The 54,745-nt window shown below is 63.6% G+C and carries 60 protein-coding genes and 1 tRNA gene (2 of these 61 only partly in view); 19 read left to right on the top strand and 42 right to left on the bottom strand.

All coding sequences use genetic code 11. The features are described 5' to 3' along the window. From ACVJ19_RS29970 to ACVJ19_RS29950, 5 genes are all read right to left on the bottom strand, one after another. Positions 1–495: the 5' end (the start) of a DUF3300 domain-containing protein gene (locus ACVJ19_RS29970; RefSeq protein WP_453952768.1), read on the bottom strand. The gene continues 1,203 nt to the left of window position 1, outside the view; the window shows 495 of its 1,698 coding nt (coding positions 1–495); its start codon is at positions 493–495; its stop codon lies off the left edge, out of view. A 121-nt stretch (positions 496–616) separates the two neighbouring features. Continuing rightward, a complete protein-coding gene (locus tag ACVJ19_RS29965) occupies positions 617–2,494 on the bottom strand; it encodes a sensor histidine kinase (protein ID WP_453952767.1) in 1,878 nt (625 codons plus the stop codon). 199 nt (positions 2,495–2,693) lie between these two features. Further along, positions 2,694–3,104 carry a hypothetical protein gene (locus ACVJ19_RS29960; protein ID WP_453952766.1) on the bottom strand — a complete coding sequence of 137 codons (411 nt, stop codon included), beginning with the start codon at positions 3,102–3,104 and terminating at the stop codon, positions 2,694–2,696. Between the two features lie 23 nt (positions 3,105–3,127). After that, complete coding sequence (locus ACVJ19_RS29955) at positions 3,128–4,360, bottom strand: HlyD family secretion protein (RefSeq protein WP_453952765.1); 1,233 nt, start codon at positions 4,358–4,360, stop codon at positions 3,128–3,130. After that, positions 4,353–4,778, bottom strand: coding sequence for a hypothetical protein (locus ACVJ19_RS29950; protein WP_453955240.1), 426 nt, complete (start codon positions 4,776–4,778; stop codon positions 4,353–4,355). Before ACVJ19_RS29950 ends, ACVJ19_RS29955 begins: the two co-directional genes overlap by 8 nt. Positions 4,779–4,942: 164 nt before the next feature. Between ACVJ19_RS29950 and ACVJ19_RS29945 the strand changes: the two genes are divergently transcribed. Both ACVJ19_RS29945 and ppk2 read left to right on the top strand, forming a co-directional pair. Then, positions 4,943–5,398, top strand: coding sequence for a hypothetical protein (locus ACVJ19_RS29945; protein WP_453952764.1), 456 nt, complete (start codon positions 4,943–4,945; stop codon positions 5,396–5,398). Between the two features lie 26 nt (positions 5,399–5,424). Then, positions 5,425–6,225, top strand: a complete 801-nt coding sequence (gene ppk2 / locus ACVJ19_RS29940) for a polyphosphate kinase 2 (RefSeq protein WP_453952763.1) — start codon at positions 5,425–5,427, stop codon at positions 6,223–6,225. 55 nt (positions 6,226–6,280) lie between these two features. Here ppk2 and ACVJ19_RS29935 read toward each other — a convergent pair whose 3' ends face one another. Then, positions 6,281–6,715 (bottom strand): hypothetical protein, encoded by a 435-nt coding sequence (locus ACVJ19_RS29935; RefSeq protein ID WP_453952762.1) that lies wholly within the window; start codon positions 6,713–6,715, stop codon positions 6,281–6,283. A 129-nt stretch (positions 6,716–6,844) separates the two neighbouring features. Here ACVJ19_RS29935 and ACVJ19_RS29930 point away from each other — a divergent pair, with 129 nt between their 5' ends. Both ACVJ19_RS29930 and ACVJ19_RS29925 read left to right on the top strand, forming a co-directional pair. Further along, on the top strand, positions 6,845–7,711 hold the full coding sequence (locus tag ACVJ19_RS29930) for an alpha/beta hydrolase family protein (RefSeq protein WP_453952761.1): 867 nt from the start codon (positions 6,845–6,847) through the stop codon (positions 7,709–7,711). A gap of 22 nt (positions 7,712–7,733) precedes the next feature. Beyond that, positions 7,734–8,318, top strand: a complete 585-nt coding sequence (locus ACVJ19_RS29925; RefSeq protein ID WP_453952760.1) for an invasion associated locus B family protein — start codon at positions 7,734–7,736, stop codon at positions 8,316–8,318. 14 nt (positions 8,319–8,332) lie between these two features. Here the strand turns inward: ACVJ19_RS29925 and ACVJ19_RS29920 are convergent, their stop codons facing one another. Beyond that, positions 8,333–8,797, bottom strand: coding sequence for a response regulator (locus tag ACVJ19_RS29920; protein WP_453952759.1), 465 nt, complete (start codon positions 8,795–8,797; stop codon positions 8,333–8,335). A 54-nt stretch (positions 8,798–8,851) separates the two neighbouring features. Beyond that, positions 8,852–9,475, bottom strand: a complete 624-nt coding sequence (locus tag ACVJ19_RS29915) for a response regulator transcription factor (protein WP_453955239.1) — start codon at positions 9,473–9,475, stop codon at positions 8,852–8,854. Between the two features lie 305 nt (positions 9,476–9,780). Here ACVJ19_RS29915 and ACVJ19_RS29910 point away from each other — a divergent pair, with 305 nt between their 5' ends. Further along, entirely contained in the window at positions 9,781–10,464 is a 684-nt protein-coding gene (locus ACVJ19_RS29910; protein WP_453955238.1) for a helix-turn-helix domain-containing protein, read from the top strand. On the opposite strand, the gene ACVJ19_RS29905 is transcribed toward ACVJ19_RS29910, so the two are convergent. The 3 genes from ACVJ19_RS29905 to ACVJ19_RS29895 form a co-directional block, all read right to left on the bottom strand. Next, entirely contained in the window at positions 10,455–10,586 is a 132-nt protein-coding gene (locus tag ACVJ19_RS29905; protein WP_453952758.1) for a hypothetical protein, read from the bottom strand. The genes ACVJ19_RS29910 and ACVJ19_RS29905 overlap by 10 nt on opposite strands. Further along, the gene (locus tag ACVJ19_RS29900; RefSeq protein ID WP_453952757.1) at positions 10,583–11,035 is read right to left on the bottom strand and encodes a potassium channel family protein; all 453 of its coding nucleotides are present in this window, start codon (positions 11,033–11,035) and stop codon (positions 10,583–10,585) included. Before ACVJ19_RS29900 ends, ACVJ19_RS29905 begins: the two co-directional genes overlap by 4 nt. Positions 11,036–11,124: 89 nt before the next feature. Beyond that, on the bottom strand, positions 11,125–12,237 hold the full coding sequence (locus tag ACVJ19_RS29895; RefSeq protein ID WP_453952756.1) for an AI-2E family transporter: 1,113 nt from the start codon (positions 12,235–12,237) through the stop codon (positions 11,125–11,127). A 340-nt stretch (positions 12,238–12,577) separates the two neighbouring features. Here ACVJ19_RS29895 and ACVJ19_RS29890 point away from each other — a divergent pair, with 340 nt between their 5' ends. Continuing rightward, positions 12,578–12,721, top strand: a complete 144-nt coding sequence (locus ACVJ19_RS29890; RefSeq protein ID WP_453952755.1) for a hypothetical protein — start codon at positions 12,578–12,580, stop codon at positions 12,719–12,721. Positions 12,722–12,908: 187 nt separating this feature from the next. On the opposite strand, the gene ntrC is transcribed toward ACVJ19_RS29890, so the two are convergent. The 3 genes from ntrC to dusB are packed head-to-tail and all read right to left on the bottom strand — an operon-like array spanning position 12,909 to position 16,534. Further along, on the bottom strand, positions 12,909–14,351 hold the full coding sequence (gene ntrC, locus ACVJ19_RS29885; protein WP_018641898.1) for a nitrogen regulation protein NR(I): 1,443 nt from the start codon (positions 14,349–14,351) through the stop codon (positions 12,909–12,911). A gap of 9 nt (positions 14,352–14,360) precedes the next feature. Beyond that, complete coding sequence (locus tag ACVJ19_RS29880; RefSeq protein WP_453952754.1) at positions 14,361–15,536, bottom strand: two-component system sensor histidine kinase NtrB; 1,176 nt, start codon at positions 15,534–15,536, stop codon at positions 14,361–14,363. Beyond that, complete coding sequence (dusB, locus tag ACVJ19_RS29875; protein ID WP_453955237.1) at positions 15,533–16,534, bottom strand: tRNA dihydrouridine synthase DusB; 1,002 nt, start codon at positions 16,532–16,534, stop codon at positions 15,533–15,535. The genes ACVJ19_RS29880 and dusB overlap by 4 nt, the downstream gene beginning before the upstream one ends. A 275-nt stretch (positions 16,535–16,809) precedes the next feature. Here dusB and ACVJ19_RS29870 point away from each other — a divergent pair, with 275 nt between their 5' ends. Both ACVJ19_RS29870 and ACVJ19_RS29865 read left to right on the top strand, forming a co-directional pair. Further along, positions 16,810–17,991: a bifunctional 2-C-methyl-D-erythritol 4-phosphate cytidylyltransferase/2-C-methyl-D-erythritol 2,4-cyclodiphosphate synthase gene (locus ACVJ19_RS29870; protein WP_453952753.1), complete on the top strand. Its 1,182-nt coding sequence runs from the start codon at positions 16,810–16,812 to the stop codon at positions 17,989–17,991. 4 nt (positions 17,992–17,995) lie between these two features. After that, positions 17,996–18,604: a CinA family protein gene (locus ACVJ19_RS29865; RefSeq protein WP_453952752.1), complete on the top strand. Its 609-nt coding sequence runs from the start codon at positions 17,996–17,998 to the stop codon at positions 18,602–18,604. A 33-nt stretch (positions 18,605–18,637) separates the two neighbouring features. Here the strand turns inward: ACVJ19_RS29865 and ACVJ19_RS29860 are convergent, their stop codons facing one another. Together ACVJ19_RS29860 and ACVJ19_RS29855 are read right to left on the bottom strand one after the other, a co-directional pair. After that, positions 18,638–19,417, bottom strand: a complete 780-nt coding sequence (locus ACVJ19_RS29860) for a mechanosensitive ion channel family protein (protein ID WP_453952751.1) — start codon at positions 19,415–19,417, stop codon at positions 18,638–18,640. A 165-nt stretch (positions 19,418–19,582) separates the two neighbouring features. Next, positions 19,583–19,762, bottom strand: coding sequence for a hypothetical protein (locus ACVJ19_RS29855; protein WP_183239241.1), 180 nt, complete (start codon positions 19,760–19,762; stop codon positions 19,583–19,585). A gap of 984 nt (positions 19,763–20,746) precedes the next feature. Here ACVJ19_RS29855 and ACVJ19_RS29850 point away from each other — a divergent pair. The 6 genes from ACVJ19_RS29850 to ACVJ19_RS29825 are packed head-to-tail and all read left to right on the top strand — an operon-like array spanning position 20,747 to position 25,908. Then, positions 20,747–21,454, top strand: coding sequence for a c-type cytochrome (locus tag ACVJ19_RS29850; protein ID WP_453952750.1), 708 nt, complete (start codon positions 20,747–20,749; stop codon positions 21,452–21,454). Between the two features lie 11 nt (positions 21,455–21,465). After that, the gene (locus ACVJ19_RS29845; protein ID WP_453955236.1) at positions 21,466–22,716 is read left to right on the top strand and encodes a cytochrome c; all 1,251 of its coding nucleotides are present in this window, start codon (positions 21,466–21,468) and stop codon (positions 22,714–22,716) included. Positions 22,717–22,735: 19 nt separating this feature from the next. Further along, positions 22,736–22,912: a hypothetical protein gene (locus ACVJ19_RS29840; RefSeq protein ID WP_198964245.1), complete on the top strand. Its 177-nt coding sequence runs from the start codon at positions 22,736–22,738 to the stop codon at positions 22,910–22,912. Next, complete coding sequence (locus tag ACVJ19_RS29835; protein ID WP_453952749.1) at positions 22,909–23,484, top strand: cytochrome C oxidase subunit II; 576 nt, start codon at positions 22,909–22,911, stop codon at positions 23,482–23,484. The genes ACVJ19_RS29840 and ACVJ19_RS29835 overlap by 4 nt, the downstream gene beginning before the upstream one ends. Next, positions 23,471–25,093, top strand: a complete 1,623-nt coding sequence (locus ACVJ19_RS29830) for a b(o/a)3-type cytochrome-c oxidase subunit 1 (protein WP_453952748.1) — start codon at positions 23,471–23,473, stop codon at positions 25,091–25,093. The genes ACVJ19_RS29835 and ACVJ19_RS29830 overlap by 14 nt, the downstream gene beginning before the upstream one ends. Then, positions 25,093–25,908, top strand: a complete 816-nt coding sequence (locus tag ACVJ19_RS29825) for a c-type cytochrome (RefSeq protein ID WP_453952747.1) — start codon at positions 25,093–25,095, stop codon at positions 25,906–25,908. The genes ACVJ19_RS29830 and ACVJ19_RS29825 overlap by 1 nt, the downstream gene beginning before the upstream one ends. 150 nt (positions 25,909–26,058) lie before the next feature. Here ACVJ19_RS29825 and ACVJ19_RS29820 read toward each other — a convergent pair whose 3' ends face one another. Continuing rightward, complete coding sequence (locus ACVJ19_RS29820) at positions 26,059–26,529, bottom strand: type II toxin-antitoxin system RatA family toxin (protein ID WP_453952746.1); 471 nt, start codon at positions 26,527–26,529, stop codon at positions 26,059–26,061. Between the two features lie 6 nt (positions 26,530–26,535). After that, a complete protein-coding gene (lipA, locus tag ACVJ19_RS29815; protein ID WP_453952745.1) occupies positions 26,536–27,492 on the bottom strand; it encodes a lipoyl synthase in 957 nt (318 codons plus the stop codon). 130 nt (positions 27,493–27,622) lie between these two features. Here lipA and ACVJ19_RS29810 point away from each other — a divergent pair, with 130 nt between their 5' ends. Beyond that, on the top strand, positions 27,623–28,225 hold the full coding sequence (locus tag ACVJ19_RS29810; RefSeq protein ID WP_453952744.1) for a DNA-3-methyladenine glycosylase: 603 nt from the start codon (positions 27,623–27,625) through the stop codon (positions 28,223–28,225). Between the two features lie 110 nt (positions 28,226–28,335). Here the strand turns inward: ACVJ19_RS29810 and ACVJ19_RS29805 are convergent, their stop codons facing one another. The 15 genes from ACVJ19_RS29805 to ACVJ19_RS29735 all read right to left on the bottom strand — a co-directional run bounded on the left by ACVJ19_RS29805 (position 28,336) and on the right by ACVJ19_RS29735 (position 46,659). Then, positions 28,336–31,212 (bottom strand): valine--tRNA ligase, encoded by a 2,877-nt coding sequence (locus ACVJ19_RS29805; RefSeq protein WP_453952743.1) that lies wholly within the window; start codon positions 31,210–31,212, stop codon positions 28,336–28,338. Between the two features lie 139 nt (positions 31,213–31,351). Beyond that, on the bottom strand, positions 31,352–32,122 hold the full coding sequence (locus ACVJ19_RS29800) for a PopZ family protein (protein WP_453952742.1): 771 nt from the start codon (positions 32,120–32,122) through the stop codon (positions 31,352–31,354). Positions 32,123–32,427: 305 nt separating this feature from the next. Beyond that, positions 32,428–33,813, bottom strand: coding sequence for a TolC family outer membrane protein (locus ACVJ19_RS29795; protein ID WP_453952741.1), 1,386 nt, complete (start codon positions 33,811–33,813; stop codon positions 32,428–32,430). A 206-nt stretch (positions 33,814–34,019) separates the two neighbouring features. Next, positions 34,020–34,682: a protein-L-isoaspartate O-methyltransferase family protein gene (locus ACVJ19_RS29790; RefSeq protein ID WP_453952740.1), complete on the bottom strand. Its 663-nt coding sequence runs from the start codon at positions 34,680–34,682 to the stop codon at positions 34,020–34,022. 140 nt (positions 34,683–34,822) lie between these two features. Then, complete coding sequence (locus ACVJ19_RS29785; protein ID WP_453952739.1) at positions 34,823–35,002, bottom strand: hypothetical protein; 180 nt, start codon at positions 35,000–35,002, stop codon at positions 34,823–34,825. 212 nt (positions 35,003–35,214) lie between these two features. Continuing rightward, positions 35,215–35,289, bottom strand: a tRNA-Asn gene (locus tag ACVJ19_RS29780). 139 nt (positions 35,290–35,428) lie between these two features. Then, positions 35,429–35,797, bottom strand: a complete 369-nt coding sequence (locus ACVJ19_RS29775; RefSeq protein ID WP_453952738.1) for a hypothetical protein — start codon at positions 35,795–35,797, stop codon at positions 35,429–35,431. Between the two features lie 211 nt (positions 35,798–36,008). Next, positions 36,009–37,703, bottom strand: a complete 1,695-nt coding sequence (locus tag ACVJ19_RS29770; RefSeq protein ID WP_453952737.1) for a flotillin family protein — start codon at positions 37,701–37,703, stop codon at positions 36,009–36,011. Between the two features lie 23 nt (positions 37,704–37,726). Next, positions 37,727–38,386 (bottom strand): OB-fold-containig protein, encoded by a 660-nt coding sequence (locus ACVJ19_RS29765; protein ID WP_453952736.1) that lies wholly within the window; start codon positions 38,384–38,386, stop codon positions 37,727–37,729. Between the two features lie 10 nt (positions 38,387–38,396). After that, on the bottom strand, positions 38,397–39,560 hold the full coding sequence (locus tag ACVJ19_RS29760) for a PspA/IM30 family protein (protein ID WP_453952735.1): 1,164 nt from the start codon (positions 39,558–39,560) through the stop codon (positions 38,397–38,399). 460 nt (positions 39,561–40,020) lie between these two features. Further along, positions 40,021–40,404, bottom strand: coding sequence for a RidA family protein (locus ACVJ19_RS29755; protein WP_453952734.1), 384 nt, complete (start codon positions 40,402–40,404; stop codon positions 40,021–40,023). A 13-nt stretch (positions 40,405–40,417) separates the two neighbouring features. Then, a complete protein-coding gene (locus tag ACVJ19_RS29750; protein WP_453952733.1) occupies positions 40,418–42,748 on the bottom strand; it encodes an acetamidase/formamidase family protein in 2,331 nt (776 codons plus the stop codon). Between the two features lie 134 nt (positions 42,749–42,882). Next, the gene (locus tag ACVJ19_RS29745) at positions 42,883–44,124 is read right to left on the bottom strand and encodes an acetamidase/formamidase family protein (RefSeq protein ID WP_453952732.1); all 1,242 of its coding nucleotides are present in this window, start codon (positions 44,122–44,124) and stop codon (positions 42,883–42,885) included. A gap of 43 nt (positions 44,125–44,167) precedes the next feature. Beyond that, positions 44,168–45,790: an ABC transporter permease subunit gene (locus ACVJ19_RS29740; protein WP_453952731.1), complete on the bottom strand. Its 1,623-nt coding sequence runs from the start codon at positions 45,788–45,790 to the stop codon at positions 44,168–44,170. Further along, positions 45,790–46,659 carry an ABC transporter substrate-binding protein gene (locus ACVJ19_RS29735; protein ID WP_453955235.1) on the bottom strand — a complete coding sequence of 290 codons (870 nt, stop codon included), beginning with the start codon at positions 46,657–46,659 and terminating at the stop codon, positions 45,790–45,792. The genes ACVJ19_RS29740 and ACVJ19_RS29735 overlap by 1 nt, the downstream gene beginning before the upstream one ends. Before the next feature lie 72 nt (positions 46,660–46,731). On the opposite strand from ACVJ19_RS29735, the gene ACVJ19_RS29730 reads away from it, so the two are divergent. Further along, positions 46,732–46,968, top strand: coding sequence for a hypothetical protein (locus ACVJ19_RS29730; protein ID WP_453952730.1), 237 nt, complete (start codon positions 46,732–46,734; stop codon positions 46,966–46,968). Positions 46,969–47,135: 167 nt separating this feature from the next. On the opposite strand, the gene ACVJ19_RS29725 is transcribed toward ACVJ19_RS29730, so the two are convergent. After that, positions 47,136–47,399 (bottom strand): hypothetical protein, encoded by a 264-nt coding sequence (locus ACVJ19_RS29725; RefSeq protein WP_453952729.1) that lies wholly within the window; start codon positions 47,397–47,399, stop codon positions 47,136–47,138. A gap of 263 nt (positions 47,400–47,662) precedes the next feature. On the opposite strand from ACVJ19_RS29725, the gene ACVJ19_RS29720 reads away from it, so the two are divergent. After that, positions 47,663–47,857: a hypothetical protein gene (locus ACVJ19_RS29720; protein ID WP_453952728.1), complete on the top strand. Its 195-nt coding sequence runs from the start codon at positions 47,663–47,665 to the stop codon at positions 47,855–47,857. Positions 47,858–47,936: 79 nt separating this feature from the next. Here the strand turns inward: ACVJ19_RS29720 and ACVJ19_RS29715 are convergent, their stop codons facing one another. The 4 genes from ACVJ19_RS29715 to ACVJ19_RS29700 all read right to left on the bottom strand — a co-directional run bounded on the left by ACVJ19_RS29715 (position 47,937) and on the right by ACVJ19_RS29700 (position 50,257). Next, a complete protein-coding gene (locus ACVJ19_RS29715; protein WP_453952727.1) occupies positions 47,937–48,083 on the bottom strand; it encodes a hypothetical protein in 147 nt (48 codons plus the stop codon). A gap of 394 nt (positions 48,084–48,477) precedes the next feature. After that, positions 48,478–48,774, bottom strand: a complete 297-nt coding sequence (locus ACVJ19_RS29710; protein WP_453952726.1) for an addiction module antidote protein — start codon at positions 48,772–48,774, stop codon at positions 48,478–48,480. 3 nt (positions 48,775–48,777) lie between these two features. After that, a complete protein-coding gene (locus ACVJ19_RS29705; RefSeq protein WP_453952725.1) occupies positions 48,778–49,074 on the bottom strand; it encodes a type II toxin-antitoxin system RelE/ParE family toxin in 297 nt (98 codons plus the stop codon). A gap of 484 nt (positions 49,075–49,558) precedes the next feature. Continuing rightward, positions 49,559–50,257, bottom strand: coding sequence for a twin-arginine translocation signal domain-containing protein (locus ACVJ19_RS29700; protein WP_453952724.1), 699 nt, complete (start codon positions 50,255–50,257; stop codon positions 49,559–49,561). 684 nt (positions 50,258–50,941) lie between these two features. Here ACVJ19_RS29700 and ACVJ19_RS29695 point away from each other — a divergent pair. Next, positions 50,942–51,505 carry a hypothetical protein gene (locus tag ACVJ19_RS29695; protein WP_456739467.1) on the top strand — a complete coding sequence of 188 codons (564 nt, stop codon included), beginning with the start codon at positions 50,942–50,944 and terminating at the stop codon, positions 51,503–51,505. Positions 51,506–51,546: 41 nt separating this feature from the next. Here the strand turns inward: ACVJ19_RS29695 and ACVJ19_RS29690 are convergent, their stop codons facing one another. Next, complete coding sequence (locus ACVJ19_RS29690; protein WP_453952722.1) at positions 51,547–51,927, bottom strand: hypothetical protein; 381 nt, start codon at positions 51,925–51,927, stop codon at positions 51,547–51,549. A gap of 932 nt (positions 51,928–52,859) precedes the next feature. Next, positions 52,860–53,069, bottom strand: coding sequence for a hypothetical protein (locus ACVJ19_RS29685; protein ID WP_453952721.1), 210 nt, complete (start codon positions 53,067–53,069; stop codon positions 52,860–52,862). Between the two features lie 378 nt (positions 53,070–53,447). Here ACVJ19_RS29685 and ACVJ19_RS29680 point away from each other — a divergent pair, with 378 nt between their 5' ends. Continuing rightward, positions 53,448–53,708 carry a hypothetical protein gene (locus tag ACVJ19_RS29680; protein WP_453952720.1) on the top strand — a complete coding sequence of 87 codons (261 nt, stop codon included), beginning with the start codon at positions 53,448–53,450 and terminating at the stop codon, positions 53,706–53,708. A gap of 163 nt (positions 53,709–53,871) precedes the next feature. Here the strand turns inward: ACVJ19_RS29680 and ACVJ19_RS29675 are convergent, their stop codons facing one another. Beyond that, entirely contained in the window at positions 53,872–54,321 is a 450-nt protein-coding gene (locus ACVJ19_RS29675) for a terminase TerL endonuclease subunit (RefSeq protein ID WP_456739466.1), read from the bottom strand. Then, positions 54,221–54,745: the 3' portion of a terminase large subunit domain-containing protein gene (locus ACVJ19_RS29670; protein ID WP_456739465.1), read on the bottom strand. It continues 708 nt past the right edge of the window; the window shows 525 of its 1,233 coding nt (coding positions 709–1,233); the start codon falls outside the window, past its right edge; the stop codon is at positions 54,221–54,223. Before ACVJ19_RS29670 ends, ACVJ19_RS29675 begins: the two co-directional genes overlap by 101 nt.

Here is a 54,745-nt window from a genome sequence, read left to right as displayed (position 1 = left end):
CACCAGCTTCTTGTTGTCATAGGCCTTGTTGCGCAGCCGCTGGATCGCATCCATCACGTCGGGCTGCTGGGCGAGAAAGGCATCGCCCAGCTTCTGGGTCCAGTCGAGCTTGTCGCTCATCATGGAAAGAACTTCGGCCGTGCTCGCGAGCGCCTTGACGCTGTCGTCCCAGGCCTGCTTGTCGACCTCGGTCTTCAGCGCATCCCCCTTCAGCGTCTTGCGCTCCTTCAGCCAGCGGTCGGCCTGCACCACTTCGAGTGGATAGGTCGAAGCAGCCAGCACGTTGGCGAGCAACTCGTCGGGATAGAGCGCGATCGGTGCAACCAATGCTTCGAGCTGTTCCGGCTTCAACAGCTCGGCAGCCGGCGCCGCCGGACTTGCCGGCTGCGCCTGCGTGCTCGGGGTCGCCGGTTTGTCGGCTGTCTGCGCAATTGCCGCAACCGGCATCGCCAGCATCAGCGCAACCGCCATCAGGGTTATGCTGCAGCGAGACATTCCACCCTCCATCGGACTTGCCGACCGCGAAGATCGGGGCCGCGGCACGGGCGTTTGTTGATCGAGATCAACGAAAGGCTGCTTCGAGTCTTGTTGCGGCGCGAGAACGGACGAGACGCTGTCAGCGAATGAGTGGCAGCCTGATCGTGAACAGGGCACCGCCCCATGGCTGGTTCTCAGCGGTGATCGTGCCGTGATGGGCCTCGACGATGGTCTTCACGATCGCAAGTCCCATTCCCATGCCCTGCGGCTTGGTCGTGAAGAACGGATTGAAGACGTTTGCGAGATCCGCGGAGGCAATGCCTGGACCGGTATCGGAAATCCTGATCTCGGCCTGGCTGCCGGCGCGCATGGTCGACACGGTGATGTCGCGCTTTTTCATCTCGGCGTCCGAAACTGCATCCATCGCATTGATGATCAGGTTGAGCACGACCTGCTGAAGCTGCACGGGATCGCCCTTGACGTGCAGATCCGCGACCGCAGGCATGTAGGTCAGCGCGATGCGCCGTCCATCGGCGACGGCGCTCACCAGCCCGATCGCCTCCCGCACCGTGTCGTTCAGCTCGATATCCCTGACCTCGAACGGAGTCTTCTTGAGGACGCTGCGCAGCCTGCGGATCACCTCGCTCGCCCGCTGGTCGTCCCGTCGGATGTCGGCGAGGATCTGCCGGATCTCGTCGATGTCGGGCGGAGCGGCCCTGAGCATCAGCTCCGCCGTCTCGGCGTTGGTCAGGATGGATCCGAGCGGCTGGTTCAATTCATGCGCGATCGAGGTCGTCAGCTCGCCAACGGCCGAGTACCGGGTCACGTGGGCAAGTTCCGCCAGCCGCTGGCGCGATTCCACTTCGGCGAGCCGGCGGCGGCGGCGCTCATGCAGCAGCCCGCTGATGAGCCCGGCCTGGACCAGGAACACGGCCGAGATCATCAGCATCTGCCAGCGATAGCGCTCCCAGATGTTCGGTTCGCGAAACAGGATTTCGCTGCCGGGAGGCAGGCGACTCTCGCTGATGCCCCAGCGCTGCAATTCCCGCCAATCATATCTCGGCGCCGCGAATCCGAGCGGCTCATAGGTGATGCTGGCAGGTTTTGCGCCTCCGAGAACGCGGAGAGCGACGCTGACGGTCCTCGAACTCGTTTCCGCAACCGAATGCATGGGGCCGCCGACGGTGCTGCCGCCGAAGAACGGGTCCTGGTAGGAAAAGATCGGCGCATTCGCAACCGCGTGCAGGCTGCGCAGGGCGATGTCGCTTTCGTGGACGATCCCGGCTGCGTCGACCGACATCAGACCCCAGAACAGCACCGTGTGCGGGGGGAGCGTTGATGCCCGTTTCAGGATCTCCTCGAATGACAGGTCCGAATACCAGATCAGCTCCAACCGCTCGGCCAGGGGCTTCAGGTCGCGTTTCACCTCCTCTATCCAGAACTTCTCGAGCGGCGAGGCACCGATCACGATCGCGACCGCCCTGGTGTCCGGCAGCAGCTGGAGGATGTTGGCGAACGCAGCCGGGAAATCGTTGCGGATCGCCACGACGACGTCATTGTCGGTGAGATCGGCGCGGTCGATCAGCCGGTACTCGACCGCGGCAAGAATCAACGGCGTATTAGGAAACAGTCTTGCGCGGTATCTCTGCGCAAACCGGGCGGCGGGCGCGCCAATGGTCAACACGATATCGGGCAACGCCCCCTGGTAAAGCGATTGCAGATATTCGACGAACGGCGCCTCGGGACCGGGATTGTTGAAGCGCGCCGTGAGCAGCGCATGCTCCTGGATGTCGAGCGGCCAGGGCGATTGCCGCTCGAGCTCGGCCTTGATGTCGCGTGCATATTCGCTCCACGGCCGAAACTCGCGGCCGAAGGAATGCAGCACCAGCACACGTTTGAGCTCGCCGCGCAGGCTTCGCTCGACGGCACCTGCCCGGTCAGGCGACATGCACGTGGCGACGAACAAGCCCAGGCAGAACAGCGTAGCCGACCACGACCTGACCGAGTCAGAGAACATGCGTCCGCTCAGCTCCAATCCCCGCAGCTTCCGGCGGCTGCTTTCCGAACAATTCTAGCGGCAATTGTCGCGCACGGACAGCCCGCGAGACTACGACCCGGCAGCGCCTGGTGACGCGTCCGCGCCTGCGCCTGCGCGAGGACGCCGTGGCGGGTCGTGCCATTCCAGGACAATCCCGCGGCAAAGGCACAATCTGTCGCTAAGAAGCCGGGCAGCGGAAATAGCGGATCTCCATGTCCTCCATGCCCGGGAACAGCCGGATGATGCTGTTTGCATCCACCTCCTTCAGGCTGAACTGAATGCTGGAGAGCATCATGTCGGTCGCGCAGGCCGCAACCAGGTTGACGTTCGGACCGTTGTCCTTCCTCGCCTTGATCCGGCAGCGTGCGAATTTTCCGACGATCTGATCTCCGTCGACGATGAAGCCGCCGCCATAGACGTCCGACATGTCGCTGAAGCCGAACTGCCCGCCCTTGCGCGCGAACACCTTGCTGCAATTGTCGGCATCGCCGGCCCAGGCGCCGTTGAGGTCGAGAGCCTTGGCGCTGGCGGCCGCAACGATCAGCGAGATCAACGTCGCACCAAGCGTGATCAATTTCCGTGAACCCATGTGATCCGTCCTTCTCTCGCTCTTCAATGGCCGCTCAGCACGAGTGTCTGGATCGGCAGCAACAGAGCCTGGATACGCAGCAACATCGCGTGCACGAGGCCGACGCCGTCCACGACGTGAAGTGCGATCTTCCGGCTGGTCGGAGTATCCTTGGCGGAGATTTCCTCATGGTTGCTGGTGTAGGCATTGACGACGCAGCTCGAGCCCGGGGTCACGCCTTCGAGCCCTCCCTTGTAGAGCGGCTCCAGGAATACGAGGATCGTGCCGGGACGAACGGCATTCTGCGCTTCCAGCAATTGCTCGCCGGACCGGAATTGCCCGGCTGCGATGTAGTCCTGCACGGTCGTGATCACCATCGGGATGATCACCCACGGCTTGGAAATGCAGGTCGCCTCCGCCACCATGCCGGTCTGCATCACCTGCGCCTCGATCTGGCCGAAGCCGGCCTGGAGAAACTTTCGGCCGGCCTCTTCCGGAATCAGGATGCCGGCCGGGCGCATCAGCTGGTTGACGACGTCGCCGGAGCGAACCGTGAACTGCTCGACCCGCCCGTCAACGCCGGCACGGACGACCGTCTTGTCGAGATCGACCTGGGCCTGGTCGAGCGCCGCCGCCGCGCTGGCCTTTTGAGCCGGCAGCAGGGTGGAGATCTGCAGGGATGCGGATTGCTTCGCTGCCGTCGCCGCATCGACACCGGCCTGGCGCTGATCAACCAGGACCTGGAGCTTCTCGATGTCACGCTGTGGAACGATGCCGGGGTTGCGGCGCTGGAGCTCGCTCTTGACCTCGAGCTCGTCCTTGGCCTGCTGGTAATTGGCCTTTGCTTCCGCGATCTGCGCCTCGGCCCTGAGCACATCGGCCTCCGCCGCCTGCATGGCGGCATCGACCTCCGCAACTTTTCGCTTGGTGGTCTCGAATGCCGCCTGCTGCTTCGAGCTGTCGAGCGTGAACAGCACGTCGCCCTTCTTGACCGGCGCGCTGAAGCCGACCTTGACCTCGGCAACGCGGCCCGAGCCTTCGGGAAGGATGGGCACCGTGCGGAAATACAGCGTCGCCGACGACGTCGACGGGTGGAAGTAGAAGATCATCGTGATCAGCGACACCGTCAGCATCAGGCAGGCGGTGATGCCCCAGCGCAGTTCGTACCAAATGGAGAAGAAGGTGATTTCCTTGCCGAAGCGCTTGCCCTGGACGTAACGGCGGTAGAGGTAGTCGGGCAGGATCGTCAGCAGTGAACAGAACATCAGCTCAAACATGGCTGTGCTCCTTCTCCTTGGCGGGTTCCGGCTTGTCTGCCGGAGTTGGCACCGCCGCAGCCTCGGCCCGGACGTCGCCGCCATCGGCCGACGGCGTCGCGTCGGCAATCTTCTCGACGGATCCGGCTATGCTGCGCAATGGCGTGCCGAAGTCGGGCAGATCGATCATCGCAAGCAGCAGGCCCGCGATCCAGAAAATGTGCATGTGGGTGAACAGCGAGATCAGGCCGAGCACGGCGACGAACTCGAATTGAAGCTTCTGCGACTTGTGCGCCATCCGTTCCGGCAGGCTGTGCAGCTTCCAATAGAGCGTGCCGACCCAGAGCACGGTGCCGATCAGGAACACGCCCATCACCACCATCAGCGTATCAGTGCCGCTTCCCGGCGCGAGATAGAACGGCAGATGGTGCGGAGCCATCGGATGAAGCTGGTCGCTCAAACGTCTCTCCCGGTCGGCGAACGTGCACTTTCGGCACTGTGTTCAGGTTGCCTCCCGATTTGCTTGATTTGAATCAAGGGAACGCCCGCCGCCGGACCTAGCGTTCCCCAAAACTGATTGCACAATCAAAGGGAGCCGCAGCCATGCCTGGCCTCGACGAACTCATTCCCAGTGCCACGCAGATCCGCAAAGAGGCCGCGCTCAAGGAGGCCGAGAAGGCGGAAGAGTATGTCCGCCTCGCCGCGGCTGCCGAGGCCGAGAAGCGTGCCCTGATCGAGCGGCTGAGCAAGCCTTCCGGCAAGACCGAGGAGGAGAAGATCAAGCTCGCCTCGACGATCATCCAGCGTGCGGTGCGAAACGGGCTCACCGAGGTCCTTGTCTACCGTTTCCCCAACACGCTCTGCACCGACAAGGGGCGCGCCATCAACCAGATGGAAAAGGGCTGGGAGAACACGCTGACCGGCATTCCCAAGGAGATCTTCCAGCTCTGGACCGACTATCTGAAGCCGCGCGGCTATCGCATCGCCTATCAGATCATCGATTTCCCGGGCGGTGTGCCCGGCGACATCGGCGTGACCATTTCATGGGGCGACGACTAGCGGGACGCAGCAGCGGAAGGACGGGCATGGCCAAGGACGACTCTGCCGGGCGGATGAAACGGAAGGACTATGAAAAGGAGCTGGAAAAGCTCCAGGTCGAGCTGTGCCATCTCCAGGACTGGGTCAAAGCCCAGAAATTGAAGGTGATCATCATTTTCGAGGGGCGCGACGCCGCGGGCAAGGGCGGCACCATCAAGGCCTTGACCGAAAAAGTGAGCCCGCGCGTATTCCGTGTCTGCGCCCTGCCCGCGCCTTCCGACCGGCAGAAGTCCCAGCTGTTCCTGCAGCGCTATATCGAGCAATACCCGGCCGGCGGCGAAATCGTGATCTTCGACCGCAGCTGGTACAACCGCGCCGGCGTCGAATATGTCATGGGCTTCTGCTCACCGGCCGAGCACAAGCGTTTCCTGGAATTGTGTCCACAGGTCGAGAAATTCGCCGTCGATGCCGGCATCATCCTGATCAAGCTCTGGCTCGAGGTCGGGATGGAGGAGCAGGAACGCCGCTTCATGGCGCGCATCGAGGATCCGCTGCGGCAGTGGAAGCTGAGCCCGATGGACACCGAGTCGTTCGGGCGCTGGTACGATTATTCGCGCGCGCGCGACATGATGTTCGAGGCGACCGACACCAAACATGCGCCGTGGCGACTGATCCGCTCCGACGACAAGCGGCGCGCGCGTCTCAATGTCATCTCGCACATCCTGAGAACCATCCCCTACAAGAAGGTCAAGCGGGAGAAGGTCAAGCTGCCGCCGCGGTCGCACAAGGGACGCTACAACGACCGGGACAGCCTGCGCGGACTGAAGTTCGTCGAGGAACGATATTGAGATGCGAAACGGGCTGCGATGACGCAGCCCGTCTGCTCCCGGTCCTGCTCCCGGATTATTTCAGCCGGATCGTCACGCCGCCGACTGCGGCCGATACTTCGGCGCCGACCCGGGGACCGCTGAGCTGAAGGATCACGCCATTGGCGTTCTGCAACTGCACGGCACCTGCCCCCGCTGCAACAGCGCCGCCGGCTCCGCCTACGGCGTAGGATCCTTCGATGGACGCCGGCCCCTTCAGATTGAGAGCCCGGCCGACGAACTTTGTCGTCGAGGCTCCGACCGTAAGACCGACACTCATGCCTGATACGGTGAAGGGATACTTCTTGCCTCTCAGAAGCAGCACGCCCTCCCCACCGCCGACGCCGACGATGAACCCGCCCTTGGTGAAGACGACCGCGACCTCGCCGGTCTCGGCACGCGAGGGCGTGCTGAAACCGGCAATGGCTGCGAGCGAGGCGACCAGGACGGCGCCGATGGTGAACTTTCTCATGACGTTTCTTCCCCCTGCTCTGGATCTCGATGGCCGCCTCGCGGCATGGACCGGAATGCGAGCGGGCGCCAGCGACAGGCTTGATCTGGATCAAGCAATCATCGGCCGCGCCCAATCAAATCCGCCCCAATGCGCCTCCTCCTCGCAACCATCCTGCTCCTCCTCGGCACGTTCACGGCACCGGCCCGCGCCGAGGGCGAAATCCGCATCCAGGAGGAGATATGGGTCCTGCCGCTGCCACTGCCGATGTTCGCCTATCTGGTGCGCCCGGTCGGCGACGGCCCCTTCCCGCTCGTGATCATGAACCACGGCGTCTCGCTCAACCCCACTGACCGGAGCTTCTTTCCGCTGGTGGAATTCCGCGACGCCGCAAAATGGTTCGCCAAACGCGGCTACCTCGTGGTGGCGCCGGTCGGCAGCGGGTATGGCGCGGCCGCCGTCGACATTCCCGAGCGTGCGCTCTACGGGCCGTTCTTCTCGAAGGTCGGCAAGTGCACCAATCCGAACTTCCACGATGCCGGCCTCGCGGTCGCGCAGGTCGATCTGTGGATCATCGACTACATGGCCGCCGAGAAGCGCATCATTCCCAAGGATGTGATCGTGGTCGGGCAGTCCGCCGGCGGCTGGGCTTCCATCGCGCTGTCGAGCGTCAATCCACCGCAGGTGAAGGCCATCATCACCTTCGCTGCCGGGCGCGGTGGCCGGGTCGGCGGCAAGCCCAACAACAATTGCGCGCCCGACAGGCTGGTCGAAGCCACCGCGGATTTCGGCCGCACCTCGCGCGTGCCGATGCTGTGGATCTACATCGAGAACGACACGTTCTTCGGGCCTGATCTGTCGAAGCGCATGCATCAAGCCTTCACGGCCGCCGGCGGCCGCGCCGAATATCATCTGATGCCGCCGTTCGGCAACGAGGGACACTTCTTCATCGGCTCGCCCGATGCGATCCCGCTCTGGTCACCGCTGGTGGCGAAATTTCTCGAGGCACAGAAATAGAGCCCGCCCTGGAGGCGCAACCATGTTCGCAATCCGTAACCACCTCTGTCCCGTGCTGGTTGCCGCCTTCTTCTGGACCACGACCTATCCTGCCCTCGCCGCGCCGAAAGCCGCACGGGCCGACAAACCCGCCGAGGTGACCACGCGCGGTCAGCGCGAAGCCAAGGACATCAGCTACGGTGATTGGCAGAAGCTCTGCTTCAAGGCTGGCGGCGCGCCGATGCTGTGCCGCACGACCATCACCGGGGCGTTTCCGACCGGCCAGATGGCCGTCCGCATCGATTTGATCGAACGCGAGGGCACGCCGACGGCCCGGCTGCAGCTCTTCGTGCCGGTCGGCATGTACCTGCAGCAACCGGCCAAGCTGTCGGTCGACCGGGGCAGCACCTTCAGTGTGCCCTATAGCTGGTGTCTGACCAACGCCTGCATCGCCGCTGACGTCGCGCCTGCCGGCATCATCAAGGAGATGGAGTCCGGGAAGACGCTGGCGCTCGAGGTCGTCGATTCGAACCTGCTGGCGCTGACGACATCGGTGCCGCTGGCGCAGTTCGCTGCGGTCCGCAAGGGCGCACCGACGAAGATGCTGGAGCAATATGTCGACGAATGATCGGCGTTTCCGCGCTACGCCGCAGCCGCACGCGTGACCGAATCGATCAATGATTCCGCCGTGAACGGCTTTGTCAGATAGGCGACGCAACCCGACGCAACCGCGGCACTACGGTTCACCGGGCTGTCATCGCCGGTAATGTAGATCACTGGCGCCGTGACGCCCTCCTCCGCCAGCTTGCGACGCAGCTCGACGCCGGACTTGCCGTCGAGATTGATGTCGAGGACGATGCAGATCGCCTTGTCGAACTCGCCGTGATCAAGCAAGTCCGCCGCGGACTCGAACAGCGTGACGGCGAATCCGTGCGCGCGCAGCAACCTGTTCATGCTGACTCGCATGGAGGGATCGTCGTCGACAATGAAGACTGCTTCGCGCATCGGCAAGAAAGCACCCTTTCGGACCAGGCAGATGGTGATGGGGCGGCTGCAACCAGTACGCGTGGCGCAATCGCATGGCAGCACCACCTCAACGCGCTTCATATTGTCCTTTGGGGCAGTGACACCGCAGGAACTGCATTCGCAGCAACGAAACAGCTAGCTGCCGTTCGGATCCAGCATTCCTAGCCGCTCCGCGATCGAAACGAGCTCGGCAAGCGAATGAACCTGCATCTTCTCCATCACCTGATGGCGATGCGCTTTCACTGTCCGCTCGGTGGTCCCGAGCTCGTAGGCGATTTGCTTGTTGATCCTGCCGCGGACGATGAGATCGAACACCTGGCGTTCGCGCTGCGTCAGTGTCGCAAGATGCACGCGAAAGGCTTCGAGCTTGCCACGATGGCTGCGCGCGGCATCTTGCCTCGCCAGTGCGCGCGCGATCGCGTCGAGCAACAGTTCCGACGAAACCGGTTTGGTCAGGAAGTCTTCCGCTCCCGCCTTGATGGCCTGCACGGTCGTCGGCGTGTCGGCGTGACCCGTCAGGAATATGATCGGCAACGTCGAGCCCGACGCGACCAGGCGGTTTTGCAGTTCAGGGCCGCTCAAGCCCGGTATCCGCACGTCGAGCAGGATGCATCCCGGCTGCTCGTCGTCTGGCGCCGCGTCCAGGAGGTCCTGCGCGGATGCGTAGGTTTTGACGTCATAACCGGCAAGCTTCAGCCGGCGCTCGATCGCCGTCCTGAACGATGCGTCGTCATCGACCACGTGGACAAGGCCGGGCACCATTTACCTCGCGTAAAATTCAGTAAAGCAATCTTTTAACCGAGGCCGCGTGGTTGCCAACGGTGCAAAAACCGAAACATATGCTTCGCAACAAGATACTTTTGGGCTTCCATCGAGGTCTTTCTCAGTCCGCGCAGCGAACGCCCCCCGCTGTCCCTTGGGACATTGACCCTTGGGACAATGGATTGGAATACCTCGTTAGTCGTAAATCAACTTCGGCGGGAAAGCGATTGCGCGGCGAATTTCCGCTGCGAGAGATTTTTGTCTCCAAAGACCAATTCGACGGCAAGCTGAGGAGCTGGCCCATGTTCGTTCGCATCACAACCGATTCCGCGCTGCGTCCCAACTCCCTTCGCGACCTCGGCATGACCAGCGATTCAAATGCGCTCGTCAGTTTAATCGAGTTTTCGTACAAGAAAGGCACCGAGATCTACGGCGAGAAAGAACCCGCCGAATATGTCTACCAGGTCAAGTCTGGCGCGGTGCGGAGCTACAAGCTGTTGTCGGACGGCCGCAGGCAGATCGGCGCGTTTCACCTGACCGGCGACATTTTCGGGCTGGAGAACGGAAACGAGCATCGTTTCACGGCCGAGGCGATCGTCGAGACCACGGTTCGCCTCGTGAGGCGGCAAAGCCTCGAGATCGTGGCCGAGAGCGATGCCATGGTTGCCAGAAACCTGCTCAGCATGACCACGACCAATCTCCAGCATGCGGAAGATCACATGCTTCTGCTCGGCCGCAAGACCTCGCTGGAGCGGGTCGCGGCGTTCCTGCTGGAAATGGACAAGAGGCTGACCGCTACGGGTGTCATCGCGCTGCCGATGTCGCGGCGCGATATCGCCGACTATCTCGGCCTGACGCTGGAAACCGTCTCTCGCGCCCTCTCGCGGCTGGACGAACTCGGCATCCTCGGCTTCATCGGCAACACCCAGCGCCAGATCGTGCTCCTGGACCGAGACCAGCTCGCGAACCTCGATCTTCAGTCCTGAGCAGCAGGCTGATTGTCCTTGTCCAGGAAAATAATGGCTAGCCCGTAAGGGTTGATGATCGCAAACAGCGCGCCGAAGCCAAACAGGAAATCGGCCGACCAGCCTCGACGACGTGAATTCAACCATTGTTCCTGCCCGGGAGCCGTTCGGTCGCTTCACGATTCTCGATCGTCTTGCGCAGGACCTCGAACAGGATGGCCGCCGACCAGCCGAACAGCAGGATGCCGTTCATGGCCGTCAACGGGCCGATCAGCCGCCATTCGGGCACCGGCGTGATGTCGCCATAGCCGAGCGTGGTGTAGTTCACGAAGACGAAATACAGCAGATCGCTCCCCGGCGGCGCCGCCTGGACGAACCAATACGTGCAGACCCAGACCAGGACCTCCAGGGTGTGCGCGACGCTCAGCGCTGCGGCCGTTGCGACCATCACCCCCATCAAATGCAATCGCGGACCACCGCTGCGCCTCGAGCCGGCCGCTCGCGCGATCGATACGGCACCGACGGTCGCCAGCGCGTGGATCCCGATATTGATCGCGCTGACAAGCGCGCTGACAAGGACTTGAAGCAGCATCAGGGGCGACCTTCTCGCCTTTCGAGCCAACCTCGGTGCGACGGAAACCGTTCAACAACAGCGCCAGGGTTGCGCATGCGATCATGAACTCATCTTCGGACGGCAGTGGAAATCTCGGACTTGTCCTGTGCCCGCAGCGCTGCGGAACGGTCGATCTGGATCCAGGCCGCCGCGAGCTCCCAGGCGACCGCCAGAATGATCGGGCCGATGAAGAGGCCGATGATGCCGTGCGCCAATGTGCCGCCGATGACCCCGATCAGGATGACGAGCGTCGGCGTGCTCAGGCCGCGACCCATGACCAATGGTTTGAGAATATTATCGAGCAGACCGACGACGACGAGGAAGATCGTCAGAGGCACCGCCGTCGTGACGTCCTTGTCCATCCAGATCCAGATCACCACGGGCACGAGGATGATCGCGGCACCGATCTGCACGATCGACAGCAGCAGAACGAGGATGGCGAGCAAGCCGGCGCTCGGGATGCCCGCAAGCTTGAGGCCGATGCCGGCCAGCAGCGCCTGGATGATCGCAACGCCGATGACGCCTTGCGACACGGCCCGGATCGTCGCGCCCGCCAGCGCGAGAAAATGCTCGCTCTGCTCCGGCACGATACGGAACAGGAAACCGCGGACCGCCTCAACGAGCTGCGGCCCGTACGGAAACAGGAAGCCGGCGACGAGCACCGACAGCAGGAACTGCAGCGCGCCGACGCCGGCGCTGCCGGCGAACGACAGCATCACCCCCGCCAGCGGTTTCAGATACGGCGCCACCTCGCGCAGAACGGCACGAACGTTGGTATAGGCCAGTGTCCAGAGATCGAACAGCTGGGGGCCGATCAGGGGCCAGTCCTTGAGCCATTCCGGTGCCGCCTGGAGCATGAGATCGCCGGTGCCGATCTGGCTCGCGAGGTCCTTGATGCCTTCGACTGCGCTCAACCCGAGCCATGCCGCCGGACCGATGACGATGCCAAGCGTCGTCAGCGTGAGGATGGTCGCGGCCGTTCGGGGCCGGCCGCCGAGGCGTTTGGCGAGCCAGCTGAAGGCGGGATAGAACGCCACCGCAAGCACCGCGCTCCAGGTCAGGATCGGCACGAAGGGGCGGATGATCAGGAACGTCCATGCGATCAGGAGCGCGAGCAATCCGAGACGGATCACGAGCTGGACAATCTGCTCCGCGGAGAGAAGCTTGCGAGGTGTGGTCAAGACGACGCTGTCCTTCCGGGAGTGCGGATACCCCAATGGACGTAGCGGCCTCCGCCGCACGGCATTCTTGATCCAGATCAAGCGGCCGCGCAGACGCGTCCTTCCCCGATCCCATGCAGCCTGAGCGCTATCGTGCCGATCGCGATGCCAGCCCGCCGAGTCCGGATGCGCGTGAAAAATGCCGACCGGGAGCCGATTGAAGCTGGGAGATGGAACCTACTAAGCCGTTGCAACGGCTGGGAACTTAATAGACTGCCCGCCGAATGGCACAATCCGCAGGGGGAAAGCTGATCGGCAGTCGCCGGCGGGAACGGACTCCCATGCCTCCGGATTGACCGGAATGGACAGATTCTTTCTTGCGACGATGGTTTCGGCCGTGCTGCTGCTGATCGTGGCCGCCGACCTCCTGGTCAACGGCGTCGGCCTGCAGTCGCCGACGCAACTGGCCAACGCGCTGCCGGTGCCTGCACGCCTGGTCAGATAGTGCGACGCCGCTTCTCGCGGCCGAATGACGAATTTGAATGGTTCCCACGGAACATTTCGGCCCCATCGGGACTTCTGCTCACCGCGTCAGCCACAACGGCCAGCGCGATCCGGACAGGCTCAGCTCCGCTGTGGTAGGGGGAGCTGAGCCACCTCCGCGCAAACGCGTCTAGCGTTTGTCGCGAAAACTAGCCCCCGCTCCGATAGACCTGGATATCGAGATCCCGGATTTTCTTCCGCAGCGTGTTGCGGTTGAGGCCGAGCAGGTCCGCGGCGCGGATCTGGTTGCCGCGGGTGGCGGCGAGCGCGGCCGTGAGCAGCGGCACCTCGATCTCCTTGAGGATGCGGTGATAGAGGCCCGGGGGCGGCATGCCGTTCGGAAAGCCCTGGAAGTGCGAGGACAGATAGGCCTCCACCGCGCCGCCGAGATTGTCGACACCCTGCTGGACCGCCGCGCCCGGGCTGACCGAGGGCGGTGCCAGCTCGCCATCGATGACCGAAGCCGTGATCACGTCCTGCGGATACAGCGCGGCGAGACGACGCGCGAGGTTCTCGAGCTCGCGCACGTTGCCGGGCCAGCGGTGCTGCTTCAGCCGCTCCAGCGCCAGCGTGTCGAGCTTCTTCGGTGGCAGACCATCTTTTTCAGCCAGCGAGAAGAAGTGCCGTACCAGATCCGGCAGGTCCTCGATGCGCTCGCGCAGCGGCGGCAGGCGCAGCGGCACGACGTTGAGGCGGAAGAACAAATCTTCGCGGAACAGGCCCTGCTGGATCAGGACGCGCAGATCCTTGTTGGAGGCCGCAACGATGCGCACGTCGGTCTTGATCGGGGTGCGGCCGCCAACGGTGGTGTATTCGCCCTGCTGCAAGACGCGCAGCAACCGGGTCTGCGCCTCCATCGGCATGTCGCCGATCTCGTCCAGGAACAGCGTGCCGCCCTCGGCCTGCTCGAACCGGCCGGAGGCGCGGGTGTTGGCGCCGGTGAAGGCGCCGCGCTCGTGGCCGAACAGCTCCGACTCGATCAGGTCGCGCGGGATCGCCGCCATGTTGACGGCGACGAACGGGCCGTTGCGGCGCTTGCCGTAATCGTGCAGCGCGCGCGCCACGAGTTCCTTGCCGGTGCCGGACTCGCCCGTGATCATCACGGTGAGATCGGTCTGCATCAGCCGCGCCAGCACGCGGTAGATTTCCTGCATCGCCGGCGAGCGGCCGACCAGCGGGATCGCCTCCATCTCGGCGTCCTCGTCCGGCGTCGAGACCCGCTCCTTCGGCTCGGCCAGGGCGCGGCCGACGATGGCGATCAGCTCCTTCAGGTCGAAGGGCTTTGGCAGATATTCATACGCGCCGCGCTCGGAGGCGCGGATCGCCGTCATGAAGGTGTTTTGCGCGCTCATGACGATGACCGGCAGATTCGGCCGCATCTTCTTGATCCGCGGCAACAGGTCGAAGGCGTTTTCGTCCGGCATCACCACATCGGTGATGACGAGATCGCCCTCCCCCTGGCTGACCCAGCGCCACAGCGTTGCGGCGTTGCCGGTGAGCCTGACTTCATAGCCGGCGCGGGAAAGTGCCTGATTGAGAACCGTGCGGATGGCGGTGTCGTCATCAGCAACGAGAATGCTACCTGCGGGCATCGTTAATCCTCATTTTGCCCCCTGTGACGCAGACGACGACTTCCCGGCAGAGCCGTCGCGACTGCTTTGATCGGCATGTTTCACCGATGTGGAATACATCGGCATCAGCACGCGGAAGGTGGTCTTGCGCGGCTGAGATTCGCATTCGATGATGCCCCCGTGATCGCCGACGATCTTGGCGACCAGTGCAAGACCCAGGCCCGAACCGGTCTGCTTGGTGGTCACGAAGGGATCGAACAGGTTGGGCAGAAGGTCATCAGGCACGCCTGGTCCATTGTCCCTCACGCAGAATTCGAGCGGCAGGGATACCCGGGATTTTTGACCGGGGACTGACAGGCGCACGCCGGGGCGGAACGCGGTGGTGAGCTGGATCTCGGCGTCGGGCACGTCGATCAGCGCCTCGGCGGCATTCTTCACGAGGTTGAGGAACACCTGGATCAGTTGATCCTGGTTCGCCAGCACCGGCGGCAGCGAGGGATCGTAATCCTCGATGAAGCGGATGTTGCGGGCAAAGCCCGACTGCGCCAGCCGCTTCACGTGGTCCAGCACGGAATGGATGTTGACGGGGCCGCGCACCACGGGGCGTTCATCGCCGAACACCTCCATGCGGTCGACCAGCGTCACGATGCGGTCGGCCTCATCGCAGATCAGCCGCGTCAGCATGCGGTCCTCGGACGAGGCCTGCTGCTCCAGGAGCTGCGCGGCGCCGCGGATGCCCGAAAGCGGATTCTTGATCTCGTGCGCCAGCATCGCTGCTAGCGCTATCACCGAGCGCGCCGCGCTGCGATGGGTGAGCTGCCGATCCATCTTGTCGGCGATGGTGCGCTCCTGGAGCATCACCACGATGTGGCCGGGCCGCTCGGTGAGCGGCGCGACATGCAGGTCGACCTGGCGGTCGCCGCCCATGCGCGGCGTGCCCAGATCGACCTTGTATTCATTGACCGGCGAGTTCGAGGAGCGCACCTGGTCGATCAGCGCCAGCAAGGGGCTGCCGAACGGCACCAGCTCTTTCAGCGACTGCCGCTTCAGGAACTGCGTCGAGATCTCGAAAAAGGCTTCGGTTGCGATGTTGGCGGCGACGATCTTGCCGTCCGGCCCGATCATCAGCACGGGATTGGGAAGCGCATCCAGGATCGCGTCGCTGTCGGACGGAAGCGGCCGACGCTGTTCAGCGGCTGAGCTCATGCAGCAGCGCTCCATGCGAAGTCGTCGAAGGCATCTTGCAGTGAACTGTGAACGAGGCGCGGATCCTCGGAGGTGAGGATCTTCTGGCGCCAGGATTTCAGCTTCTCCGCCGGCGCGCGGCTCACATCGGCCGCGACGTCGAGCGCCCAGCCCAGATGCTTGCGCGCATGTCTGAGACCGACGCGCAGGCCATAGAGCGCGCAGACGCCTTCATAGAGCGTGCGGACATAATGGAGCTGCCTCTCGAGCGACGGCGCGGCTTCCACCGCCCCGCCCTTCAGGCGGCGACCGATCTGCCCCGGCAGCCAGGGCTGGCCCTGCGCGCCGCGGCCAATCATCACGGCATCGGCGCCGGAGGCCTCGAGCGCCGCGAGCGCTTTCTCATATGAGGTGATGTCGCCATTGACGATGAGCGGGATAGAGATCGCTTCGCGCACGGCGCGGATCGCATCCCAATCGGCCTCGCCCTTGTAGAACTGGCAGCGGGTACGGCCGTGAACGGTAACGAGCTTGACGCCCGCGGATTCGGCGCGCCGCGCCAGTTCCGGTGCATTGCGGCTGCGGTCGTCCCAGCCGAGCCGCATCTTCAGGGTCACCGGCACCTTCACCGCCGCAATCGTCGCATCGATCAGGCTGACAGCGTGGTCGAGATCGCGCATCAAGGCCGAGCCGGACTGGCCCCCGGTGACGTGGCGGGCCGGACAGCCCATGTTGATGTCGATGATGTCGGCGCCCTCGGCTTCCGCGATCCGGGCGCCTTCCGCCATCCAGTGCGCTTCGCAGCCGGCAAGCTGGACCACGTGCGGGCCGATCCCGGTCGCTTCGCAACGCAACCGCGACATCCGATGGCCGTTGGCAAGCTCATCGCTCGCGGTCATCTCGGACACGACCAGACCGGCCCCGAGCTCGGCCACCAGGCGTCGAACGGGCGAGTCAGTCACCCCCGACATCGGCGCCAGGAAAACCGGGGTGGCGGCTTCAATATCGCCTATTTTCAACGGCTTAGAGCCGGATACTGCCGGGCCTGTCACAGGGGTCTCGTCAACTCAGCAGCGCCTCATCGCGCTGGCCATGACCTATCTTGCGCACAATTCTTGTGCAGTCAAGCGTCATGCCTACAGTTTAGACAGTTCTGCAGATCTTTCAAGTGCAGTGCAGCAAAATGCTGTTTCCCACAATCCGGGGAAACCCCTTTTTTTGCGGGCCTGCCGTGCTAGAGGCATGCCGGCAAATCACCCCTGCTCTTTCATTAGCAACTGAGTATTTGAGTCCTATGGCGAAATCACAACGCACCGCTGTCGTCCTCGTGGCGGCCGGCCGCGGCCTGCGCGCCGGCGTCGGCGGGCCGAAGCAATATCGCGAGATCGGCGGCGTGCCTGTGATCCATCGCGCCATGGAAGCCTTCAGCCGCCATCCCGATGTATTCGCAGTGCAGCCAGTGGTGAACCCCGACGACAGCGCCATGTTCACGGCAGCGGTCGCGGGACTGAAGCACGAGCCGCCGACCAATGGCGGCGCCACCCGGCAGGCATCGGTGCTTGCCGGTCTCGAGGCGCTGGCCAAGCACAAGCCGGATATCGTCCTGATCCATGACGCCGCGCGGCCCTTCGTCTCTGAAGGCGTGATCTCGCGCGCGATCAAGGCGGCGAGCCGCACAGGCGCTGCGATTCCCACCGTTGCCGTCACCGACACCATCAAGGTCACCGGCGAGGGCGGCAATGTCGAGGACACGCCGGACCGGTCGCGCCTGCGGATCGCGCAGACGCCGCAATCCTTTCGTTTCGATGTCATCCTCGAGGCGCATCGTCGCGCCGCGGAGGACGGGCGCTCTGATTTCACCGACGATGCCGCGATTGCCGAATGGGCGGGATTGACGGTTGCAACCTTTGAAGGCGATGTTGCCAATATGAAGCTCACCACTCCCGAAGATTTCGTGCGCGAGGAAGCGCGCCTGGCCAGTCTGCTCGGCGACATCAGGACCGGCACCGGCTACGACGTGCACGCCTTCGGCGAAGGCGACCATGTCATGATCTGCGGCGTGCGTGTGCCGCACAGCAAGGGTTTTCTGGCGCATTCCGACGGTGATGTCGGCCTGCATGCGCTGGTCGATGCGATCCTCGGCGCGCTTGCCGACGGCGACATCGGCTCGCACTTCCCGCCGAGCGACGCCAAGTGGAAGGGCGCCTCTTCCGACCAGTTCCTGAAATACGCCATCGAGCGCGTGACGCAGCGCGGCGGCCGCGTCGCCAATCTCGAGGTGACGCTGATCTGCGAGCGGCCGAAGATCGGTCCCTTGCGCGACACCATGCGCGCGCGCATCGCCGAGATCTCCGGCGTCGACATCTCCCGCGTCGCGGTGAAGGCGACCACCAGCGAGCGGCTCGGCTTCACCGGCCGCGAGGAAGGCATCGCGGCCACCGCGAGTGCCACCATCCGCCTGCCCTGGAGCGTGTAAGGCCATGGGCGGCAGCGACGCACGCGCCCTCTCCCGCTCGCTGCTGGATTTGTGCCGGATGCGCAAGCTGACGATCGCGACGGCGGAGTCCTGCACCGGCGGCCTGGTTGCCGGCGCGCTGACCGACATCCCCGGCTCGTCTGACGTGATTGACCGCGGCTTCGTCACCTATTCCAACGAGGCCAAGCGCGCGATGCTTGGCGTCGAAGCAAGCACGCTGACGAATTTCGGCGCCGTCAGCAAGGAGACCGCGACCGCGATGGCGATCGGCGCCCTGGAGCGCGCCGATGTCGATCTCGCCGTCGCCATCACCGGCATCGCCGGACCCGGCGGCGCCACGCCGGGCAAGCCGGTCGGTCTCGTGCACTTTGCCGCCGCCGCGCGCGATGGCCGCATCATCCACCGCGAGCACCGCTTTGGCGCGATCGGCCGCAGCGCCGTGCGCGCCCGCTCGGTGGTCGAGGCGCTGCGCATGCTGATGGACCTCGCCCGCGGCCCGCAAGTCGCGGCCAAGCCGCAGCGCACCGCCGCAAGCCGCCTGCGCCCGCGCGTCACCCGCTCGCCGCGCCGGCATGCGGTGAAGCGCCGGCCGCCGCGCTCGCCAAGGGGATGAGTGCCCGTAGCCGGGTGAGCGTGATGGACAGCCTCACGCCGCCGCCAGCAAGGCGCTCGCGTGGTCCAGCACGCACTGCTTGACCGCATCGGCTTGCGATGGCTTTGCCTTCGCGCTGACCGTCAATTCTAGGATGGGTGCCGCGGGATTGGCGACATCGAGCACCTTGGTGACGGAGACGGCAGGCTGCGCCTGATCGTCGATGCGGGAGTCGCTACGCAGCTCCTTCAGGATGCGATCGGCCAGCGTATTGGCGGCGCCGGCCGGAACCGGAAACGCCACCTTGACCTCGCCCGTGCCGGGATAGGCGCTGTGATTGACGATCGCTGCGCCCCACACCTGTCCGTTCGGCAACAGGATCTGCGTGTTGTCGGGCGCGACCAGTTCGGTCATGAACAGCGACAGCGATCTCACCTTGCCCGCCTTGCCGGCGACCTCGACGTCGTCGCCGATGTGAAACGGCCGGAACAGCAGCAGCATCACGCCGGCAGCGAGATTGGAGAGCGTGCCTTGAAGCGCGAGGCCGATCGCGAGTGACGTCGCGCCTAGCACGGCGACGAGGCTCGCGGTCTGGATGCCGAACAGCTGCAGCACGGCGATGCCGACCACCGCGAGCACGCCATAGCGCGCAAGGCTGCCGACGAACAACGTCACCAGCGGGTCGACGCGGTGCGTGACGCTCAGGACGCGCGTTGCGAAACGCTGCATGGCGCCGGACAGATACCAGCCGATGGCGAGCAGCAGGATCGCGTAGATCGCGTTCAGCCCATACAGGACGAGCGACGCTTTCAGCGTGTCGAAATTGACGGTCATGGCGGCTCCAACCGGGACGATCGGTTGAGAACTCGCTGTCGCGGGAAATGATCCCTGTCGGGGCTTGCCAATCGTCAAGCGCCTGCCGCTGGATTGCATAGGTGAGAGCGACGTGAAACCCGGGCAATGGCCGGCTGAAATACCGCGTTCAGCCCCGGCGGCCTGTCATTGCGCCGTTCGCTCGATCCGATAGATGACGGGAAGCTTTTGCTCGATCGCCTTCGCGAGCACCGTTCCTGTGGTCCGTCCGAGCTCCTTCGCGATCGTCGTGATCGGCTTGGTGCCTGCGAGCTTCCTGAGCCGGTTGAGGTCGTCCTCGCTCCATGATTGCTTCCAGCGCGCCATGTTCCCAGTCCCACGTCACAAGCCCCCGCGCCCGACTCAGATTTTAGTAGAACGTCCCAGGAAAAACAGCCCTTGCAGGTGTACCGCTCGTGGCAAGGGGTGTTCCGTCACTGCGCTGCGTTTTGGCACAAACTGCACTTGTCACCTTCGATCGCGCGACGTCTGAATCCTCGATTGTGCGCCGGGCTCGCGGTGTCCGCCGATCCCTACCACCCCTTGTGCTGCCCGTCGGCCAAAACACCCCGCCGGCCGGTCAATGGCCGCGTGCGAAAATATTCCACTTTACCGAAATTCGGCTTTAGCGTAGTCCTGCGCCACCTCATCCCGGTCAGAGGGGCGTATCGCGATCGTCACGGCACGCGGGGTGAGCGGCGGTGGACGCTAGTCACATCGGCGCGACCGGCATTGCAGGGCGGGCAACCGTGAGCAAAGGCCATCGCGCACACGACCGGTGTGATTCTAGCGTACGGCAAAACCGTGTCGTCCTGGCGCCCGGGGTCTGTGCGCCAAGTCTTGCGGTGATGCGGCGGCCCGACCGGGCGCGTGCGTCAGCCATCTGCAAGGCGACGGGGGCAATAGTGCATCGCTCCCCGGGGAGAGCTCGGCATAAGCCGTCAAACCACTGCGCAGGGAAGGCCGTGTGTTGGGCTTCACCTGTATGCCGCTGTGCAGCCTCTTGTAGCGCAACCTTCGCACAGTGGACCGTGGGTGCCAGCCGGCACCCGGCCTTCTCTGCGCCCTCTGAGGAGAGAGCGCGATACGACGAAGCAAGGCTCGGACGAAACACGTCGCGAGATCGTAGCGTCATGTTTGCTTTCAAATAGCACGCAATTTTTGTCGAAAACGATCGGGATCATAAATGTGCAGGCGCGACCAAACGTCGTCGCCGCTGTCCGAACTTGCGCAGGAAAATATTGGCGCAATAATGCCGCTCTACGTTGTGATCCGGAATCAACCGGACCAGTCTTGTGGAGGGCGACGAAAGTGTTCGCTCGCGCCGCGGCCTCGGCCGCCGTCATTGTCACTTTGGCCGCGTTTGATGGTGCGGCCGCACAAACGGCCAACCAGCCGCCCGATACGATGGCGGCGCGGGTGGAGGCGTGCACGCCCTGCCACGGCAACAAGGGCGAAGGCACCAGCGACGTCTATTTTCCGCGGCTCGCCGGCAAGCCGGCCGGCTATCTCTACAATCAGCTCCTCGCCTTCCGCAGCGGCCGGCGCAAATACCCGCCGATGAACTATCTGCTGGAATTTCTGCCCGATCCGTATCTGGAGGCGATGGCGGAATATTTCGCCGGTGAGCACCCGCCGCTGCCGCAGCCGGCGCCGAGCGAGGTCAGCAAGGAGGTTTTGGCGCAGGGCGAGTTGCTCGCGACCAGCGGCGATGCCGGTCGTAATATACCGGCGTGCGTGAGCTGTCACGGCCCGGGCCTCACGGGCATGCAGCCCGGCATCCCCGGCCTGCTTGGTCTCCGCGCAGCTTACGTCAGCGCCCAACTCGGCGCCTGGCGTTACGGCACCCGCACGGCGAAATCGCCCGACTGCATGCAGCTCGTCGCCGGCCATCTGACCGAGGCTGATGTCACGGCCGTTGCAGCCTGGCTCGCGACGCGTCCTGCTCCCACCAACCCGGCTCCCGTGCCGAAAGGCACCTACGCGCTGCCGTTCGGCTGCGGCAGCCAGCCCAACTGACGAGGCGGATGATGGGCTCGAGACTGTCGATCACGTTCCTCGCTCTCGCCGCGCTCACCACGGCGGCGCATGCGCAGGACAAATCCCAAGAGAAGAGCAGCGACATCATCGCGCGTGGCGAATATCTGGCGCGCGCAGGCGATTGCACCGCCTGCCACACCGCGCCTGAAGGACGCCTGTTCGCCGGTGGCCGCGCCATGCCGACCCCGTTCGGCACGCTCTACACCTCCAACATCACGCCCGACCCGGAGACCGGAATCGGCAAGTGGAGCGCCGACGATTTCTACAAGACCATGCACAGCGGCCGTTTCCCGGATGGCGGGCTGATCTATCCGGCGATGCCGTTCGCGTCCTACACCAAGGTGACGCGCGCCGACAGCGACGCGATCTTCGCCTATTTGCGCTCGATCCCGCCGGTGAATCAGAAGAACCGGCCGCACGACCTGCGCTTCCCCTATGACAACCGCCAGCTCATCCTCGGCTGGCGCACGCTGTTCTTCCGCGAGGGCGAGTTCAAGCCCGACCCGACCAAGTCTGCCGAATGGAATCGCGGCGCCTATCTGGTCGAGGGCCTCGGCCATTGCAGCATGTGCCATTCGCCGATCAACGCGCTCGGCGGCACCTCGCAATCGGACGCCTTCAAGGGCGGCCTGATCCCGATGCAGAACTGGTACGCGCCGTCCCTGACCTCCAACCGCGAGGCGGGGCTCGGCGACTGGAGCATCAAGGACATCACCGACCTGCTCCAGACCGGCGTTTCGGCGCGTGGCGTGGTCTACGGCCCGATGGCCGAGGTCGTGCACAACAGCCTGCAATATCTCAGCGACGAGGATACGCGCGCGATGGCGGTGTACCTCAAGAGCATCGCGGAGCCCTCGCCTCCACCGCCGCCAAGCTCGGCGCTGCCGACCACCGAGAGCAGCCTGCTGATCAGCCTCGGCAAGACCGTCTACGACAAGAACTGCGCGAGCTGCCACGGCACGCAGGGCGAAGGCAAGCCGCCGCACTGGCCGCCGCTCGCCAACAACCAGTCGATCGAGATGGAGTCGGCGGTCAACCCGATCCGCATGGTGCTCAATGGCGGCTATCCACCCGGCACCAAGGGCAACCCGATGCCCTACGGCATGCCGCCCTTCGCGGGCCTGCTCTCGGACAACGAGGTCGCCGCTGTCGTCTCCTACATCCGCACAGCCTGGGGCAATCGCGGTACGCCGGTCTCGGCGCGCGAGGCCAACGAGCTGCGCTCCGCACCGCTGAACTGAGAGACGCCAGAGATCCATCATGATCAATTCCGATCCGCCGACCAGCCCAGCCGCCGCCGATCAGGCCGTCGAGGAGGTCGTGGCGCAAGGTCCCTCGGGGGCGCTTCTGCTCGCCGGCATCGCCACCGCCTGCGTGGTCGCGATGTGGCTTGCCTTCTACCTGTTCGTCTTCCTGCCGCGCGGGCCGCTGCAATGAGCACTGAGGAAACCCATGGAAACGGCAGCACCAGTGCCGAGGTCGCGGCCCGCGTCGAGCGGCGCTGGGCGACCGTCGCCGTGATCATCATTGTTGCAATGGCGCTGCTGGCGGCGTTCGCCGGCATCCACCGCGCGACCATGCCGCAGCCGCGCGTCGAGACCACCGATCCCTCGCGGATTCATCTGTCCGGCGAGTTCGTCGAGAGCAATCTCGGCAGCGTGCTGGAGGCCAATGGCAATGTCACCGTGCGCGCGATCGGTCAGCAATATTCCTTCACGCCGGCCTGCATCGTGGTGCCCGTGGACACGCCGATCACGCTGCGTGCCACCAGCGCCGACGTCGTGCACGGCATCCTGATCCAGGGCACCAATATCAACACCATGCTGGTGCCGGGCTACATCTCCGAGCAGCTCATGCGCTTTGCGAGGACCGGCGACTATCTGATGCCCTGCCAGGAGTTCTGCTCCTTCGGCCATGAGGGCATGTGGGGCAAGGTCAAGGTGATCGACAGGACCGAATTCGCCAATCGTGCGAAGGGCGGCGGGAGGCTGAGCTGTGTTGGTCAATAGGAAGCTCATCCTCGCCCATTTCTGGCTCGCCTTTGCGGTGTTCGGCGTCGCGCTGACGCTCGGCGCCTGGCAGATGTTCATCCGCAGTCCGATCGGCATATGGCTGTCCAATCCCGAGCTCTATTACCGCTCGCTGACCGCGCACGGCACGGTGATGGGCTACGTCTTCCCGACGCTGGTCGCGATGGGCTTTGGCTATGCCATCAGCGAGTCCGCGCTGGAGCAGCGCCTGGTCGGCGTGCGCTGGGCCTGGACCGGGTTCTGGCTCATCGTCATCGGCAGCGTCATGGCGATGTTTCCGGTCGCGTTGGGGCGCGCCTCGGTGCTCTACACCTTCTATCCGCCGCTGATCGGCAACGTCTTCTACTATCTCGGCATCGTGCTGGTCGTGGTCGGCTCCTGGATCTGGGTCGCGCTGATGTCGGTCAACCTGAGCATCTGGCGCAAGGCCCATCCCGGCGCGCCCGTGCCGCTCGCCATGTACGCCAATGTCGCGGGCTCCTATCTGTGGGCGTGGACCGCCGTTGGCGCAGCGCTCGAGCTGCTGCTCCAGATCATTCCGGTGGCGGCGGGACTGAAGGCCACCATCGATGCCGGCCTGGCGCGCGTCTTCTTCTCCTGGACGCTGCACGCCATCGTCTATTTCTGGCTGATGCCGACCTACATCGCCTATTACACCATCGTGCCCCGCGCGATCGGCGGCCGCGTCTATTCCGACAGCATGGCGCGGATCTCCTTCATCCTGTTCCTGGTGGTGGCGATGCCGATCGGCATGCACCACACCTTCGCCGATCCGATGGTCGGCGCCGGCTTCAAGTTCATCCATTCGGCCTTCACCGCACTGGTCGCGCTGCCGACGCTGCTGACCGTGTTCACGATCTGCGCCTCGGTCGAGATCGCAGCGCGCCTGCGCGGCGGCCGGGGAATGTTCGGCTGGATCAGGGCCCTGCCCTGGGACAACCCGATGATGCTGGCGCTGGCGTTCTCGTTCGTCATGCTCGGCTTCGGCGGCGCCGGCGGCCTCATCAACATGAGCTATCAGCTCGATGCGTCGATCCACAACACGCAGTGGATCACGGGCCATTTCCACCTGATCTTCGGCGGCGCCATCGTGATCATGTATTTCGCGATCGCCTATGACCTCTGGCCGCATCTGACCGGACGCGAGCTGATCGACCTCCGGCTGATCCGCACCCAGCTCTGGCTGTGGTTCGTCGGCATGATCGTCACCACGTTCCCGTGGCATTGGGTCGGTATCCTCGGCATGCCACGCCGCATGGCCTATTTCGACTTCGGCGATCCCGCGATCGCGCCGCAGGCGCTCTCGGTCACCTTCTCCGCGATCGGCGGCTTCATCCTGCTGGCGTCGGGCATCATGTTCATCGTCATCCTGGCGCGCGGCATGCGTGCGCCTCAGGCTGACGCCGGTCCCTACCGCTTTGCGCTGGCCGTGCATCAGCCGGCAACCGTGCCGGTCGCGCTCAACACGCACGCGCTGTGGGTGGCGCTGATGATCGCGCTGACCCTCACCAATTACGGCTACCCGATCCTGACGCTGGCGATGACCGAGGGCACGTCGGTGCCGGCCGTCTATGTGGGAGCGCAGTGATGAGCGCGCGCGACCTCTTCACCTTCAGCAATCCGCATTTCACACGAAGCGTCGGCATTACCGCTGCGATTCTGATCGTGACGGCGATTGCAGGCTTCATCGTGCTGCCCTTCGCCCAGCCCTGGGTCCAGTTCGCCAATGTCTGGGACGCGATCTGCAGCGCCGCCGGCGTGCCCCAGCGCGCGGCCAGCGTGACAGCACCCGAGCAGAGCAAGCGCCAGTCGGAGGTCGTGCTCACCTCGTCGACATTGTCACGCCCGAGCCAGGAGGCGATCGGCCGCGGCGCGACGCTGGCGCAGCGATGCGCCATCTGCCACGGCCCGACCGGAATCAGCCGCGCGGACTCGCCGAACCTCGCCGGCCAGTACGCCGCCGTGATCTACAAGGAGCTGCACGATTTCCGCTCGGGTGCACGCACCAATGCTGTGATGTCGCCGTTTGCCGTCAATCTGACGGATCAGGAGATCGCCGATCTCTCGCTTTACTACGCCTACCTGCCGCGGCTGCCCGCCTATCACCCAACGCCGCAGCTGCCAAAACCGAACATCGTCATCTACGGCGCGCCGATGCGCGGCATCGCGCCCTGCGGCTCCTGTCACGGCAGCCTCGACAACAAGACCGGCAGCCCATGGCTTGAAGGCCAGTCGGAGACCTATATGAAAGCGCAGCTCCACGCCTTCGCCTCAGGCGACCGCCGCAACGACATCAGCCAGCAGATGCGCAACATCGCCCGCGCGATGACGCCGCAGGAGATCGAGCAGGCCGCGGCGTATTACGCCTCGCAGCCGCCGGATGTCGTGAAGGCGGTGGACTAAAGTGAGGAGCTCGTGCCCCGGACGCAGCGCAGCGCTTCTTCAGCGGTGCGCTGCAGAGCCGGGGCCCATCCTTGCGGCACTCTGGGTCCCGGCTCTGCGCAGCAACGCTTGCGCGTTGCAGCGCGTCCGGGACACGAGAGTTGCAAAAGATTACGTCGGCGCCAGCTTCGGCCGTCCGTAGATCGCATCGGCCCGCTTCTCGAAGGCGGTCGAGAACCGCGCGAAAGCGGCGTCGAACATCGAGCCCATCAGCATCGCCAGCATGCGGCTCTTGAATTCGTAGGCGAGGAAGAAACCGACGTCGCAGACCCCCTCACCCTTGGGCTCGAACGTCCAACGATTTTCCAGATTCCTGAACGGACCTTGCAGATATTCGACCAGGATTTTCAGATTGGCGCGGTCGAGCGTCACCCGGCTGGTGAAGGATTCCTTGACCAGCTTGAACGACACCGTCATGTCCGCGATCAGCACCTCCGTGCCGTCGGGCTTCGCCATGCGCTGGCGGACCTTCAGCGCGCTGCACAGCGGCACGAATTCCGGGTAGCGCTCGACATCGGCGACCAGATCGAACATCTCGGATGCGCTGTGGTTGACGCGGTGCTTGCTCGAAACTCGATGCATGGTACGTCAGCGGGCGTGAGCTGCCCGCGCAGCCTTCAGTCTCGCGAAATCTTCGCCCGCATGATGCGACGAGCGGGTGAGCGGGCTTGCCGACACCATCAGGAATCCCTTGGTGTAGGCGATCTTTTCATAGGACGAGAACTCGTCCGGCGGCACGTAGCGCATCACCGCGTGATGCTTGCGGGTCGGCTGAAGGTATTGCCCGATGGTGAGGAAATCGACGTCGGCCGAGCGCAGATCGTCCATCACCTGCTGCACCTCGTGGCGCTCCTCGCCGAGGCCGACCATGATGCCGGACTTGGTGAAGATGCTGGGATCGAGCTCCTTGACCCGCTGCAACAGCCGGATCGAGTGGAAGTAGCGCGCGCCGGGCCGCACCGTCAGGTAACGCGACGGCACGGTCTCGAGATTGTGGTTGAAGACGTCGGGCCGCGCCGCGACGACGACCTCGAGCGCGCCTTCCTTGCGCAGGAAATCAGGCGTCAGGATCTCGATCGTGGTCGATGGGCACGCCGCGCGGATGGCGCGGATAGTCTGGGCAAAATGCTCGGCGCCGCCATCGGCAAGATCGTCGCGGTCGACCGAGGTGATGACGACGTGGGCGAGGCCGAGCTTGGCCACGGCCTCGGCAACATTCTGCGGCTCGGCCGCATCCAGCGCGTTGGGCAGGCCGGTCTTGACGTTGCAGAAGGCGCAGGCGCGGGTGCAGGTGTCACCCATGATCATGAAGGTCGCGTGCTTCTTGTCCCAGCACTCGCCGATATTCGGGCAGCCCGCCTCCTCGCACACCGTGTGCAGGCCGTTGGCGCGCACGATGTTGCGGGTGTCGGCATAGCCGCGGGTATTGGGCGCGCGCACGCGGATCCAGTCCGGCTTCGGCGGCGAAGCGGAATCAGGACGATTCACCTTTTCAGGGTGGCGCGGGCGCAGCGGGTTCGAGATGGTATCGACAATAACGACCATGGGGTATCCGGTCTGTTCAGGTCCTACCTAGTCGGTCTGGCCCGGCATCGCAACCCGGCTCGCACCACTTCAGGGAACATGGCAGATATGGGCAATATCCTGCTCTGTTCTCAGGCGATTCTCACCTCGAATGGCTCCAGTCTCGAAACCTTCCACACCCCGGCTTGGCAAGGCCTTGAAGCGTGCCTTTTTCGCGCGCGAAGTGCACGAGGTCGCCCACGACCTGATCGGGGCGACCATGCTGGTCGATGGCGTCGGCGGGATCATCGTCGAGGTTGAGGCCTATCATCATACCGAGCCGGCGGCGCACTCCTACAATGGCCCGACGCCGCGGAACCAGGTGATGTTCGGCCCGCCCGGCTATGCCTATGTCTATCGCTCCTACGGCATCCACTGGTGCGTGAACTTCGTCTGCGAGGAGGAAGGCTCGGCCAGTGCCGTCCTGATCCGCGCGCTGGAGCCGACGCATGGTATCGCCGCGATGCGCCGCCGCCGCCATCTCCAGGATCTGCACGCGCTGTGCTCTGGCCCGGGCAAGCTGACCGAAGCGCTCGGCATCAGCATTGCGCACAACACGCTGCCGCTGGACCGGCCTCCGATCGCGCTGCATGCGCGGACGGAGGACCTGGAGGTCGCAACGGGAATCCGGATCGGCATCACCAAGGCCGTCGAGCTGCCCTGGCGCTACGGCGTCAGGGGCTCGAAGTTTTTGAGCAAGCCGTTTCCTCGCTGATGGTCATTCCGGGGCGGCTCGAAGAGCCGAACTACGGTGCGCAATTGCGCACCGGAGAATCTCGAGATTCCGGGTCTGGTCCTTCGGACCATCCCGGAATGACGAGAAGCTCACGACGCCTGCTTCAGCCGCTCCAGCGCCTCCAGCAGCTTGGCCTTGCGGGCCAGCGCCGCCTCGCGCTTTTCGCGCTCCTCCTCGACGACCTCCTCGGCCGCGTTGGCGACGAACTTCTCGTTCGCCAGCTTGGATTCGGCGCGCTTGATGTCGGCGTCGGCCTTGCCGATTTCCTTGTCGAGGCGCGTCCGCTCCGCGGCGACATCGATGACGCCCTTGAGCGGCAGCGCGGCCACTTCGCCGCGCACGAGCAGCTGAACGGCACCGTCAGGTGCACGGTCGGCGAAGGAGATGTCGGACAGCCGCGCCATGCGCTTGATGATTTCGGTCCAGCGCGGCGCACGCTCCTTCGTTTCAGTCGAGGCGCCCGCGAGCACCAGTGCCGTCAGCGTCGCCGGCGGGATGTTCATCTCGGCGCGCACGGAGCGGATCTGCGTCACGAGGTCAATGACCCAGCCGATCTCGGCTTCCGCCTTGGGATCGGTGAAGTCGGCATGGTCGAAGATCGGCATGACCAGAGCCGGCGAGATCAACGGATCGGTCGGCCCGGCGGCAGCGGCGAGCATCGCGAGCTGCTCCGGCGAGGGCTCCGACGGCTTCAGCGGCCACAACGCCAGCGCGAGCAGGCCTTCGCGCTTGGCCGTCACCTCCCACAGCTCTTCGGTGATGAAGGGCATGAAGGGATGCAGCAGCTTCAGGATCTCGTCGCGCGCCCAGGCCACCATGGCGCGGGTTTCGTCCTTGGCGGGGCTGTCGGGGCCAAGCAGCACGGGCTTGGCGAGCTCGACATACCAGTCGCAATAGACGTTCCAGACGAAGCGATAGATCGCGCCGGCGGCGTCGTTGAAGCGATAGGCCTCGATCGCCTCGGTCACCTCGCGCGTGGTGTGCGCGGTCTCATGCGCGATCCAGCGGCTCAGCGTCTCCTTCGCCTTCGCCGGCTCGAAACCGTCGGGCACGGCACACTGGTTCATCTCCGCGAAGCGGCAGGCGTTCCAGAGCTTGGTCGCGAAATTGCGGTAGCCTTCGACGCGGCTGGTGGCGAGCTTGATGTCGCGGCCCTGGGCGGCCATCGCCGCCAGCGTGAAGCGCAGCGCGTCCGCGCCATATTCGTCGATCAGGTTGAGCGGATCGATGACGTTGCCCTTCGACTTCGACATCTTGGCGCCCTTCTCGTCGCGGACGAGGGCGTGGATGTAGATCGTCGAGAACGGGATCTCCTTCATGAAGTGCATGCCCATCATCATCATGCGGGCAACCCAGAAGAAGATGATGTCGAAGCCGGTGACCAGCGCATTGGTCGGGTAATAGCGCTGCACCTCCGGCGTGTCGTCGGGCCAGCCGAGCGTCGAGAACGGCCACAGCGCCGAGGAGAACCAGGTGTCGAGCACGTCCTCGTCACGCGTGATGAAGCCTTCGCGCTTGTTGCGGTCGAGCGCCATCTCGCGGCCCTGCTCGACCGTGATGACCTCCTGCTCGACGTAATAGCCGAGCGCGTGGCTGATCGCCTCCTCCTCGGTCTCGGCGACGAACACCTTGCCGTCGGGCCCATACCAGGCCGGGATCTGATGGCCCCACCACAGCTGCCGCGAGATGCACCAGGGCTGGATGTTCTCCATCCACTCGAAATAGGTCTTTTCCCAGTTCTTCGGCACGAACGACGTCTCGCCCGAGCGCACCGCCGCGATCGCCGGCTTCGCCAGCGTCTTGGCGTCGACATACCACTGGTCGGTCAGGTACGGCTCGATCACGCTGTTGGAGCGGTCGCCATGCGGCACCATGTGGGTGTGCGGCTCGATCCGCTCGACGAAGCCGAACGATTCCAGCCGCTCGACGATGCGCTTGCGCGCCGCGAAGCGGTCGACCTTGTGAAACTCCTCGGCGAATTGCACGGCGCCTTCCGGCAGGTCGCGCAGATAATCCTCGTTGTCGACGAGGTCGAGGCAGCCTTCCCTGTCGATGACGCTGATCCGGGCGAGGCCGTGGCGATTGCCGACCTCGAAATCGTTGAAGTCGTGCGCCGGCGTCACCTTGACCGCGCCCGAGCCCTTCTCGGGATCGGAATACTCGTCGGCGACGATTTTGATCTTGCGGCCAACCAGCGGCAGGACGACGTTCTTGCCGATCAGCTTCTGATAGCGCTCGTCCTCCGGATGCACGGCAACGCCGGTATCGCCGAGCATCGTCTCCGGGCGCGTGGTGGCGACGACGATGAAGCTCGAGGGATCCTTGGGGCTGAACGTCTTGCCCTCGATCGGATAGCGCAGATACCAGAGGCTGCCCTTGACCTCGGTCTGCTGCACTTCGAGATCGGAGATCGCGGTCAAGAGCTTGGTGTCCCAGTTCACCAGCCGCTTGTCCTTGTAGATCAGGCCGTCGCGGTGCAGCTCGACGAACACCTTGATCACGGCCTTCGACAGACCCTCGTCCATGGTGAAGCGCTCGCGCGACCAGTCGCACGAAGCGCCGAGGCGCTTGAGCTGGTTGATGATGGTGTCGCCGCTCTCGGCCTTCCACTGCCAGACCCGCTCCAGAAACTTCTCGCGTCCCATCTCACGGCGGCCGGGCTGCTGGCGCTCCATCAGCTGCCGTTCGACCACCATCTGGGTGGCGATGCCGGCATGGTCGGTGCCGGGCTGCCACAGCACGTCGCGGCCGCGCATGCGCTCGAACCGGCACAGAATATCCTGGAGCGTGTTGTTGAGGGCGTGGCCCATATGCAGCGAGCCCGTCACGTTCGGCGGCGGGATCACGATTGTGAAGGGCACTGTGTCGCGGCGGTCGGGACGGCCGGCCTTGAAGGCAAGGCTGTCCTCCCACACGACGGACATGCGGGTTTCGATATCGGCGGGCTGGTAATTTTTCTCGATCATGGGGCTGCTAGAAAGCCGCGCGCGGGGGCCAAGTCAACGAAAAGTCAGCGGAAAGCGAGGCGGCAACAGCGCTTTCCGGCCCGATCTAGGGCCGAATATGACACACAAGCCGGGCTTTATGAGGGCCCTCCGGCCGCTCTCAGCGGCCGCCGCGCGAGACTCGCTCGATTTCGGCCTTCACGATGCGTTCGACGAGGCCAGGCAAATTGTCGTCGAGCCAGGACTTCAGCATCGGACGCAGCATCTCCTTGACGAGATCCTCCAGCGTCCGCGCATTGCTGCTGAGGACCGTATGGGCCAGGGAGTTGAAGGCGGATTCGACCGCGGAGACCGTCGATTGCGCCAGGATCGGCTGCTGCGGCGGTAGCGGCGGCGCATCGAAGTCCACCGGCGCATAGGACGGCGCCGGACGCGGTGGCGGCGATTCGGCGAATTCGAGATCGTCGCGCGGCTCGACCTTGCGGAAGCTTGGTGGCGGCGGAGGCGGTGTCGGCGCCGGGTCCATCGCCATCTCGTCGGTCAATTCGAGCACGTCGGGTTCAGGCTCGGGCTCCGGCTCCGGAGCACGGACCTCGGGCGCAGGCGTGGCCGCGTCGAGCCCTGCCAGCAGCGCGTCGATATCGTCCTGGTTGTTCGGTCCGGCATCCGCGGCGGGCGCGGGTGGCGGCGGTGCCGGAGCCGGCTTCGCAGCCGGAGGTGGCGCGGGCTTCTCGGCGGCAGGTTTGGGCGGTGCGACCTTGGATGGCGGAACGTCGTTCATCGGTTTCGGCGGCGCGGCGGGCGCCGCAGCCTTCTCGGGCTTCGCAGCTTCGGCCGGCGGCGGCTTGGCCTCGTCGTCGGCAATGATGCGCCGGATCGAGGCCAGAATCTCCTCCATGGAGGGTTCTGTGACCTTTGCAGGCTGCGTCATCTCCGACTCCACATCATCAACGCCCTCGTATGCGTTGTTTTACACCAAGCACGACAGGATTGGCCGGTTCCGCAACGAACGCCCCGACATTTTCGCCGCGGCAGCCCGACTTGTCCCCAGATCACGGCTCAACGTGCAGCGGTGCGCCCCTGCCCTCGGCACTCAAGCTTTACGCAAACGACATCGAATGCGGAGCGAATCGACCCGCATCTTCTTGGCAAGGCTATGTCAGGGATTTTGATGATTGCAAGCAAAGCACCGGTCGGCCGCAATTGTTCGCGAGGCCGACCGGATGATTACGGGAATCAGCGCCCGTCAGGCGTACGCACGCCGCCCCAGCTGTCGCGGACCTGATGGTAGTGAACGCTGGCATCGTAGACCGTGGTCGCGAGTCCGAGCACCTGGGGCGACAGACGGCCGACGGCGGCAAGGACGTTATACGATGCCACGACGCGGTCGTGCTGCGCGGTCACCAGCGCGACGCGCGCATTGACCAGCGCCTGCTGCGCGTTGAGCACGTCGAGCGTGGTGCGCTGACCGGCCTTGGCTTCCTCGCGCACACCGTTGAGTGCGATCTCGGACGCCGTCACCTGCGCCTGCGCGGACTGCACCTGCGCCTTGCCGGCCTGCAACGAACCCCACCACTGCACGACGGTCGCACGAGTCTGGTCGCGCGTGGTTTCGAGGTTGAGACGCTGCTGCGCCAGGTTTTCCTTGGATTGGCGGATCAGCGAGTATTCACTACCGCCCTGATAAATCGGCACCGAGACCTGCGCGATCGCGGATGCGTTGAACGAGCGCAACTGAATCAAGGACTGTTCGTTGGACTGCGTGGCCGACGCCTGGATCGTAACCGTCGGCAGCAACGCACCTTCGGCGACTTTGACCTGCAAGAAATTGACGTCGATGCCATACATTGCGGCCGTGACGTTGGGATGCTCGACCAGGCCGAGCTCGACGGCCGAAGCGAGCGTTGACGGCAGGAACCGGTCGACCGGCGAGCCCGGTGCGAGGTTCGTCGGCTCGTTGCCGATGATGCGGCGGAAGTTCGCCCGCGTCGTGGTGAGATTCGCCTCCGCGGTGAGCGCCTGCGTCTTGCCGGCAGCCAGTTGCGCTTCCGATTGCGCAACGTCGGTGCGCGTCACTTCGCCGACGTTGAAGCGATCGCGGGTCTGCTTCAGCGTCTGCTCGAGCACGCGCACGTTGCTGCGCTGGACTTCCAGCGTGGCGGCATCGCGCAGATAATCCATGTAGGTCGTGGCACCCTGGAGAAGGACGCTTTGATCGAGGCTGCGCAGCGCTTCGCGGGCACCGGACACCTGACTCTCCGCAGCCCGCGTTCTGTTGGCGGTCTGGTTGCCATTGTAGAGCGTCTGCGAAGCGGTAATTGCAGCGCTGCGAGGCAACGTGGTTCCGCTGATTGAGCTACTCCCCACGCCACTCTGCAAATCCGTATATTGATAGCCACCGCTGGCGGTCAGCGAGACCCTGGGGCGATAGCCGGACAAAGCCTGCGGCACGTTCTCGTCGGTCGAGCGCACCTGGGCGCGCTGTGCGTTGAGCTGCGGATTGTTCTGATAGGCGCGCACCAAGGCGGCCTCGATCGTGTCCGCCAAGGCAGGCGTCGGCCCGGCCAGCGCCAGCAGCAGGACCGAAACCGCAGCTCCGGTGAAGAGCTTCACCCCATGCATCCAAAATTTCCGTTTCATTTTAACGCCCGGCTCATGCCCGTGAGCCGGGTTACCGTCTACCGAGTGGAGTCGTTGCCCCGCCGCAACATAGGACGCGGATTGGCGCGACGGAACTACCTCAAGGTAGTTCTCGGTGGAAACTCTTCACGTGCAGCATCCCGGCCACACTTCTGATTCGGAACGGGATTTTAACGGGCTTTGGGCCGTCAGAAGACGAAGGCGGCAGCCCGTTCCAGCCCGGGAAGGACCGGAGCTGTGGCGTCGAAGAGCGCCCGATGGCCGAATTCGCCGTGGGTACGGGTCACGATCATGGCCCGGGGCGGCCGCGATTCGGCCGACACGCCCACCAGCCGCCCGCCCTCCTTGAGCTGCCCAAACAGCCCTTCCGGCGTCACCTCGGCGGCCCCATTGAGGATGATCACATCATAGGGGGCGGCAGACGGATCGCCCTCGGTGCAGGGAGCGGCCTTGCAGGTGACGTTGGCGAGGCCGAGGGCGGCAAAGGCCTCCTTGGCCTTCGGGGCCAGGGCCGAATCGCACTCCGTCGCGGTAACCTGACGCGCAAGCTTGGCCGCCAGCGCGGCGAGATAGCCCGTGGCGCAGCCGACGACCAGGACGCTGTCGTCCTCGCCGATCTCGGCGGCCTGGAGCAGCTTGCCGGTCAGCTGCGGCTTGATCAGGAACCGCTTGGCAGCGCCCTCGCTCACATCGAGGTCGAGGTCGAGATAGGCCAAAGCCTGCCGGCTGGCCGGCACGAAGGCCTCGCGCGGGACGGTGAGCATGGCATCGAGAATACGACGATCAGTGACGTCATTGGTGCGCACCTGGCCATCGACCATTTTGAGGCGCGCGGTCGAGAAACCGGACATTTGCGGACCCTGAAATGCGGACGATGCCGCGGACGGAAGTTGGCGGCATCTTTGGAACAGGCTCGGCGAAAACGCAACATGGCCGTTGGCCTCGGCCGGCCAAGGCGGCTGCAGCTCACCGCATCAGGGAACAGGACGAACTATTCGATCGTCACCGCGAGGCGGCCGATTAGGGCGGCGACCTCATCCAGGCGCGCCGAATCGGGGGTCTCAACCGCACGCGCAAGGCAGGCGAGGCATTCGTCATCGCTGAGCTCGGGAACGTCGGCCGGCAGAATCGAGGGAGCCACTTGGACGCGGTCGATCTGGATGTCGGGCATAGGAATCAGCTCCGTAAGAGTCCGGCCCTGCGAAGCTCGATTTGAATTAAGTCGATTTGGTGCCGTCCCGGCGGCTGCGATGCGTCTCCGGACACATCTGCTTGAACGCGATTCTGTGGCGATCGGGCCGTCAGAACCTTGAGAGACGACTCGAGCGGCATCGCGCGCCACATCAGCGAACGTTTGCAAGTCGATGAATTTACAGCGGAATTTGGCTCCCCGGGCTGGATTCGAACCAGCGACCATCCGATTAACAGTCGGATGCTCTACCGCTGAGCTACCGAGGAAAAGGGCGAACTGTCGTCCGCGCGCGGGTGCGTATAACAAAGCCGGTTGCGCTTGCAAAGGACGAATTCGTCATCTTCCGCAACGCGCCTTAGGAAGGGCCTGGGCCGGCCCCTCCTCCGGGCCATCAGCCGGGAAAAGCTATTCGGCGACGAACGACGTGGTCTTGGTGCCGGAATCGTAACGCAGCCTTAGCGCGGTGATCTTGCAGAGGTTGACGTTCTTCCAGAGCACGGCCTCGTCATAGTTCTGCCAGTCGACGCGGATGTTCCAGACACACCCCTCGTCATCCTCGTCGAACTCGACATAGGTGCTCGCCTGGTTCTGCAAAACCTTGTCGAGCTCGTTCTCCCATTCGTCCAGGCCATCGTCCGGCGCATTGAAGCCGAGGAATTTGATGGCATAGCCGGTCTCGTTGACGACGGTGACGTTGCGGGCATCGGCAGCCAACGCCGCCGTGGCCGCGATCGAAAGACCGATCGCGACCAGTCCGGACAAAAAATACTTCATGTGAAATTCTCCCGATCGAAACAGGCTGTAAGCGCCTGACGTCGATCGGCGCAGGCGCCGCGGCAACGAATGGCGTTGCCTCAAAGAGTCGTCCGGAGTGCGATCGACGGATTCAACACGCGATCGATCTGCACTCCGGGACGATGCGCGACGCGAGACGCGCAAGGCCTGTTCTTATCGTTTCGAATTCTCAGCAGCAATGAACCGGCATTCATAGATCGGCGCTGTTTGTTTTCTCCGGCGCGGGCACCGGCACTGCGGCGCCATTGCTCTTGCCCGTCACGGCGCCGACCAGCGCCTTCACGGGATCGTCGCCCGGTGCAAATCCGCTCTGGCGCAGGATCTCGTCGATCATCGGACGCAGCGCGTGCACCTTGAGCAGCTCGCCGGCAAGGCCCTCACCGAACCCGACATTGCCGCTACCTGCGCCATTGCCGCCGAACGCACCGCCGGTGTGCAGGATGCGGACATCCTTGAGATTGGCGATCGGCTTGACCATCTCGGCCAGCGCCGAGGGCATGGTCTCGATCCGCTTCTTGGCGATCTCGAAATCGATGACGTTGCTGCCGAGCTTGTTCTGCGCCTCGTTCTTCATGGTGATGACGGCTGCTTCCGCCTCACCGATATTCCTGACGCCGACTGCCTTGATCTTGTTGGACTCGGCCTCCGCAGTCGCCAGCGTCTTGACGGCCTCGGCGCGGTCGAGCGAGGCCTTCTTCTCGGCCTCGGCCGCGACGATCAATTCGGTCGACTTGCGCTCGGCCTCGGTGCGTGCAGCGAGCACCTGGGTGAGACGGGCGCGATCGGCGACCTCGACGGCGCGCGCGGTGACGACCTTTTCCTCCGCGGATACGGCAACCGCTTCGGCCGTCTTGGCCTCGGCGACGGCTTCCGAGGTCTGCTTGCTCTTGGCCGCGATCTGGATCTCGTTCTCCTGCGTGGCGATCTGGATCTCGCGCTGGGCGTCGGTCTTGCGCTTGTTGATCGCCAGATCCGACTCGATCACCGCGGTCTCCTTGACCTGCTTGGCGCCAGCTTCCTTCTCGGCAACCGCCCTATCTGTGTCGATACGGGCGTTCTCCTCGGTCAGGCGTGCCGTCTGCGTCGCGGTTGCGACCTCGGCGCGGGTGCTGGCGGTCTTGTTGGCGATGTCGCGCTCCTGGGAGAGCTCGGCTTCCTTCTTGGTGCGTTCGATCCCGAGGGTCTGCTGCCGTGCCTCGAGGTCCTTTTGCGCAATCGCCACCTCGTTGTCGCGCACGATGGCATTGCGGTCGCGACGACGGGTCTCGGTGACCGTCTTCAGTTGGGTCAGACCTTCGGCGTCGAAGAAATTCTCCGGGTTGAAGAACTTGACGTCGGTCTGGTCCAGCTTGGTCAACGACACCGACTCCAGCTCGAGCCCGTTCGATTTCACGTCGGACTCGACAGTGGACTGCACGTGCTTGACGAAGTCCGAGCGCTTCTCCTGAAGCTCCAGGATGCTCATGGTCGCGGCCACCGAGCGCAGGCCATCGACGAATTTCGCCTCGACCTGGTTGCGCAGCGCCTCGGCATCGTTGGTCAGCGCGCCGAGCGTTTGGCTCGCCAGCGCAATGCTCTCTTCGTCGGGTCGGACACGGACGTAGAACTCGGCAACGATGTCGACGCGCAAGCGGTCCTTCGTGATCAGGGATTCCCGCTCCTTGCGCTCCACGGTGAGCCGCAGCGTCTTCAGGTTGACGCTGGCATAGGAGTGGAAGATCGGCAGGATCATGGCGCCGCCGTCGAGCACGACCTTCTTGCCGCCGAGGCCGGTGCGCACGAAGGCCTCGTCACGCGTCGCGCGCTTGTAGAGAATGGTGAAGACGATCCCCAGGACGACGATCAGCGCGACGCCGATCATGGCCGGGACTGCGATGTCGAACATGACTTTCTCCAATGAATGACTTGCTAGCTGCTTAGAGTCTGCTTGGACGGGTTGAGTTCATCCTCGGCCTTCACCGCCACGAAGCGGGTGCCATCGCGATCGACCAGCAGGACCAGGGTTCCCTGCGGCAGGGGCGACGACGAAGGTGCTGCGACCGCCAGGACGAAGTGGCGGTTGCCGTGGACGTCGGCGACGCTGACGCGGCCGGGCGGCCCCTGGTCGAGCGGACCGACGACGACCTCACCGACGCGGCCGACGAGATCGCCGAGCCCGACGACATAGCTCTCGTCCTTGGGAATGATCCGCGCGATGGCGCCGCTGGCGGCGCGCACCAGCGGAACCGACACCGCGACGGCCCCGATCGAGGCGACCGTCGCCGGCAAGGGACCGGCAACCATCCGGGCGATGTCCTGGATTAGGAAGCCGGTGATGGAGAAGGCGCCGAGGGCCAGCAGCAGGAAGATCAGCAGCGGTACGCCGCCGACATTGATCCAGGAGATGGCGTTGAGCACGCCATTGTCGCTGGGATGGCTGAAATCGATGCTGGTGCCGAGCATCTCGCTCAAGGAAGCCCCGACCAGCATCGAGATCACCTCGAGCGAGCCGACGATGACGATCATCGCCGCCGCGATCGCGAACGGCCTGACCTCGGGCGACATGACGTGTTCGAGCAGAGCGCTCATGACACGGCACTCAGGAGCCCGACTTCAACCGGGCCAGCCGCGCTGCAATTTCCTTGTCGCGATGCAACGTGCTGAGCTCGTCGATGTCGCTCGAATAAGGGATGCCCGGAGGCACGCCGGTGGCCCGCGCCACCGCCTTGCCCGCGCGCAGCGCCTTTGCCGCCGCAGAGCTGCCGCCCTGTTTCCGGGGCGATGTCGAGGCCTGCTGGCTTGCAATGGCCTCGCTCTTTTCGAGATCGGCGCGGCGCTGCTCGGCATCCTGGAGCGCCGACAGCACGGCGCGCAGCGAGGTCACGCATTGCTCGATCTTCTCGTTGTTCTCGTCGATGGCTCGCGAGAGCACCTCGAACTGCGCCTCCAGATCCATCTGCCGCGCGATGCCGGCACGGGCGAGATCGTCGCGGCCATCGGCGATCGCGCCTTCGATCTTGGCGGTAAGATCGGTCATCGCGCGTTCGATTTCGCTGCGGCGCGCGTTGAGGCGATATTCCTCGGCCCGCGCGGCCGCGAGCGCATCGCGCGCTTCGCTCTCGGCACGCTCGATCTCGCGGATGGCCTGTCCGACCACCTTGAGCTTGTTCTTGCCTTCCGCCTGCTCGATCGCGTCATAGGCGATCCCGGCGATCAGGCGCCCGACCCGGGACAGGAAGTTGTCGGGGGCGGCAGCAATGGTATCCATGGCGTTCTCCTCCTCTGGCAGGCTGTTCGGCGTGACGCCGTAGTGAACTTCGAAACCGTCGTCGGTGCGGATGAGGTGCGCGGGCGCGCTCTGCCCCCAGCCCTCGGCATAGCCGGCGTAGTCGAAGGGCACGCTGAAGCGCCCTTGCACGGTCGCAATCGAAATGGTGGCGGGCCCCTTGATCTTGGCGAGCTTGTCGTCGAGCGGCAGGCGCCGCCCTTGCGCCGCGCGATACTCGTTGCGGTCGCGCAGGCCGAGCGTCACCAGCCGCGAGGGCAGCGCGGTCTGTTTGCGGATCGGCTCATAGGCGTGGGCGTGGAGCAGGACGACGTTGGAACCCACGTTATGGGTCCGCGCCACCTCGTCGAGGATCTCCATCATGCGGTCATAAGCCCTAAACGTCGCCTCGATGGCGGCCTTGGCGGCCGGGTCGGGGGCAAGCCTGTAACGCAGCGCGGACGGCGCGTTTCGGGGCGATTGGCTCATGGAAAGCACTAAAGCACCATTTTGGTGCTTTAGGAAGAGGAAGCTCGATCACGTTCCACTGATCCTTCTGCACTCTATTGGGTTAGTCGCTGCCGGCCGGCGGCCCGTTCAAGGCGGCAGATCACTCCTAGCTCACCGCCGATCAAGACTTCTTGCACGCGCGGGTTGCAATTTGAGATGAAATGCAGCGGCCTTTGGACAGCCAGTTTCCGCTCGCTTCACGTCTCGGTCCCCGTCGTCCTGAGGTGCGAGCGATGGGGCGCCTTGCGCCCCATCGGGAGCCTCGAAGGATGAGCGGCCGGGATGCAGCGGGGCCGTTCACCCTTCGAGGCCTCCGCTTCGCTCCAGCACCTCAGGGTGACGGTGATGGGCCTTGCGTCACACATGTGCGTAGATACACCTCCGCATCCTCGCGGCTTATCTCGCCCGAGCTTTGCTTTGTCACATCGCTACGAAACGAGACGGCCTGTCACGGCCGCCGGCACACCAGATCGATCTCGATCAGCGCGTCATAGGCGAGGCCGGTGACGCCGACGCAGGTGCGGGCCGGCAGGCAATCCGGCGCGAAGAAGCTGCGATACGTCTCGTTCATCGCCGCGTAATCTTCCTTGAAGCGCGTCAGGTACACGCGCGCCATCACGACGTGGTCGAGGCCGAGATCGAGACCGGCCAGAACCACCTTCAGATTCTCCATCACCGCGCGGGTCTGCGCGACGATGCCGTCGGGCAGCACGCCCGGCATCTCGGGCGTATCAGGCATCTGGCCGGTGACGAAAACAAATCCGTCGGTCTCGACGGCGTGGCTGAAGGGCGCGACCGGCTTCGGTCCGCCGCTGATCATGTGGAATTTCACTTGGATGTCCTTGTTACGGTGCGTCCTGGAACAGGCGCTTGCTGAGGATGGCGTGCACGCCCCAATTGCCGTCGACGACCTGCGTTACGCCGAAATCGACGGCGGCCGACATCAACGCGATCGCCTCGTCCTCGCTGAGGCCTTTGGTGTTCATCAGGAAGCGCCGCATCTTGCGGAACGCGTCCTTCATGGCGAGGTCGAGCGAGGACTTTGCATAGACCTCGCTCTGCCCTTGCGCGCCGAACTCGGCGAGGTAATTGGGGTGGCTGAAGCCGGTCAGCACCCAATCGGTGGCGGTTTCAATCAGGGGGTAAGAGAGATCGGCGAAGGGGCGGCCGGCGAGATCGGCCTTCTTGTGCAGGATCACCTCGAAGGTGCCGGTCATCGAGCACTCGATCGCGGTGCCGCTGAGCTCGCCGTCGCCCTGCGCGGCGTGGGGATCGCCAACCGACAGCAGCGCGCCGGGCACGGAGACCGGAAGATAGACGGTCGCCCCCTTCCCCAGCCGCCAATTGTCGAGATTGCCGCCGAAATAGGACGGCGGCACGGAATCGACGAAGTCGACCTCGCGCGGCGCCACCGCGATCACGCCGAAATGCGGCCGCAAGGGAATGCGGATGCCGTCGAGCACGGCGTGCCGGCGCTTGATCGTCCCGGGTGCGACAGGAACGCCGGGATAGTCGTAGGTGGCATGCACCACGCCAAAGGGATCGGTCTGCGGCTCCCAGCGATAGGAATAAAGCGCGCGGGCATGCGGCGCGTCCACATCGTCGAAGATCTCGTAAATGGTCACGGCCTCGCGCGGCTTGGGGCCGCCGAGAAATTCGTTGTAGTGATAACCCCACCAGGCCGCCACCGAGGAGCCGAACACGCGCCCGGCGTGGTTCGGGCTCCGGCTCGCCCGCGGCACGATGTCGAGGATGCGCACCTCCAGCACATCACCGGGCTGGGCGTCCTTCACAGCGACGGGTCCGGTGCAGATGTGCACGCCAAATCCCTCGCCGGCCCCGCGGCCGAACACGCTGGCATCCATGGGTCCGGCGCCGCGGCGGTCGACGTTCTTCTTGTTCCGCGTCCAGCCAAACACGCTTTCGGCGGCGGCATCACCCGCGATCATCATGTCATGGGCATCGGAGGCGTGCTGCGTCAGAGTCTCGATGGTGATGGTGTCGCCCGATGCGATCTCGATCTGCGGCGGCAGCGAGCGGCTGAAATAGCCCCAATGAACGCGGCTGGCCTCGACCGGGAGATGATGATGCCTGCGCTCCGTGGTCGTGCGCTCCTCGGCGCCGGCACAGACGACGTTGCTGCGTGCCTCGACGCTCTGATGTGCGCGGAGCTGCGCCAGCGCCTCCTGTGGCCAGCCGCGCTGGCCGGCGACGCCATGCTGCGAGGTCGCCCGCTCCGCCTCCTGCTGGCGAAACTCGCGCGGCGGCAGGCCGAAGCGATGACGGAAGGCCCGGCTGAAATGTGCGGAGTCGCCAAAGCCATAGGCGTAGGCGATCTCCGAAATCGAGCGATGCGCCTCGGTCGGGCTGGAGAGATCCGCCCAGGCGCGCTGGAGACGACGCTCGCGAACGTAGTGGGTAAAATTGTCGCCGACCGTTTCGAACAGCTTTTGCAGGTAACGCTCGGAAATGCCCTCGGCTTGCGCGACACGCGCCGGCACGAGGTCGGGATCGTCGAGCCGGCGTTCGATGGTCTGGCAGATCCGGTGCAGCAGCGCGGCCTGCGTCGCGCTCGACCCGGCCTCGGACGTCGATGTCGCCAGTTGATGCGCGAGCGTCAGCAGCAGATCGACCAGCGACTGCGCGAGCGAATTCCATTCGGCATCGCTCAAATTATCGAGCGTGCGCGCGGTCGCGTCCAGCAGGCGCGAGAACACATCGGCAAAGCCGCCCGGCGGAACGACACGGGGCTCGCCGAGCCGCGGCTTGCCCGACAGGCGTCCGTGCAGCGCCTCTGAACTCACCGACAGCACGATGGCGCGCATGTCGCGCTGGAACACGATGCTCCAGTCGCCGCTGCGCGGCAGCAGCACGAGATGGCCGACGGGAACGATGCGGTGACCGCCGGCGGTTCTGAGCACCATGCCGTCCTCGACCGGCATCAGCGCGATGGGGAGGTCTTCATTGGCTTGCGAGAGCGGTGCGACGCTCTGCGCGCCCGCGGCCATGCGCGTCAGTGCAACACCTGCGGCATGCCGATGCGATGCCGTCGCGTGTCCGTCATAGATGGTATGACTACCCGCCGGTTGCAGCCCGACCGCAGCCAGCACGTCCCGCCAGGCTTCGGGGCGGTCGTCTTGCGCGTAGGACTCGCTCGTGAACGGCCGGAAGCTCATCGGATCGACCCAGATTGCAGTCGATCGAAGCAACCTCTGTGCCAGACGAACGCGGTCATCCGTCGCAGCGACGGGTCGCAAATGGTCTCCGCTTGTCACCTGCTCATCCCGAAAACAGACCGTGTCTCAACACATTAGTCGCACCGGAAGATGTTCTTGCGGATCGTGCCGTGGACGCCCCAATTGGCATCGACCACCTGGGTGACACCGAAATCGGCGCCGACCGACATCAGCGAGATCGCCTCGTCCTCGCTGAGGCGATGCACGGTCATCAGGAACCGGCGGAGCTTTCTGAACGCATCGCGCATCGCACGGTCGAGACTGCTGTGATTGGCAATCTCGGTTTGCGCGTCAGCGCCGAGCGCTGCGAGGTAGTTCGGATAGGTGAAGCCGTAGAACGACCAGGCGCGGTCGGTCTCCAGCATGGGATGGTCGAGGCCTTCCAGATCGGTGCCGGCAAGGTCGGCCTTCTTGTGCAGGATGAATTCGAAATCGCCGGTCAGCGAGGTCTCGATCGCGGTGCCGCCGAGCTCGCTGTCGCCTTGGGCTGCATGGGGATCGCCGACCGAGAAATAGGCGCCGGGCACGGCAACCGGATAGAACATCCGCGCGCCCTTGCCGATGCGCCAGTCGTCGATATTGCCGCCGGTGTAGCTTGGCGGAATCGAGCTGACGAAATCGGCTTCCGACGGCGCAAGGCCCATGGTGCCGAAGTGCAATCGCGCCGGGACCTTCACGCTGGAAAGGATGTTCTCGCGTTTCCTGATGGTGGCATGATCGACGCGGACGCCGGGATAGTCGATGGTCGGATGCACGATGCCGTCGGGGTCGGTCTGCGGCGTCCAGACATAGTTGTAGACCGCCTTCGCATAGGGCTCGCCTGAAGTGTCGAGCTCGAAGATGGTGACCACCTCGCGCGGCTTCGGCTGCTCGATCAGATCGTGATAGTGAAAGCCCCAATTGGCGGCGACATTGGAGCCGAAGCAGCGGCCGGCATGACAGGCGCTGCAGCTCGGCCGCGGCCTGATATCGAGGATGCGCACCTCGAGAATATCGCCGGGCTCGGCGCCTTCGATGGCGACCGGGCCGGTGAGCAGATGCACGCCGATCCCCTCGCCTGCGCCGCGGATGAAGGGGCCTTCGACGGGACCTGAGCCGCGGCGCGCCACGGCCTTGTGCTCGCGCGTCCACTGGAACACGCTCTCGGCACCGGGATCGCCCTGGATCATGCGCTCGTAATCGTCGTTGGCATGATGCGTCAGCGTCTCGATGGTGGCGCGATCCCCGGAGCGCAGCGTCAGGGCCGGCGTGACTTTCTTGGAGAAATAGCCCCAGTGGACGGTTTTCGGCGAAACCGGCAGCGTGACATGCTTCATGAGGTGGCCTCTTCGGGAGTCTTGAACCTTGTGGATGCGCCGCTCATCGCACCGCCTCCGGAGTCTTGTCGGCTTCCATCACATTGAGGAAGCGCGCCGTCAGCGCGTTGCGCGGGTTGGAGAGCACCTCGTGCGCCGGCCCCTCCTCGATGATCGCGCCACCGCTCAGGAAAGCGACGCGGTCGGCGACCTCGTCGGCGAAACGGATCTGGTGCGTCGAGATGATCATGGTGAGGCCGTCGTCGATGGCGAGACGCCGGATCACCTCCAGCACCTCGTTGACGAGCTCGGGATCGAGCGCCGAGGTCGGCTCGTCCAGCAGCAGCACGCTCGGGTTCGGCGCAAGCGCGCGGGCGATGGCGACCCGTTGCTGCTGGCCGCCGGAGAGATGCCGCGGCAGCGCATCGGCGCGATGTGACAGCCCGACGCGGTCGAGCAGCTCGGTGGCGCGGCGGTCGGCGTCGGTGCGGGTCATGCCGTGGACCCAGCGCAAGGGCCCGGCGATGTTCTCCTTGGCCGAGAGGTGGGCGAACAAATTGAACTGCTGGAACACCATGCCGACGCCGACACTCGCCCGTTCGTTGGCGATGGCGCGCGGCGACAGCGCCTTGCCGTCCTCGCCAAAGCCGAGGCGCCGGCCGCCGACGCGCACGGTGCCGGCGTCCCAATTTTCGAGATGGTTGATGCAGCGGAGCAGCGTGCTCTTGCCCGAACCGCTTGGACCGAGCAGCGCCACCACCTCGCCCACGCGGACCGTGAGGTCGAGACCATCGAGGACCTTCTGCGGTCCGTAACTCTTGGTGAGATCCTTGACCTCGACCGCGATGTTGTTGCGCGCGATCGTCGCGGTGCGGCGGGCGCGTTCCTCGCGGGTCAGGGCCAGCGGCGGCGTATCCGTGAGCTCTGCCTGCGCGGGCTCGGGATCGATGGCGATCGCATCGGCAGGTTCGAGCTTGGCGACGAGGTCGACACGGCGCCACGGCAGATAATCGGCGAGCCTGCGCTCACGTCCTTTGGCGCGGTCGAGATCGAGCAGCCATTCGACGAACAGCTGAATGCCGCTGATGGTCGCGGTCAGCACGAGATAGAGCAGGCCCGAAGCGAAGAAGATCGAGAAGAAGTCGAATGTGGAGGACGCCAGCTGGGTCGAGCGCAGCGTCAGCTCCTGGACCGCGACGACGGAGGCGAGCGAGGAGTTTTTCAGCGCACTCACCGCCTCGTTGCCGAAGGCCGGGATCATGGTGCGGATCGCCTGTGGCGCAATCACCCGCCACATCAGGATCCGTGGCGTCATGCCGAGCGCCTGCCCCGCCGTCACCTGCCCGCGGTCGACGCCGAGCACGCCGGCGCGCAGCATCTCCGCGATGAACGGTGCTTCGTTGCAGGCGAGCGCGAGACCGGCGGCCAGCACCGCCGGCAGCTTGATGCCGATATGCGGCAGCGCGTCGTAGGCGAACACCATTTGCAGGATCAGCGGCGTGCCGCGGAAGATCACGGTGTAGGCCCTGGCGATCGCCGCCAGGGGCCAGAAGCGCGAGAGCTGCATGCCGGCGAGGATCAATCCGAGGATCAATCCGCCGCCGAGCCCGAGGGCTGTCACCTCGAGGGTGAGCTCGATGCCCTCGAGCAGATACGGCATGCTCAGGTAATGGAGGAACAGCGACATCAGTCAGCCGTCAGTATGTCCGGTTCCTTGAAGTTGTTCACATCGAGCCCATGCTTCTTCAGGAGCTCCATATGCGTGCCGGCCTTCTGCACCTCGATCAGCGCGGCGAGCACGGCGTCGCGGAATTTCGGCTTGTCCTTGGGCACGGCGATGCCGACCGAATACGGGATCGTCACCGCGATCGCCTTCTCCAGCTTGTCCGGATAGGCCTTCACCGCGCTGTCGACGGTGTTGACGTCGTTGATGTAGGTGTCGGCGCGGCCGGCGAGGATCGCCTGGATGCAGTTGGCGTTGTTGTCGTAGAGCTGGATGGTCGGCTCGGGCTTGCCGGCCTTCTTGCACTCGGGGATCAGCGCCTGGATCAGCGGCACCTCGACATAGCCGGTGTTCTCGGCGGCGGCCGTGCCGCACATCGACATGTTGATGCCGTTGATGCCCTTCGGATTGCCCTTGGCGACCAGCACGCCGTCGAACACTTTCGAGTAGGTGATGAAGTCGGCGGCCTTCGCGCGCTCCTTGGTGGCGTAGATGTCGGAGATCACGATGTCGGCCTGGCCGGCCGCGAGTGTCGTCAGCAGCGCAGCGAACGTCACCGGCTTGTAGGTCAGCTTGAAGCCGAGACATTCGCCGATGGCTTCGCCGAGATCGATGTCGAAGCCGATATATTTGCTGGGGTCCTTGGGATCGATGGTCTCATAGCCCGGCGTGTGCGGGTTGATGGCGTTGACGAGACTCTTGCCCTTCCAGTCCGGATATTTCTCCTGGAGCGCGGCGCAGGCGGTGGGCGCCGCGGCCTGTGCGCTCAGCGGTGCGGCGGCGACGAGGCCGAAACCGATGGCCGCGCCGAGCGCGGTCTTGCGCCACGGCATCGATGCGCGCGCCGTTCCCCGCCGCGCCTGGGGCAAAACCCGTCTGTCCATGTGCTGCTCCTTCGAATTGGCATGGCCATGTTGCTGAACTCGAAGGTCAGCCTAGGTGCAGAGCGGATGGAAAAGCTTGTCCGCGGACGTACAAAAAATTGGATGGAGGCGGCCCGCGATTTGGGCAAGTCGCTGCACAAAAACTGTTCGCAGTCGCAAGCCGATGCGGGTGCAGGATTCCGAATTCGGGAGAACCAAATGATCCCGGATGACGCAGCGATCAGCACGATCCCGGAATCATCTGGTAAGGCTATTTGACAGAGATATGACGGATGCTGACGGAGATACGGCGCCGGGCGAGCGGATATGCGTCCGGCATCCACAGCATTCCACAGGCTGTCCGCAGCATATCCACAGGCTGACTATGCCGGATTCGCCAGACCGCACGAGCCACTTGCTGCGCACAAACTCACAGAGCTGGCATGTCAGCCGCCGGCCGGATCGAACACGGTGCGGCAAGCCTCGCTCAAGCTTGATCGGTTACGGCGCAGGCAGGCGGTGATGGCACGGACGTTGGGAATCTCGCCGGCGCAGAGCCGGTAGACGTCGGGGGTGCAGGCCCGGCGCTGTTCGGGTGTTCCCTGCTGCGCCTGAGCGGCGGAGGCAAACAGCGTCAGGAACAGCCCGACCGTCGAGGCGCCGCGCGCCCGGCTCTTCACGCCCGCAAACCGCAAGAACCTTGTCTTCATGACCAAGTCTCCCGTTCTGCCCGCCCGCTCCCAGCCTGCGTTGGCCGGTCGTTGCGAAGGGGTAGGAGAAATAAATCGCCGAGAATGTGATCTCTTTCACACTGGCGACGGGCCACGGACGCCTAGGTTCCCGCGGGGATCTTTTCAGGAATCGCTAACCAAACGGGACCCGATCGCCGGATCGTTAAAATGCGAACGATCGGCTCAATCGGGTGACAAACCGGCTTTGCGACATTGCGCCATCCGCGTTCTGCGAGGGTGTGATGAGCGAAGCCGAATTCAACTTGCTGCTGGATGCCGTCCGGGACGCCATGATTGTTGAAGATTTCGCGCCTGCGACGGAGGAGGAATTCGTGCCCCGTTCGTGGTCGTATGACGCAACACCCAAAGCCGCCAACGACAATGAGGGCGCCTGGCCCCTGCTGCCGTTTCCGGACGGCTGGTACGCGGCCTGCTGAGGCCCATCTTGCCGTGAACTGAAGCCCGCCTTGCGGGCGGTTCGGCATTACCGCGCGCCGGGGACCGGCGCCACCCCGATCACGTCTTGACGCGCTCCTCGCCATCCTGCGGCGCCCGGTCGGGTGCAGGCGGCGGGAAGATGCTGTCATAGATCGCGCGCGCCTCGCGAATGAGGCGGGCCCGCTCCAGCTCGGATTTCGGGACAAATCGAACGACGTCGCCCACGTGCTCTCCAGCTCCAGGGGTTTGGATGCGTCCCTTCGCAGATGCGAAGTCTATGCCAGAGGGCCTGAATCGCAGGCCTCCGCCAAGCCCCGGGCAAACCCGGTGGCGGCCGGGCGCGCGCGGCCTCGGCGGAACTGCACAGAGATCAAATTTTGGCTTGGAGATCAGAGACTTGTGATGGAGGCCACGACCAGAATTGAACTGGTGTACACGGTTTTGCAGTTCTACTTGTGCCCTGCCATCCAATATCAAGCTGTACCGAAGCGGCCTATTCTGTTGACGGTTTAAGCACCAGCCCCTGACCGGCGTCATCTCTAATACTGTGCAGTACTAGCTGGTCCGGTGGCAATTCCGGTGGCAAATCCCCAAATGCTCCGCAGGGGGCGCCTTTGTGTCAGGCGACCTCAGCGACTTTTGGCTCTGCGTGTAGATGTATACCTAGAGAGCCCAGCACCTTTAGGACGGTGCCGAACTCAGGTTTACCCTCAGAACTAAGTGCTCTGTAGAGATGCTCCCGCGAGAGGCCGGCATCTTTGGCCACAGCAGTCATCCCGCGAGCTCGCGCAATGGTGCCAATGGCCTCAGTGATGAAAGCTGGATCATTGGTCTCAAACGCCTCGCTTAGATAAGCAGCGATTGCTTCGGGGCTGTCCAGGTACTCCGCTGAATCAAACGGTCGAGTTTTGGCCATTGTTCAGTCCTCCAATTCACTCGCGATCTTCTTGGCGTTTTCTATGTCCTTGTCTTGCGAATCTTTGTCGCCACCGCAAAGAAGCAGGATCAATCGCTCACCTCGCTGGGCAAAATAGACCCGGTATCCCGCACCGTGGTGGATGCGGAGTTCACTAATTCCCTCTCCTACTGGCTTGACGTCTCCCGCATTGCCTTTTGCCAGCCTTTCAATCCTGATGAGGATCTTTGCCTTCGCAAAAGCATCGCGTAACTTGTTGAGCCAACTGGAGAATTGCTCAGTCTCTCGTATCGCTGGCATGTGTAGGTTATAAGCTACAGCTCGCCGCTCTGTCAACACGTAATTGAACTAGCGGTTCCCCTCGAGGGGCCAGCAGATACGCAAAACAGCAATGACTGGCAGCAGCCTAGGGGGACAGCGCGGCACGCCGCAAGGAAAAACCCGCCGGGCGCGAACCGGGGGACCTTCAAAAATAGCAACTTGGGCTAGGCACTGACGTTTGCTCGCACTTGGGAATTTTTCAGGGCCCAGGTTTTTGGAGTGAACGCCGCCGGGCACGTATTTCTGAGACCGGCGGCGTCTTTTCTTGAGACCCAGAATCAGGCGCAGTCGTCGCCCCTGATCAAGGTGACAACGGGTGTGGACTTCTTCGGTGGCTCATCTCCGGCTAGAAAGACCGTCACGAGCTCTCTCGCCAACTGCAGTACAATCAGCGCGTCCTCGGGATCATTGGGCAGTGCGGCGACCATCTGAATTGCGTGCCGGCGGTGGTCTAGGGTTATTTTCATGCCATTCCCCCGTCATCACGAGCGGACTCGATGTGGTCCAGCGCGCCGCCGATCGAGAAGATGAGCGTCTCCTGCCTGTCATTCCAGGATAGATCGTCGAAAGTCGGGCCGTCGTCGTCCATCAAGATGTAGTCGATCAATGCGCGAAGGCCGGGCATTGACGTGGGCGCGGTCGAGAGCAACGCGTCGAGATGCTTGTCAGCGAGGTCGCGGGCATCGCCAGCGACATTCTCGATATCCCCAAGCACCGCAGAATAACGGTCTTTCGCCTCATCGAGCCCCGCATGTGCCCGGTCCCGCTGCTGGTCGGACAAGGTCGGGCATTGGTCGATCTGCTTGTGGCTATAGACGAGGAACGGCGCGCCCCCATCGTTGATGGCGGTGACGAACGGGCGGAAGCTGCCGCCCTCGTCCAGCAGGATCTGCTCGCGCCGGGATTTTTCTGCCTCCGCCGCTGCGGCTACGCGGGCCGCCGCGCGATGAGCCTCGATGAGGCCGAACACCGGGTCAGGCGAGACCGCTGGTGCGATTGCGGCGGGAGCTGGAGGGATTGTCGCCAGCGCCAGAACGGCGCTACCGGCAGCCACGCCGGTGGCCTGTGAAAGGAAGCGCCGCCGCGATGGGACGTCCGCAGCCTCTTGGGAGACGGACGAGCTTATGGGTGGCGTGCTATACACGCGATCAGCCTGGGTCATTGGATTCCAGTCCTTTATGGCTTGGGTTAGGGCCGGTTCGGAAGTTACCGCTTCCGCCCGGCCTAATTTTCGTGTACACGAATAATCATGGCCAAGCAATCAAAAACTGTACACAAAAAATCAAGGGGGCGCCCTGCCGGCGTCAAGTACGGTGAAACCATCCCCGCCCGACTCGAGCTTGCCACGGTGGAGTCGCTGAACGCGTGGGCAAAAGCTCACGAGGTTTCGCGTTCCGAAGCACTCCGCAGGTTGGTCGAGATCGGGCTAAAGAAAGGGTAGCGCTCGGCGCTTTCCCGCGCCCTATGGTTGCGTTACCGTGCCGCGGGCGGGATTCGGCATGGACTTTTTCGAAGCGCTGTTAACCAGAACGTCAGCGGTATTGGAGAAACTTCCAACTGTTGGCATTACGGGCAAGCGGCTTGTTCTTTGCCTTGCGACAATTTGCGCAGCTTATATGGCAACGCACGGCGTTGCCCCGCTCTGGGCGATTGTTTTCTTGATCGTCGTCTACCTGCTTGAACCTGCCGCCGAAATTTTGAGACAGAGACTTGAGAAGTGGAACGGACGACGCCAGCTATCCGTTGATAGGTCTGAATTTCGACAGTATGTTAATCGAAGACGAGGGCGGCTGAGGCCTCCAGAACCGGAGCTTCCCTTCCCACCCGCCGATGACAGGCCGCCACGATGACAATGATTCAGCTCATTCTGGTACTCGCGCTTGGAATTGTAATAGCGGTTGGCATCGAGCGGCTCCTCAATCAATATTCAAAGCGACTGAAGGAAGACTGCCTACGCATGGCGGCTGCGCGCGACGCGCTAGAGCAGCAGAAGCGTCTGGTGGATGCAGTTCTTGACAACGATCACATCCCTTATGCGATCAAATCATTCGTGATCGACGTATCGTCGCTCATTCCGGAACAAGCGGCAGCAATGAAAATCGCGGACTGGGTCGAGCGCGGCGGTTCAGCGCGATCAGTCGATCCCGATGCTGAGGAAGACGCAATCTTCGATAGCCTGCGCGAGTTAAACAAATCGCACCCTGAAGCTTTCGAGATTGTTGTCAGCAGCCTGCGAGCGGCCTTTGTAACGACCATGCTGCAATGGCCGTCAACAGCAGCAATGCTTGTGAAATACGCGCATCGCATTTCGTCGGAATCGACAAGCGAAGTGACAGCCTCAGCTGCTGCAGTTCAGCGCGCTGCGCGCTCTAACCATTGGATGGATGGCAACAACGTCGTCCCGGCCTAAATCCTCCGTAGAAATCCCCGGCTCGGCGAAACCGAGGGGCGTCAGCCGGATTGCGGGTCTCTCCACCATACTGTGTATGTGAAGGACAGGACTTGGCGGCAATCAAATACCTGAACGTGACCGCTGATGATTTTCACTGAGAAGAAGGACGATGTGTCGTCCTCATAGCCGATGCATATCTCCGACGTCTCCCCCGGGCTCAACACCCAACTGCCCCCCTCGCCGTGGTGATGTAGGTTCGGTAACATACCGCCGATCCGGCATTCACGGTCGCGGTCGTATCCGTCCACCTGTTTTCCGCATACGGCGACACTAATCTCGTTGCGCGTTTTGGTTTCGCGTTCGTACACGCTGAGGACATCGCAGCGGCGATGGTAAGCGAACGCGACCGCAGCTGACGCCGCTCGGACATGCTGTTTCATATCGCCTACCTAATGCGGGACGGATGAAGGGCGGGATGCGCAGTGCGCGCCCGTGTCGTCACTGGCCGGCAACGATCGCCAGGGTAAGGGAGTCCAAAGAGCCCCACGGAGTCAGCTTGAAAAGGCTAACGAGGGCTGACGGTACTGCATCAGCGGTGGATCGGGACCCTACCCACTCTAGGGGGCCGTACTTTTTGATGGCGACAGAAATCCCTGTACGGCTTAAGCCCGCAAAGCCACCCTTTGATCTCGTCCGATTCCATCGGGTCTTCAAGCGCGCCCACTGAATGATGAGGCAACGCGGCGGCATTCGGGCATCCGGCGCACTTCGGAAACTGAAGGGCACACCAATTGTCTCCGGGAGATTTCGATAGATGCCTTAAGCAATTGGCCCAAGCGGGCTCGGATATGCGCATACGTCACCGCATTTAACGGCGGGAGCACAACACTCTCAGTCACCGGCGACGGCCGAACCAGGGTCCGGTGATAGAAAACATCATTAACTAGTTCTGGGTGAGAACCTTTGCGGTGGATCAAACTTCATGGCGAACGGGGATCAGGTGAACCGCAAAGCGCGGCAAATCGGCGGACTTCACCGGCTACTGGCAGCGACACAGCCCACTAGGCTTCCTCGTCCTCTGGCAGATTTGGAGAATCGTCTTGTTGAAGCCCTCTAGCGAGGCGGTCAAAAATGACGGGCGCGCTGATACCATAATAGAAGGCCGACCATAGGCTTGGGGCATCCATAAGGACGGGGAGCGGTCCGGCAGCCGCTACAGCGAAGAGTATCCTCGCACCAAGAAAAAATGGCTTCCTGTAGATTGGTGGGCAGCCACCGCCAGTTCTCACCGAAAGTCGGAGGGCAGATGCAATCTCAATTGCCGCACTGCCAAGCACCCCAAAGCTATAAGCTGTGAATGTCTCAATTGGCATCAGCCTCTATAGCGATGCCCAGCTCCCGCGCGCACATCGCCCCCAAATCGCAGAAATGAAACATAGAAAGACGTGTGCTTTAGAAATGCCTTCACGATCTTGTCATGATGCGTAATAGCAAGCACACCCACAGCTATATTGGCAAGACCCAACACAACCATAAATGACAAAGTGATGTATCCAAAGGATTCAAAAATTGCATCTGCCACGGTCTTGGCTCCGAGTTGAGGCGCGGGCTACGGGTGATGCTATCGGCACCATCAGGAACTTAGTCTTGCGGACTATGTTCCTCGTTCGGTTGCAGGAACCTTAATATTCTATCAAGATCGGGGGCTTTCAAGGCGCTTTTTTGGGTTATTTTGGGGTATTGGCCCTTTACATTAATCCCATTGTGGAGGCGAGGCTCTTCCAGACCCCGCCCGCTAGGGGCGATTCTGCCAACCCCTCCAAGCCTTCCTATCCATATCTATGGGAGGCCCCGACGCGCCGACGGTGTCATCGAATGTGGAGATGAAACCATGCGCGCACGAATACAGAGATTTTTGCTTGTGTCCCACAGGTGACGGCAAAGCCATGGAGCTAATTCTTTGACGCAGGATCCTATTTCGCACTCCGAACGGCTGGCGAGCGTCGCGGTTCTGATGCCGAAGGCGGTTGACCTGCTAAACCTTCTAAAGAAGCTTTCGGAGGAACACGGCGCCAGCGATGAATTATTGGAGCCCGCGGGCGCGAAATTGCGCGAAGCCTTTCGTGCGATCGAATCGAAGGACGCAATCACTGCCGATCGAAGCCTAAATGAAGCGGAGCAATTGCTCAGTCAGCTTCTCGCGAGAATGCCGCGTCAGTAGCCGCATGCACGACCTGTGCTTCCATCTGATCCATCTTAATCAGGTCAATCATCGTTAGGCAGTGCCGCGCGTAGTCCGGGTCGACAAATTGACAGCGAGCATACGTTCGCTGATATGCCTTGATCGCCTCATCGAAGTCGAATTCCTTCTCCACTCTTCGCTCCTACATGAATATCATCTGATACTTCCGTGGCGGCTTGATTTCCTCCAATGGCACTGCGCCTCGGGCCATTGTTAAAGCCACCATCCCATCAATCCGACCACCGCTGCGCTGTTTCGACAGTTTTCTATTGGATGAATCTTTGCCGTCGACAACTGCGTTCGCAGCGCACGTCGTCAGTACGGGATGGTTGCCGTGAGCTAGACGGCCATTGAGAACGTCCGCCTCGAGTTCGCGTAATGCAGGCGACATGCTTTGCGTGCCCTGACCAAATTCCCTAAACCGCTCCTCGATCATCGTTTCTGAGAAGCCTGCCTTCACGAGCCATGGTCGAAGGTGCTTGAAGTTCCACCTATCGAACGTGATCGTGCGGATGTTGTAGCGATCGAATTCGCCGCGCAGCCAGTCCGCCACGAATTCGTAATCGATGGATTTGCCCGGCGCCGCGAGCAAATGCCCCTGGCTTTTCCACAAATCCCCACGGGACTCGATCCTTCTTTGCCTTATCAGCGAGACCGTCCGCGGGAAGCCAAAACGTCGGCTTGACGTTCCATATCCCGTCAATTTTCCCAATCAAGACGAACGCCGTGAGGTCATTCACCTCCGAAAGATCGAGCCCTCCATACACTGGCAACGTCTTCGAGAATTCCTTCACCGGAGCGCCGCACGACTTCCATAGTTCGCGCGAAAAGAGTGGCGACGCGGCCTCAACTCTCCGATTCAACACCAGATTTTCATATTCGGATTGACGCGACGGCATCCGGCGCGCGTCTTCTGCCATCGCAAGAACTTCGACCTTGTTCATGAACAAGTGAAATGCCGGATTTGCTGCCTCGATTGCCTCGATCGAGAACGGGTCAAACTCCGGCGGCGCGGT

Source organism: Bradyrhizobium sp. USDA 376 (genome assembly GCF_054063675.1).
This window is presented reverse-complemented; position numbering and strand designations above follow the sequence as displayed.

What these genes read in the sequence shown, in the direction of transcription:
- ACVJ19_RS29965 (WP_453952767.1), bottom strand. Translation starts at nt 2,494, where the DNA reads ATGTTCTCTGACTCGGTCAGGTCGTGGTCGGCTACGCTGTTCTGCCTG.
- ACVJ19_RS29750 (WP_453952733.1), bottom strand. Translation starts at nt 42,748, where the DNA reads ATGAGCTTCCGGCCGTTCACGAGCGAGTCCTACGCGCAAGACGACCGC.
- ACVJ19_RS29785 (WP_453952739.1), bottom strand. Translation starts at nt 35,002, where the DNA reads ATGCCCGACATCCAGATCGACCGCGTCCAAGTGGCTCCCTCGATTCTG.
- ACVJ19_RS29920 (WP_453952759.1), bottom strand. Translation starts at nt 8,797, where the DNA reads ATGAAGCGCGTTGAGGTGGTGCTGCCATGCGATTGCGCCACGCGTACT.
- ACVJ19_RS29790 (WP_453952740.1), bottom strand. Translation starts at nt 34,682, where the DNA reads ATGTCCGGTTTCTCGACCGCGCGCCTCAAAATGGTCGATGGCCAGGTG.
- ACVJ19_RS29880 (WP_453952754.1), bottom strand. Translation starts at nt 15,536, where the DNA reads ATGAGCTCAGCCGCTGAACAGCGTCGGCCGCTTCCGTCCGACAGCGAC.
- ACVJ19_RS29835 (WP_453952749.1), top strand. Translation starts at nt 22,909, where the DNA reads ATGAGCACTGAGGAAACCCATGGAAACGGCAGCACCAGTGCCGAGGTC.
- ACVJ19_RS29865 (WP_453952752.1), top strand. Translation starts at nt 17,996, where the DNA reads ATGGGCGGCAGCGACGCACGCGCCCTCTCCCGCTCGCTGCTGGATTTG.
- ACVJ19_RS29805 (WP_453952743.1), bottom strand. Translation starts at nt 31,212, where the DNA reads ATGATCGAGAAAAATTACCAGCCCGCCGATATCGAAACCCGCATGTCC.
- ACVJ19_RS29775 (WP_453952738.1), bottom strand. Translation starts at nt 35,797, where the DNA reads ATGAAGTATTTTTTGTCCGGACTGGTCGCGATCGGTCTTTCGATCGCG.
- ACVJ19_RS29925 (WP_453952760.1), top strand. Translation starts at nt 7,734, where the DNA reads ATGTTCGCAATCCGTAACCACCTCTGTCCCGTGCTGGTTGCCGCCTTC.
- ACVJ19_RS29810 (WP_453952744.1), top strand. Translation starts at nt 27,623, where the DNA reads ATGGCTCCAGTCTCGAAACCTTCCACACCCCGGCTTGGCAAGGCCTTG.
- ACVJ19_RS29945 (WP_453952764.1), top strand. Translation starts at nt 4,943, where the DNA reads ATGCCTGGCCTCGACGAACTCATTCCCAGTGCCACGCAGATCCGCAAA.
- ACVJ19_RS29870 (WP_453952753.1), top strand. Translation starts at nt 16,810, where the DNA reads ATGGCGAAATCACAACGCACCGCTGTCGTCCTCGTGGCGGCCGGCCGC.
- ACVJ19_RS29705 (WP_453952725.1), bottom strand. Translation starts at nt 49,074, where the DNA reads ATGCCAGCGATACGAGAGACTGAGCAATTCTCCAGTTGGCTCAACAAG.
- ACVJ19_RS29690 (WP_453952722.1), bottom strand. Translation starts at nt 51,927, where the DNA reads ATGAAACAGCATGTCCGAGCGGCGTCAGCTGCGGTCGCGTTCGCTTAC.
- ACVJ19_RS29695 (WP_456739467.1), top strand. Translation starts at nt 50,942, where the DNA reads ATGACAATGATTCAGCTCATTCTGGTACTCGCGCTTGGAATTGTAATA.
- ACVJ19_RS29765 (WP_453952736.1), bottom strand. Translation starts at nt 38,386, where the DNA reads ATGAGCGCTCTGCTCGAACACGTCATGTCGCCCGAGGTCAGGCCGTTC.
- ACVJ19_RS29825 (WP_453952747.1), top strand. Translation starts at nt 25,093, where the DNA reads ATGAGCGCGCGCGACCTCTTCACCTTCAGCAATCCGCATTTCACACGA.
- ACVJ19_RS29795 (WP_453952741.1), bottom strand. Translation starts at nt 33,813, where the DNA reads ATGCATGGGGTGAAGCTCTTCACCGGAGCTGCGGTTTCGGTCCTGCTG.
- ACVJ19_RS29860 (WP_453952751.1), bottom strand. Translation starts at nt 19,417, where the DNA reads ATGACCGTCAATTTCGACACGCTGAAAGCGTCGCTCGTCCTGTATGGG.
- ACVJ19_RS29730 (WP_453952730.1), top strand. Translation starts at nt 46,732, where the DNA reads ATGGCCATGTTGCTGAACTCGAAGGTCAGCCTAGGTGCAGAGCGGATG.
- ACVJ19_RS29930 (WP_453952761.1), top strand. Translation starts at nt 6,845, where the DNA reads ATGCGCCTCCTCCTCGCAACCATCCTGCTCCTCCTCGGCACGTTCACG.
- ACVJ19_RS29740 (WP_453952731.1), bottom strand. Translation starts at nt 45,790, where the DNA reads ATGTCGCTGTTCCTCCATTACCTGAGCATGCCGTATCTGCTCGAGGGC.
- ACVJ19_RS29700 (WP_453952724.1), bottom strand. Translation starts at nt 50,257, where the DNA reads ATGACCCAGGCTGATCGCGTGTATAGCACGCCACCCATAAGCTCGTCC.
- ntrC (WP_018641898.1), bottom strand. Translation starts at nt 14,351, where the DNA reads ATGCCCGCAGGTAGCATTCTCGTTGCTGATGACGACACCGCCATCCGC.
- ACVJ19_RS29800 (WP_453952742.1), bottom strand. Translation starts at nt 32,122, where the DNA reads ATGACGCAGCCTGCAAAGGTCACAGAACCCTCCATGGAGGAGATTCTG.
- ACVJ19_RS29955 (WP_453952765.1), bottom strand. Translation starts at nt 4,360, where the DNA reads ATGTTTGAGCTGATGTTCTGTTCACTGCTGACGATCCTGCCCGACTAC.
- ACVJ19_RS29725 (WP_453952729.1), bottom strand. Translation starts at nt 47,399, where the DNA reads ATGAAGACAAGGTTCTTGCGGTTTGCGGGCGTGAAGAGCCGGGCGCGC.
- lipA (WP_453952745.1), bottom strand. Translation starts at nt 27,492, where the DNA reads ATGGTCGTTATTGTCGATACCATCTCGAACCCGCTGCGCCCGCGCCAC.
- ACVJ19_RS29720 (WP_453952728.1), top strand. Translation starts at nt 47,663, where the DNA reads ATGAGCGAAGCCGAATTCAACTTGCTGCTGGATGCCGTCCGGGACGCC.
- ACVJ19_RS29745 (WP_453952732.1), bottom strand. Translation starts at nt 44,124, where the DNA reads ATGAAGCATGTCACGCTGCCGGTTTCGCCGAAAACCGTCCACTGGGGC.
- ACVJ19_RS29770 (WP_453952737.1), bottom strand. Translation starts at nt 37,703, where the DNA reads ATGTTCGACATCGCAGTCCCGGCCATGATCGGCGTCGCGCTGATCGTC.
- ACVJ19_RS29890 (WP_453952755.1), top strand. Translation starts at nt 12,578, where the DNA reads ATGGACAGATTCTTTCTTGCGACGATGGTTTCGGCCGTGCTGCTGCTG.
- ACVJ19_RS29710 (WP_453952726.1), bottom strand. Translation starts at nt 48,774, where the DNA reads ATGGCCAAAACTCGACCGTTTGATTCAGCGGAGTACCTGGACAGCCCC.
- ACVJ19_RS29840 (WP_198964245.1), top strand. Translation starts at nt 22,736, where the DNA reads ATGATCAATTCCGATCCGCCGACCAGCCCAGCCGCCGCCGATCAGGCC.
- ACVJ19_RS29935 (WP_453952762.1), bottom strand. Translation starts at nt 6,715, where the DNA reads ATGAGAAAGTTCACCATCGGCGCCGTCCTGGTCGCCTCGCTCGCAGCC.
- ppk2 (WP_453952763.1), top strand. Translation starts at nt 5,425, where the DNA reads ATGGCCAAGGACGACTCTGCCGGGCGGATGAAACGGAAGGACTATGAA.
- ACVJ19_RS29845 (WP_453955236.1), top strand. Translation starts at nt 21,466, where the DNA reads ATGGGCTCGAGACTGTCGATCACGTTCCTCGCTCTCGCCGCGCTCACC.
- ACVJ19_RS29820 (WP_453952746.1), bottom strand. Translation starts at nt 26,529, where the DNA reads ATGCATCGAGTTTCGAGCAAGCACCGCGTCAACCACAGCGCATCCGAG.
- ACVJ19_RS29910 (WP_453955238.1), top strand. Translation starts at nt 9,781, where the DNA reads ATGTTCGTTCGCATCACAACCGATTCCGCGCTGCGTCCCAACTCCCTT.
- ACVJ19_RS29855 (WP_183239241.1), bottom strand. Translation starts at nt 19,762, where the DNA reads ATGGCGCGCTGGAAGCAATCATGGAGCGAGGACGACCTCAACCGGCTC.
- ACVJ19_RS29735 (WP_453955235.1), bottom strand. Translation starts at nt 46,659, where the DNA reads ATGCCGTGGCGCAAGACCGCGCTCGGCGCGGCCATCGGTTTCGGCCTC.
- ACVJ19_RS29950 (WP_453955240.1), bottom strand. Translation starts at nt 4,778, where the DNA reads ATGGCTCCGCACCATCTGCCGTTCTATCTCGCGCCGGGAAGCGGCACT.
- ACVJ19_RS29960 (WP_453952766.1), bottom strand. Translation starts at nt 3,104, where the DNA reads ATGGGTTCACGGAAATTGATCACGCTTGGTGCGACGTTGATCTCGCTG.
- ACVJ19_RS29900 (WP_453952757.1), bottom strand. Translation starts at nt 11,035, where the DNA reads ATGCTGCTTCAAGTCCTTGTCAGCGCGCTTGTCAGCGCGATCAATATC.